Genomic DNA, 56010 nt, shown 5'->3' with positions numbered 1-56010 from the left:
GGGCCCGCTGGACGACCTTGACCTCGGGGTCCAGCTCCGGTTTGGGCAGTTCGCCGAGGCCGGTCGCCAGGGACAGCATCCGGCTCTGCTCGGACCGGTCCACGGCGGCCGGAGCGGGTCCTTCGGACTGCTCGGCCGCCGAGCCCCGGTCGGAATGCTCCTCCAGGGCCTGGGCGAAGGCGTTCGTCCGCCGGTGCGCCGATACGTTAGCGATCACTGGCGGCACCTCCTCTCGTCATGACGGGTCGACTCCCCAGGGGGTCCTGAGGGTGCACGCCCCGACCGCGACCACACGATCGAGTGATCGCGCACGGCCAGGTTGTGACCACAGGGAGCCTGTATCCCGCACAACGAGCGGCTCGGCACTTGGGTTACGGACGACGGATGATCGGACCGCCAAGTCAACGGACTTTCACTGACGGTGAGTTGGACGTCGCTGAGCGTACGGGTCGAGCGGGGTCGTACCTGGGCCGTGTCCGGTCGCGTGCCGGGCCGGCGGACCGTGCGCGCGGTCCGTGGGGTACGCGGTCTCAGCGGGCGTCTTCCGGGAGGAGCCGGGCCAGTGTGCGCACCGCCCGGTACTGGAGGGTCTTGATCGCGCCCTCGTTCTTGCCCATCACGCGGGCGGTCTCGGCGACCGAGAGGCCCTGGAGGAAGCGCAGGGTCACGCATTCCTGCTGCTGGGGGTTGAGTCGGCGCACGGCGTCCAGCAGCGCCGCGTTCGAGAGGGACTCCAGGACGGAGTCCTCCGGTGAGCGTTCGACCTCGTTGGCGTCGAGCATCTCGCCGGTGGTCACTTCCAGGCGGAAGCGGCTCGACTTGAAGTGGTCCGCGACGAGGTTGCGGGCGATCGTCACCAGCCAGGCGCCGAAGTCGCGGCCCTGCCAGGTGAACGTGCCGATGCGCCGCAGGGCGCGCAGGAACGTCTCGCTCGTGAGGTCTTCCGCGGTCGCCTTTCCGCCGACGCGGTAGTAGATGTAGCGGTACACGGTGTCGCTGTACTGGTCGTAGAGCCGGCCGAAGGCTTCGGACTCGCCGGCCTGCGCTCGCTCCACCAGGTCCATCATCCGGGCGCTGTCACTGTCTGCGGCCGGGCGGCGTGCGGGGGTGGCCGACGCGTTCGAACGTCCTCGTCTGCCCACCGCCGCGCTGCCGTCCGCCAGTGCGTAGCACGGGCCGACGGGCGCGATGGAGACAGAGAGGGCGGGGACGGCGTACGCGGTGGGGACGAAGCCGCGCAAGTGGTCGAGGACCGTTGCGCGCAGCGTAGCCAGGCCCGAGGCGTCAACCCCGACGTGTGGGTACACGGGACTCCCAGAGGCAGAGCTTCCATCACGTGCAGTGCCGGACCGTTCACTCTTCGTGGCGAAGAACGGGGTCCGTCATGCGTCTGAGGAGAATAACGCTTCGTACAGGGAGTGCTACACCCAGTTGCTCAAATCATCGATTACGTCGCTTCTGTAACCGAACGACACCTCATCAAGTGCCTGGGAGTGACCGCTTCTTGATCGGATCGGTTCGTGTTCCGCCTGAGTCCGGGGCGTGTTGTGGCCGGGTGCCGTGCGCGTGACTGAGGGGCGCGGTGTGAGGGTATGACAGCAGGCCGGGCCGTCGCCCCCGCGACGGATACGGGGGCGACGGCCCGGAGGATGTTCGAGGGGGCTCAGCGGCGGCGGCGGTGCAGGGCGATCGCCGCCGCCGTGCCGCCCGCCACAGCGCCGACGCCCGCCGCGGCCGGGATGCCGACCTTCGCCGCCCTGCGGGCCGTGCGGTAGTCGCGCAGCCGCCAGTCGAGCGTGCGGGCGTGCTTGCGCAGCTTCGCGTCGGGGTTGATCGCGTAGGGGTGCCCGACGAGCGACAGCATCGGGATGTCGTTGTGGGAGTCGCTGTACGCGGCGCAGCGTCCGAGGTCCAGGCCCTCCGCCGAGGCGAGCGCGCGTACCGCCTCCGCCTTCGCGGGGCCGTGCAGGGGCTCGCCGACGAGCCTGCCGGTGTAGACGCCGTCCACCGACTCCGCGACCGTGCCGAGCGCGCCCGTCAGGCCGAGGCGGCGGGCGATCACCGTGGCGATCTCGACCGGGGCGGCCGTGACGAGCCACACCTTCTGGCCCGCGTCGAGGTGTGCCTCGGCCAGGGCGCGGGTGCCGGGCCAGATGCGCTCGGCCATGTACTCGTCGTAGATCTCCTCGCCGATCGACATCAGCTCGGAGACGCGGTGGCCCTTCACGATGGACAGCGCGGAGTCGCGCGCCTCCTGCATGTGCTCGGGGTCCTCGACGCCGGCCAGCCGGAACCACGCCTGCTGCCAGGCGAACCGGTAGAGCTCGCGGGTCTCGAAGAACTTCCGCTTGTAGAGGCCGCGCCCGAAGTGGAACAGGGCCGCACCCTGCATCACGGTGTTGTCGAGGTCGAAGAACGCGGCGGCCCTGTCGTCGCCGACCACGGGGAATTCCTGGTCGGCGCGTTCGGGCGCGAGGTCCTCGAGTTCCTGGGAGGTCTTGCGCGCTGCCTCCGCCGAGGCCTCGCCTGCCAGCACGCTCCGCGCGGTGGCGGAGCGCCTACGGGGGGTGAGCCATCCGAGAGCGGCCATGGCGTGAGCATAGCCAGTCTGTTCGGTGGTTCCGGAGTCGGGAGGTTTGCGGGCTGTGAACTCTCGGCGACCGTGTCGTTAAGGAGGGCGTGCCGGGAACGTGCCGTGCGGCGCGGCGCAGGGGCCGGGACGGCGGGGGACGCGTGCGGCCGGAGGGGCGAGAATGGCCGGTATGAGTCCCATCTTCCGGCGCAGTGGGCGCCGCACGGAGAACAGCGAACCGCGGGAGCGGCTGGTCACCCTGATCGGCAAGCCCGACTGCCATCTGTGCGAGGACGCGCAGGACGTCGTGGAGAGGGTCTGCGGCGATCTCGGCGTGCCGTGGGAGAAGAAGGACATCACGCAGGACGAGGAGCTGCACCGCGCGTACTGGGAGGAGATCCCGGTGGTGCTGGTGGACGGGGCGCAGCACACGTTCTGGCGGGTGGACGAGGAGCGGCTGCGGCGGGCGCTCACCTCGTAGTCGGCCCGCGGGCGCGGGCGCGCTCGGCCCGGGGGAGGCGCGGCGGGTGGAAATCAGGCGCGACCGAGCAGTCCTTGGCTTCCCGAAAGTCACTTAGGATCGAGGGCGATTCGGACTCGGGGGCGGGGATCGTAGAGGAGAGTGTGCGGCTTTGCCCCCAACATGCGAGGAACGAAGGTGCTCGTGCGCCGGTTCCATACGGGTGTGCCGGGGTCGCGTGACCCCGGTCACGTTGGCCGGGCAAATCGGACACCATCTTTGTGCACGCGTTCACAAAGACATAGCCTGCATTCGACGGGGCGGTCTAGGTACGTGTGACCGCCTGAAGCCCCGCGCTACCCGCAGGAGCACCGTGGCAACTGGCCGAACTCACCGAACGGCGACCCGCAGCCGAGGGATTCCCGAGGCCACCGTCGCCAGGCTTCCGCTGTACCTCCGAGCCCTCACCGCCCTGTCGGAGCGCTCGGTGCCCACGGTCTCCTCCGAGGAGCTCGCGGCCGCGGCGGGGGTCAACTCCGCCAAGCTGCGCAAGGACTTCTCCTACCTCGGTTCGTACGGGACGCGCGGTGTCGGCTACGACGTCGAGTACCTCGTCTACCAGATCTCCCGCGAGCTCGGCCTGACGCAGGACTGGCCCGTCGTCATCGTCGGCATCGGCAACCTCGGCGCGGCCCTCGCCAACTACGGCGGGTTCGCCTCGCGCGGGTTCCGCGTCGCCGCGCTGATCGACGCCGACCCCGCGATGGCCGGCAAGCCCGTCGCCGGCATCCCGGTCCAGCACACCGACGAGCTCGAGAAGATCATCGACGACAACGGTGTGTCGATCGGTGTCATCGCGACCCCGGCCGGTGCCGCCCAGCAGGTCTGCGAGCGGCTCGTGGCCGCCGGTGTGACCTCCATCCTGAACTTCGCGCCGACCGTGCTGTCCGTGCCGGACGGCGTCGACGTGCGCAAGGTCGACCTCTCCATCGAGCTTCAGATCCTCGCCTTCCACGAGCAGCGCAAGGCGGGCGAGGAGGCCGAGGCGCAGGCCGTGGCCGAGGCGACGAAGGACTCCGGGAAAGGGCCCGACGGGGATGTCCCCGCCGTGATGCCGGCATGAGTCTGCTCGTTGTCGGGCTGAGCCACCGCAGCGCTCCGGTCAGCGTCCTGGAGCGGGCCGCGCTGTCCGCGGACGCCCAGGTCAAGCTGCTCCAGGACACGGTCGCCGCCGAGCCGTCCGCCGAGGCCGCGGTGCTCGCCACCTGCAACCGGATCGAGCTCTACGCCGACGTGGACAAGTTCCACGCGGGCGTCGCCGAGCTCTCCACGCTGCTCGCGCAGCACAGCGGGGTCGGGCTGGACGAGCTCACCCCCCACCTCTACGTGCACTACGAGGACCGCGCGGTCCACCACTTCTTCTCGGTGGCCTGCGGGCTCGACTCGATGGTCGTGGGCGAGGGGCAGATCCTCGGCCAGATCAAGGACGCCCTCGCCACCGCCCAGGAGCTGCACACGGCCGGGCGGCTGCTGAACGACCTGTTCCAGCAGGCGCTGCGGGTCGGCAAGCGCGCCCACTCGGAGACCGGCATCGACCGGGCCGGGCAGTCCCTGGTGACGTTCGGCCTCGAACAGCTCTCGGCGGGTGCCCCCGTCGAGGCCTGGGCCCGGGGCAAGCGGGCCCTGGTGATCGGCGCGGGCTCGATGTCCTCGCTCGCCGCGGCCACGCTCGCGCGCGCCGGGGTCGCCGAGGTCGTCGTCGCCAACCGGACGTTCGACCGGGCCGAGCGCCTCGCCGAGATCCTCAACGAGCAGGGCGGCACCGACCTGCCCGCGCGCGCGATCCCCATGGACGCGGTCCCCGACGAACTGACACGTGCCGACATCGCGGTCTCCTGCACCGGCGCGACCGGTCTGGTCCTGCCGGCCGGCGCCGTCGCCGCGGCCGTCGAGGGACGCACCGGCGCACCGGCCCTGCGGCGCGCGGCCGTGCGGTCCGGGCTGCCGCCCACCAGCGTCGGCACCGAGGAGGGCTGCCCGCTGGAGCTGTCCGCCGTGCAGGGCGCCAACGGCTTCTCCGTCATGGGGGAGGCCGCGGTGGCCGGCATGGACGCGGCGACCCTGGAGCAGCACGCCGCCTGGGTGGACAACGGCACGGTCGACCGACGTGACAACCGCCACTCGCTGGACGCCGACTCCGACGTGATCACCGCCCTCGCCGCGACCGCGGCCCTGGTCGGACGGGTGCCCGAGCGCCGCAGGCCCGAGTCCGCCGTCGAGGCGCCCCGGCCCGCTCCCGTGCTCTCGCTGCTCGACCTGGCCATGCCCCGTGACATCGACGCGGCCGTGCACCGGCTGCTCGGCGTGCGGCTGGTCGACATCGAGTCGCTGGCGGAGGCGTCCGCGGACGCGCCGATGGCGGCCGACGTGGACCAGGTGCGGCGTATCGTCTCCGACGAGGTCGCCGCCTTCGGCGCCGCTCAGCGGGCCGCGCACATCACGCCGACCGTCGTGGCGCTGCGGACGATGGCCGCCGACGTCGTGGCCGGCGAGATCGCCCGGCTCGACGGCCGGCTGCCCGGCCTCGACGAGAAGCAGCGCGGCGAGATCACCCAGACCGTGCGACGCGTGGTGGACAAACTGCTGCACGCGCCGACCGTACGGGTCAAGCAGTTGGCCGCGGAGCCCGGCGGTGCCGGGTACGCGGACGCGCTGCGGACCCTTTTCGACCTGGACCCCGAGACGGTGGCCGCCGTCTCGCGGGCCGAGGACAGCAAGCACACCGAGAGCGTCATGAACGCAGAGAACGCCGAGAACCGAGGGCGAGCATGAGTGAGCCGCGTGAGCCGAAGGGGCGCGCACCGGCTGCCGCACCCCTTGGGCGAACAGACCAAGAAGGGGTCCTGAGGCTGGGGACCAGGCGCAGCAAGCTCGCCATGGCGCAGTCCGGGCAGGTTGCCGACGCCGTGAGCCGGGTGACCGGACGTCCCGTCGAGCTCGTGGAGATCACGACCTACGGGGACACGTCCCGGGAGCACCTGTCGCAGATCGGCGGCACGGGCGTCTTCGTGACGGCCCTGCGCGACGCGCTGCTGCGGGGCGAGGTGGACTTCGCCGTGCACTCCCTCAAGGACCTGCCGACGGCGCAGCCCGCGGAGCTGGTGCTCGCGGCGGTCCCGGTGCGCGAGGACGCGCGTGACGTACTCGTCGCGCGGGACGGCCTCACGTTCGCCGAGCTTCCGGACGGGGCGCGCATCGGTACCGGCTCGTCGCGTCGCATGGCGCAGCTGAACGCGTACGCGCGCAGCCACCGCACGGAGATACGGACCGTCCCGATCCGGGGGAACATCGACACCCGCATCGGGTACGTGCACTCCGGTGAGCTGGACGCCGTGGTACTCGCCGCCGCCGGTCTGCGCCGCATCGGCCGGATCGCCGAAGCGACCGACTTCCTGCCGGTCGACACCGTTCTGCCCGCCCCCGGCCAGGGGGCACTGGCGATCGAGTGCGCTGCGGACAACGCAGCCCTCGCCGCCGCGCTCGCCGAGCTCGACGACCCGGTCACCCGGGTCGCCGTGACCGCCGAGCGGTCCCTGCTCGCCGCCCTGGAGGCCGGCTGCAGCGCACCTGTGGGTGCGTTCGCCGACCTTCTGGCCGACGGGCAGATTGTCAGCGAAATGCGCCTGCGCGGCGTCGTCGGCACGACCGACGGCTCGACGCTGGTGCAGTTGTCCACCACCGGTCCCGTGCCCGAGACACATGACCAAGCAATGGAGCTCGGCCGTGAACTCGCCGCCGAGATGCTTGCCAAGGGCGCGGCCGGTCTGATGGGGGAGCGAGCACATTGAGCCCCACCACCCTTCCCGCCGGCCTCGAACACGGGCACGTCACCTTCCTCGGTGCCGGACCCGGGGATCCGGGACTGCTGACTCTGCGCGCCGTCGAGGCGCTGGCGAACGCGGATGTCCTGGTCGCCGAACCCGAAGTGCTCGACGTCGTCCGCACGCACGCCAGGGCGGACGTCACCGTGCTCGACACCGATTCGGGTCCGAGCCCGGACACACCTCAACTGACGGTGGTTGACGGCGCGTCAACCACCCCTGGCGTCCCCGCGTCGAAGGACGCGGCCAATATTGTCATGGGGGCCGCGAGGGGTGGCAGGCGGGTCGTCCGTGCGGTCTCGGGCGACCCCGGACTCGACGCGTACGCCGCCGAGGAGATGCTCGCCTGCGTCGCCGCGGGCGTGCCCTTCGAGGTGGTGCCCGGTGTGGCCACCGCGGTCGGTGTGCCCGCGTACGCCGGTGTGCCGCTGCGCGACGCCCAGGGCGCGGACGTGCGGTTCGTGGACGCCCGCACCGCGTCCGGCCGTTGCTGGACCGAGGTCGGCGCGTCCGACGGGACCGTGGTCGTCTCGGCGACCCTGGACTCCGTGGGTGCCGCGGCCGGGGAGCTCGTCGCGGCGGGGCGCAAGCCCGACACGCCGATGACGGTGACCGTCGCCGGCACGACCACGCGGCAGCGGACCTGGTCCGCGACGCTCGGGACGATCGCGCAGACGCTGAAGCAGGCGAAGGTGCTGCCCTCGCCGGACGGCGGACGGCCCGTGATAGTCGTGGTCGGTGAGCGTTCCGCGGCCGCCCAGCGCGACCAGTTGTCGTGGTTCGAGTCCAAGCCGCTGTTCGGCTGGAGGGTGCTCGTCCCGCGTACGAAGGAGCAGGCGGCCTCGCTCTCCGACCAGTTGCGGTCCTACGGCGCCGTGCCCCACGAGGTGCCGACGATCGCCGTCGAGCCGCCGCGCACCCCGCAGCAGATGGAGCGCGCGGTCAAGGGCCTGGTGACGGGCCGTTACGAGTGGATCGCGTTCACCTCGGTCAACGCCGTGAAGGCGGTGCGGGAGAAGTTCGAGGAGTACGGGCTCGACGCGCGTGCCTTCGCGGGCATCAAGGTCGCGGCCGTCGGCGAGCAGACCGCCAACGCGCTGATCGCCTTCGGTGTGAAGCCCGACCTGGTGCCGAGCGGCGAGCAGTCGGCCGCCGGCCTCCTGGAGGACTGGCCGCCGTACGACCCGGTCTTCGACCCGATCGACCGGGTGTTCCTGCCGCGCGCCGACATCGCCACGGAGACGCTCGTCGCCGGGCTCATCGAGCTGGGCTGGGAGGTCGACGACGTCACGGCCTACCGGACCGTGCGCGCCTCGCCGCCGCCGGCCGAGACCCGGGAGGCGATCAAGGGCGGCGGCTTCGACGCGGTCCTGTTCACCTCGTCGTCCACCGTGCGGAACCTGGTCGGCATCGCCGGCAAGCCGCACAACGTGACGGTCATCGCGTGCATCGGTCCGGCGACCGCCAAGACGGCGGAGGAGCACGGGCTGCGGGTCGACGTCATGGCCCCGGAGCCGTCCGTGCACAGGCTGGCGGAGGCGCTCGCGGACTTCGGGCTGCGCCGCAGGGCCGCCGCGCTGGAGGCCGGCGACCCCGTGACCCGGCCCAGCGAGCGGCGCCCGGGCTCCCGGCGGCGCCGCACGACCTAGCGCGGCAGCCGTACGTCGTACGCGTCGGCACGCCCGGTGTCCCCCGAGAGGGCGCCGGGCGTCGTCATGCCGCCTCCGGGGGCACCGCGTGGCCGAAGCGCAGCAGGTTCGCCGGGTCGTACACCGCCTTCGCGTGCTGGAGGAACGCGTACACCTCGGGGGTCCAGGCGCGGGCGCGGTCCGGCTCGTCGCCCGGGGTGCCGTGGATGTTGACCATGGTCAGCCCCGTGCCGTAGGGGGCCATGGCGCTCTGGAGCCCGGCGGTGGCGGCCTGGACCGCCATGGCGGCCTCGGGGTCCGGCACGACGCCGACGGCCTCCAGCAGGAACCGCGCGTCGCGGGCGCAGACCGTGTCGTCGACGGCGGCCGGACGCGCCAGCGCGCCGCCCATGGCGCGCAGCTGCACCGCGTGCAGCGGGCAGTCCGCTCCCGGGCCGGCCCGGTCCAGGAGCGCCCGTACGGCGTCGGGGGACAGGTCCGGCAGCAGTACGCAGGACTCCCGTGCCGGCAGCGGGTCGGCGGGTTCGGCGTAGACGCGGTCCGTAGACGCGTAGTCGAGTTCCGCCACCGTGTCGACGGTCACGGGCGCGGCGGCGCGGACGGGGGCGAGCAGCCGTTCGCCCTCGGCCGGATCGCCGGTCCAGGCGGCCACGACCCGGGCCCAGAAGCCGCCGCGCAGGGGTTCGGGGATCTCCGGGAGGGGCGGCAGCCGCAGCAGCGCGAAGGCGCTGTTCATCTCCTCGGGCACCGTCCTGACCCAGTCCAGCCAGGTGCGCAGGACGGTCCCGGCGTGCTCGCCGGGGAAATGGACGCCGCCGCCGAGGAGCCGGGCCGGCGGCAGCAGCCCGCACACCATCGACGTCACGACGCCGACGTTGCCCTTGCCGCCGCGGAGCGCCCGGAACAGTTCGGGCTCGCCCGCGGCGTCCACGTCGCGCAGCGTCCCGTCGGGCGTGACCACCTCGAAGGAGCGGACCAGGTCGGACGCGTAGCCGTGGGTCCGGCCGAGTACGGGGAGCCCGCCGCCCAGCGTGTAGCCGACCGCGCCGACGCCCGAGGACGAGCCGGCGAGGGCGCCGAGTCCGTGCGGGGCGGCCGCCTCCAGGACGTGCCGCCACCTCGCTCCGGCGGCGACCGTCGCGGTGCGCGCACGCGGGTCGATCCGTACGCCGGTCATGCGGGCGGTGCTGATCAGCAGGCCGCCGTCGACGGTGTGGTTGGCGCCGTGGCCGGTGGCCTGGACGGCGACGGGCGTGCCGGTGGCGGCGGCCCAGCGCATCGCCGTCACGACGTCGGCCGTGCCCGTCGCCCCGACGACGACGTCGGGCGCGAACTGCCCGGACAGGTTGAAGCCGGTCACCTCGTCCGCGTACCCGTCGTCCCCGGGTCTCAGGACGGGACCGGCGATCCCGGACAGGGCGAAGAGGTCGGGCACGGCGTGCGTGGCGGTCATCGCGTCCTCCCGGAAGCGCGGGACGGGGTGCGCGGCGGAGTACCGGCGGCGGCCCGGGCGACGCGGCCGCCCGCCTCCCCGCCCCACCAGCTTGGACCCGGGGGGCGGGCTGCGCACGTGGGGTGCGGGGGCGCCCGAGGGGGCCGCGGACTCCGACGGGCCGTCGGCAAATGGGGCCGCCGGGCGGGCGTAGCGTAGGTCCCATGACGACGTACGGATCCTTCCCCGGCACCCGGCCGCGGCGGCTGCGGACCACTCCCGCGATGCGGCGCATGGTCGCCGAGACCCGGCTGCACCCCGCGGACTTCATCCTCCCGGCGTTCGTGCGCGAGGGCGTCTCCGAGCCCGTGCCGATCGCGGCCATGCCCGGCGTCGTGCAGCACACCCGGGACAGTCTGAAGAAGGCGGCGGCCGAGGCGGTGGCGGCCGGTGTCTCCGGGATCATGCTGTTCGGCGTGCCGGAGGAGTCGAAGAAGGACGCGGTCGGCACCCCGGGCACGGACCCGGACGGCATCCTCCAGGTCGCCCTGCGCGACGTCCGCGCCGAGGTCGGCGACGATCTGCTGGTGATGTCCGACCTGTGCCTCGACGAGACCGTCGACCACGGGCACTGCGGTGTGCTGGACGAGCAGGGCCGGGTGGACAACGACGCGACCCTGGAGCGGTACGCGGAGATGGCCCAGGTGCAGGCCGACGCGGGGGCCCATGTGGTGGGGCCCAGCGGGATGATGGACGGCCAGGTCGGGGTGATCCGCGACGCCCTCGACCAGATCGGCCGGGAGGACGTGTCGATCCTCGCCTACACGGCCAAGTACTCCTCGGCCTTCTACGGGCCGTTCCGGGAGGCCGTCGGCTCCTCGCTGAAGGGCGACCGCAAGACGTACCAGCAGGACCCCGCGAACCTGCGGGAGTCCATGCGGGAGCTGGCGCTCGACCTGGAGGAGGGCGCCGACATGGTGATGGTGAAGCCCGCCGGTCCCTACCTCGACGTCCTGGCGCGGGTCGCGGACGCGGTGGACGTGCCGGTGGCCGCCTACCAGATCTCCGGCGAGTACTCGATGGTGGAGGCCGCCGCGGAGAAGGGCTGGATCGACCGGGACAGGGCGATCCTGGAGACCCTCACCGGGATCAAGCGGGCCGGCGCGCGGAACATCCTGACGTACTGGGCGACCGAGGCGGCGCAGCGACTGCGCTGAGCGGCTGCGGGGGATGCCGGCCGCGGCCGGTTGCCGCCGGGGGTGCTGCCGGGACGGGCGGGCGCGTGAATGTGCCCGCCCGTCGGTCCCCCCAAACCCGGCGGGCGGTGTCCTTTCCCGGAATCTCGGTGGTCAGGGCACCATCAAGTCGCCCTGGGAGTTAGGTTGTTGTCCGTCCAGTGACACGACCCTCCAGGGAGATGCCCCATGCCCGGTGATGCTCTCAGCCAGGACCCGGCCGAGCTGAGGAGGAGGATCGACACCACCAAGGCGCACCCGGCCCGTGTCTACGACGTCTTCCTCGGAGGCAAGGACAACTACGAGGTCGACCGGAACGCGGCCGCCGCGGCGCTCGCGGCCAACCCGCGCGGCTACCTCGACGTCCGGCACAACCGGGACTTCCTGCGCCGGGCCGTGACCACCCTGACCCGGGACGAGGGCATCCGGCAGTACCTGGACATCGGCACCGGCCTGCCGACCCAGGAGAACGTCCACCAGATCGCCCAGCGCATCGCCCCGGACTCCCGGGTCGTGTACGTCGACAACGACCCGGTCGTCCTCGCCCACGCGCGCGCCCTGCTCACCAGCGGGCCCGAGGGCCGAACCGATTACATCGACGCGGCGCTGGAGGACCCCGGCCAGATCCTGGACGCGGCCGCCAAGACCCTGGACCTGGAGCGGCCTGTGGCCCTCGCGCTGGTGGCGATCCTGCACTTCGTCGAGGACGAGCAGGCGTACCCCATCGTGCGGGAGCTGATCGACGCGCTGCCCTCCGGCAGCCGCCTGGTGCTCAGCCACCTCACCGAGGACCTCAACCCGGAGAACATCCGCGCGGTCCAGCGGACGTACACCGAGCGCGGTTTCACCTTCGTGCTGCGTTCGCGGGCCGAGGTCGAGCGGTTCCTCACCGAGAGCGGCCTGGAGGTCGACGAGCCCGGTGTCGTCCCCGCCCACCACTGGCGGCCGGACGGCGCGGCGCCCGTGCCCGAGCAGCCGGAGCCCGGCTACCTGGCCACCCTCGACGACATCGAGAAGGTCAGGTACCGCGACATCAACGACGTGACGGACGCGGACATCAACGTCTACGCGGTCACGGGCCGCAAGCCCTGAGCCGGCCGGCCCGGTTCCGCCTGTGCCCGCGCGGACGGGCGGGCACGGACGGACGGGCGGGCGGGCACGGGCGGAACCGGGCCCGCGATCACTCCGTGGCGAACCAGGTCTCCGCGAGCGCGTCCAGGGTCGGCCGGGGCGGATCGGGCATCGTGTGCAGGTACCAGGGCAGATTGCTGTAGACGTGCAGCAGGGTGTACGCCATCAGCGTGTGCGGGTCGAACGGGGCCCGCCCGTAGGCCTCGTAGAACCGCTTGAGCAGCCGGGGCCGGCCGCACGCGATGAACAGGGCGACCCCCACGAAGTCGTACGCAGGGTCGCCGATCAGCGCGGGCTCGAAGTCGAACAGGCCCGTCAGGCGCCAGCCGTCCGGGTCCACCGTCAGGTGCTGGCGCATGAACTCCGTGTGCAGCAGCACGCGCCGCGGCGGCGGGGCCAGCGGCACCGAGCTGAGGAACCACGGAATCTGCTCCAGCCACTCCTGGCCGAGGCCGACCTCGCGCTGCTGCTCCACGGCGTTCACGCGCTGCGCGTCGACGAACAGCCCCCACTGGGACGGGCCGACGCAGTTCCTGAGCGGCGCCGGGTCCAGCGCGTGCAGCGCCGCGAGGGCCTCGCCGGCCTCCGTGACGATGCGGTCCTGGTCCGCGGCCGGAATCCGCGGCCACGCCTCCGCGAGGCTCTCGCCCGGCAGCCGGGACATCAGGACGAAGTGCCAGCCGTTCTTGTACGCGCCCGCCGAGTACAACTGCGGTGTGGGCACGGGCAGTCTGCCGTACACGTGGGTCAGGACCCGCTCCTCGCGCAGCGCGTCCAGCTTCTCGAACGCGGGGAACAGCTTCACGACGTGGGCCGCGCCGACCGAGTACACCGGCAGCGACCCCTCGACGAAGCGGATCAGCGGTTTCGCCGTGATCCCGAGCCGTTCGCACAGGTCCATGACGGCGGGCCGCAGCAGGGCCTCGTCCCGGACGACGTCCTCCAGCTCCTCGCCGGTCTCAACGAGTGGCAGCATGACGGCTCCACGCCATCCGGTCGTCCGGGGTGACGGAGAAGGGCAGTGCAGTGCTCATCGCGCTCCCAGCGTGCGGTCCAACAGGGTCCGGAATCAGCGGAGTCGGGCCGTGCGCCCCGCCGCATCGCATACTTCGGGGTACGTCCCGGCGCCTCAAGCAATGGCCCTCACGTGTGCGGAGCGTGAGGTCCGGGAGGGCGTACGACGGGGGCGCGCGCGGGGCACGGTCGATCCCGCACGGCTGCCCGTGACCGCGGCTCCCGGAGGCACCGCGGTCCGGCGACCACTGTCCCGGAGGGCACCGCTCACGTGTACGCCTTCGCCGCGCTTCACCCGAACGGGAAGCGGAGTGCGCCGGTGGCCGATCCGGCGCGCGCGGCGGTGCCCGAGCCGGTGCGGGGCGCCGCACGACGAGGCCGGCCCCGGCGGGACCATGAGGTCCCGCCGGGGCCGGAGAGGCGTTCGCGCCGGTCAGAGGCGGTCGGGCGTCCTGATGCCGAGCAGGGCCATGCCCTGGTGGAGCGTGCGGGCCGTCAGGTCGACGAGGGCCAGCCGGTTCTCGACGACCTCCGGCGGGTTGGCGTCGCTCAGCACGTGGCACTGGTCGTAGAACGTGGTCAGGTGCGAGGCCAGCTGGTACAGGTACGCGGTCAGCTTGTGCGGCTCGTAGCCCGCGGCCACGTCCATGAGCAGCTCGCCGAACTGGTCCAGGTGCAGACCCAGCGCGCGCTCGGCCGGGGCCAGCGCCAGCTCCGGGTGGGCCACCGGACGGGCGTCCCCGGCCTTCCGCAGGATCGACTGGATACGGGCGTACGCGTACTGGAGGTACACGCTCGTGTCGCCGTTGAGCGACACCATCTGGTCCAGGTCGAACTTGTAGTCGCGGACGGCGGACGTGGACAGGTCCGCGTACTTCACGGCCCCGATGCCGACGTGCCGGCCGTTCTCCAGGATCTCGTCCTCGGTCAGGCCCACCTTCCCGGCCTTCTCGCGGACCACGGCCGTGGCGCGGTCGATCGCCTCGTCGAGCAGGTCGACCAGCCGGACCGTCTCGCCCTCACGGGTCTTGAACGGCTTGCCGTCCTTGCCGAGGACCGTGCCGAAGGCGAGCTGCTGCGCCTTCGTGTCCTCGTTGAGCCAGCCCGCCCTGCGCGCCGTCTCGAAGACCATCTTGAAGTGCAGCGACTGGCGGGCGTCGACCACGTACAGGAGCGTGTCCGCCTTCAGGCCGAAGACGCGGTCGCGGATCGCCGAGAGGTCGGTGGCCGCGTAGCCGTAGCCGCCGTCCGACTTCCGCACGATCAGCGGGACCGGGTTGCCGTCCGGGCCCTTGACGTCGTCGAAGAACACGCACAGCGCGCCCTCGGAGCGGACCGCCACCCCGGACTCCTCCAGGAGCCGGCAGGTCTCCTCGAGCATGTCGTTGTAGCCCGACTCGCCGACCACGTCCGGGTCGCTGATCTCCATGTCGAGCTTGTCGAAGACCGAGTAGAAGTAGATCTTCGACTCGTCGACGAACCTCTGCCAGAGATCCAGGGTCTGCGGCTCGCCGGCCTGGAGGTCGACCACCCGGCGGCGGGCACGCGTCTTGAACTCCTCGTCGGAGTCGAACAGGACGCGGGCGGCCTTGTAGATCCGGTTGAGGTTCGACATGGCCTCCTCGCCGGAGACCGCCGTGTCCTCGGAGCCGCTGCGGTGGTCCAGCTCGTGCGGGTGCTCCAGGAGGTACTGGATCAGCATGCCGAACTGGGTGCCCCAGTCGCCGATGTGGTGGCGCCTGACGACGGTCTCGCCGACGAACTCCAGGATGCGCACGACCGCGTCGCCGATCACCGCGGACCGGAGGTGGCCGACGTGCATCTCCTTGGCCACGTTCGGCTGGGCGTAGTCGATGACCGTGGTGCCCGGGTGGTCGGTGTGGGCGACGCCGAGGCGGTCCGCCGGGTCCGTGGCGCGGGCGGCCAGGTTCTCGGTGATCGCCCGGTCGGTGATCGTGATGTTCAGGAAGCCGGGCCCGGAGACCTCGACGTCCTCGATCACGTCACCCTTCACGATCCGCTCGACGACCTCGGCCGCGAGGGCGCGCGGGTTGGCCCCGGCCTTCTTGGCGAGCGCCAGGATGCCGTTCGCCTGGAAGTCCGCCCGGTCGCTGCGTCGCAGCAGCGGGTCCGCGGAACCGGCGTCCGGCAGGGCTGCCGTGAGCGCGTCGGCCAGCCGCTGGTGGACGGAGGCGGTGAGGGACGTGACCGAGGCCATGGAGTGGGTGCCGTTCTCCTCGTGCGTACGGATGGACGACCAGTATCCCATGGGGGTAAAGGGGTTTTCCCGGACCAGGGGCGGGGACGGGGGCGGCCCGGCCCCTCACGGCCCCCGGCCCGCCCGGTCCCGCGCGGGCGCCGGACAATGCGGTGGACCGGCATGCTGAAGAGGTGTTTTCGTGGATGCGGGCCGAGCTGGGAGGATGAGCCGGTCTGCCGTGCGAACCGTACCGCCGGCCCATGACGATTCCTTGAGAAAGAAGGACGTGCCGATCGTGGCTCAGAGCACCGAGACCACCGACTGGGTCTCCCGTTACGCGGATGAGGTCATCGAGGAGTCGGAGCGTCGGGCCCCGGGCAAACCCGTCGTCGTCGCGTCCGGACTGTCACCCTCCGGCCCGATCCACCTCGGCAACCTGCGCGAGGTCATGACGCCCCACCTGGTCGCCGACGAGATCAGGCGGCGCGGGCACGAGGTCAGGCACCTGATCTCGTGGGACGACTACGACCGCTACCGCAAGGTGCCCAACGGCGTCCCCGGGACCGACGCGTCGTGGGCCGAGCACATCGGCAGGCCCCTCACGTCCGTGCCCGCCCCGAAGGGCTCCGCGTACCCGAACTGGGCCGAGCACTTCAAGGCCGCGATGGTCGAGGCGCTGGCCGGGATGGGCGTCGAGTTCGACGGGATCAGCCAGACGGAGCAGTACACCTCCGGCGCCTACCGCGAGCAGATCCTGCACGCGATGCGGCACCGGGGCGACATCGACGCCATCCTCGAGCAGTACCGGACCAGGAAGGCGCCCGCCAAGAAGTCGCAGAAGCCCCTCGACGAGGCCGAGCTGGAGGCCGCGGAGGGCTCCGGCGCCGCCGCCGAGGACGACGGCACGGGCAGTGCCGGGTACTTCCCGTACAAGCCCTACTGCGGCGGCTGCGGCAAGGACCTCACCACCGTCACGGCCTACGACGACGACACCACCGAGCTGACCTACACCTGCGCCGAGTGCGGCTTCTCGGAGAGCGTCCTGCTGAGCGGGTTCAACCGCGGCAAGCTGGTGTGGAAGGTCGACTGGCCGATGCGCTGGGCGTACGAGGGCGTCGTCTTCGAGCCGAGCGGCGTCGACCACTCCTCGCCGGGGTCGAGCTTCCAGGTCGGCGGGCAGATCGTCGGCGCGATCTTCGGCGGCAAGCAGCCGATCGGTCCCATGTACGCCTTCGTGGGCATCTCCGGCATGGCGAAGATGTCGTCCTCCAAGGGCGGCGTCCCCACCCCCGGTGACGCGCTGCGGATCATGGAGCCGCAGCTCCTGCGCTGGCTCTACGCCCGCCGCAGGCCCAACCAGTCGTTCAAGATCGCCTTCGACCAGGAGATCCAGCGGCTCTACGACGAGTGGGACAAGCTGGAGGGCAAGGTCGCCGACGGCTCCGTCCTGCCGGCGGACGCCGCCGCACACGCGCGTGCCGTGCGCACCGCGGCGGGGGAGCTGCCGAGGACGTCCCGGCCGCTGCCGTACCGGACGCTCGCGTCCGTCGCCGACATCACCGCGGGCGCCGAGGACCAGACGCTGCGCATCCTCGGCGAGCTGGACCCCGGGAGGCCGCTCACCTCCCTGGACGAGGTCCGGCCGCGGCTCGACAAGGCGGAGACCTGGATCAACACCCAGGTCCCGGCCGAGGAGCGCACCGTCGTGCGCGACGAACCCGACACCGGGCTCCTGTCGTCCCTCGACGACCAGGGCCGCGAGTCGCTGCGGCTGCTCCTCGACGGGCTCGCCGCGAACTGGTCCCTGGACGGCCTGACGCACCTCGTCTACGGCGTTCCCAAGGTCCAGGCGGGCTTCTCCGCCGACGCGACCGCCAAGGAGCTCCCGGCGGAGATCAAGGTCGCCCAGCGCACGTTCTTCGCGCTGCTCTACCACCTGCTCGTCGGCCGGGACACCGGGCCGAGGCTGCCCACGCTGCTGCTCGCGGTCGGCCAGGACCGGGTGCGCACGCTGCTCGGCGCCTGACGCGCGGCTCCACGGCCCACGAGGAGGGGGCGCCCGGTGACTCACCGGGCGCCCCCTCCTCGCACGTCGCCGGGTCTAGGCGATGTGGTCCTCCTCCAGCTCCGTGTTGAAGCGGTTCTGGAAGCGGCTCATGTAGCGCCGCAGCTCGCTGTCGGTGAGGGTCACGCCGTACGTCGCCTCGACGTTGCCGCCGAACTCACCCTTCGTCGGCAGGCCCTGGCCGGGCATGATCGACTGACGGAACACCTGGTAGAAGCTCTCCTCGCGGGACTTCTCGTCGGAGAGCGGCGACTGCTCCTCCCGCGGGGCCGGGATCGGCAGCGGTTCGGGCTCCGGGGCGCCGCCCTCGCCGAGCTGGCGCGTGCGGCCGGGACCCGCCGGGATCGGGAAGCTGCCCGTCTCCTCGGGGCCCGGCTCGTAGCGCTGCGACTGCTGCTCCGCGTACCACTGCTCGTACTGCTCCTCGGGCGCGTACGACGGGTCGTAGCCGCCCTCGTAGACGATCTCCTGGTGCGGCGGCGCGAACCACGGGCTGGAGTCGGGCTCCTCCGCGTACTCCAACTGCTCGCGCTGCTCCCGTTCGAGCTGTTCGAGCCGCTCCAGCTGCTCCGGGGTGGTGTAGCCGTCGTCGTCCTGGGGGCGGCGCCGGTCGTCGCCCCGGCCGGCCGGGCCGACCTGCGGCGGTCCGGCGGCGGGTGCCTCGACGCGTTCCAGTTCGGTCTGGTGGCGGGGGGCGGGGGGCAGGACGGCGGGTTCGATGCCGGCGGCGGCGAGGCCGGAGGGGGCGGTCTCGGCCAGCGGTACGCCGTAGCGGGCCAGGCGCAGGGGCATGAGGGACTCGACGGGGGCCTTGCGGCGCCAGGCGCGGCCGAAGCGGGAGCGCAGGCGGGCCTGGTAGACGAGACGTTCCTGCTCCAGCTTGATGACCTGTTCGTAGGAGCGCAGTTCCCACAGCTTCATGCGGCGCCACAGCAGGAAGGTGGGCAGCGGGGAGAGGAGCCAGCGGGTGAGGCGGACGCCTTCCATGTGCTTGTCGGCGGTGATGTCGGCGATGCGGCCCACGGCGTGCCGGGCGGCCTCGACGGAGACCACGAACAGGATCGGGATGACGGAGTGCATGCCGACGCCGAGCGGGTCGGGCCAGGCGGCGGCGCCGTTGAAGGCGATGGTGGCCGCAGTCAGCAGCCACGCGGTCTGGCGCAGCAGCGGGAAGGGAATCCTGATCCAGGTCAGGAGCAGGTCGAGCGCGAGCAGCACGCAGATGCCCGCGTCGATGCCTATCGGGAACACGTAGCTGAAGTTCCCGAAGCCCTTCTGCAGGGCGAGTTCGCGCACCGCCGCGTACGAACCGGCGAAGCCGATACCGGCGATGACGACCGCTCCGAAGACGACCACCCCGATGAGCAGCCGATGCGTCTTTGTGAGCTCGATAGGCGCGGTCACCCGTACTCCCCTCCCCTTACGACCTGTTGCGGCCAACAGGGTGGCACATGTGTGCGGTCCGCGGGTGCGCGGTTCGGCAGGAGCCCGGCCCCCGCGGGGGCCGGGCTCCGTCAAATGTCCTGGTCCGGCCGCGAATCGGCGGCCGGCGGGACGTAATGTCCCGGTTTTCTACGGGCCTGCGGTGTCAGTCCTTCTTGGCGGCGGACTTGCTCGCGCGCGGGGACGCGTCCTTGCTCTCGTCCGGACCCACGCTCGCGCCCTTGCCCGAGCTCCGGCTCGGGGAGGCGTCGGTGCCGGAGTCCGCGCCCGGAGAGGCGGCGGCGCCGCCCTCGTTGGCCGTCACCACGGACCGCACGGCCTCCTTGGCGGCCTTCTGCGCCGCCTTCGACAGGTCGGCGACCTTCGGGGACTCGTCGCCCGCGAGGCCCGCGCCGTTGTAGTCGAGCGTCACCACGACGTTCTCGACCCGCGTCACGACCGTCTGCTGCCTGAAGGTGCCTTCCTTCTTCTTCAGGTCGTACGTCACGAGCGTCGCCTCCTCGCCCGTGCCGGTCAGCGGCCGCGACTTCACGTTCTTCGCGTCCGTCACCGAGCGGGCGTCCTCCACCTGCTTGGCGTGGTACTCGGCGGCGAGCGTGTCCCCCTCGCCGCGGGTCGCGTCGGACTCGAAGCGCAGCAGCGACACGTTCAGCCAGCGGAACTGCGAGCCGTCCACGCCGTTGTTGTCCAGGCTGTCCCAGGAGCAGCTGCCGCGCGTCGCCGTGTCGTCCGACGAGCCCTCCTTGCCGGACTTGCTCCCCTTCGGCACCAGGTCCTTCAGGGACTTGGCGGAGAGCACGGCGCACGGCTCGGGCAGCTTCGCGTACGCGGCCTCCTTCACCACGGAGCCCGCCTCCGTCGCGGAGGGCGAGGCCGAGGAGCCGGACTCCTTCTTCGCGTCGCCGCCGGAGCCGTCGTCGGAGTCCGACGAGCAGCCGGAGGCCACGAGCATCACCGGGACGGCGGCTGCGCAGACGAGGATGCGGGTGAGTCGCTGTCGCTGTGCGGGTCGGTGCATGGTTCCTTCACTCAAGACGCTCGGGTGTGCGTGCGAACGGCCGCGTCCTCGGCCTGCCGCACTCGGTCGGGTCCGAGGGGTCACGGTACGCCGAACGGGACAACCGCGGCTCCGGTTCCACCGAGTCCGAAACCCCCGCGGAACGCCCCTAGTCGTTGAAGGTCCCGGCGAGCCGGTCGGCCAGTTTCCGTGCCCTGTCCTGCATGTCCTCGCTGCTCGGGACGTCCGTCGTGCTGGCCGGCTGCTCGTCGTACTGGATCGTCACGATCACGTTGGACGTGCGGAACACCACAGTCACGGTGCGCTGCCGGGAGTCGTTCAGGGCGTCGTCGAGGAACGCCTCGTCGCCGAGGTCGTCGAGCACGCGGGGCTGGAGGGCGGCCGGGACGGAGGTCGCGCCGGGCTCCCCCGAGGCGGTGCCGGAGGCGCTCGCGTCGCTGTCGGGGCCGTCCGAGCCGTCGGGGGAGGCCTCGTCCTCGTCCTGCGAGCCCTCGGCGGACGGTTCGTCCGACGAGCCGGACCCCGGCTGCGAACCGTCGTCGTCGCCGGAGTCCTCCGGCGACGAGGAGGGCTCCGGCAGGTCCGCCGCCGTCACCTTCCCGGCGAAGATGCGGGTCGCCTCGTCGTCGTCGCTGACCGCGTTCTCGTACGAGACCACGCGCTCGAAGTCCACAAGGAGGTGGTCCGTCACGCTCGCGGCCTCCGCCTTCCAGCGGCAGCCGACCTTGCGGTCCGTGTCGAAGGTCGGCGTGGCGGTGCCCGCGTACGCCTTCTCCCGCTGCCTCTCGTCGGTGATCTGCCCGATCCCCGGCAGGAGCGCGTCCAGGGTGTTCTGGGAGACCGCGGCGCACGGCTCGGGAAGCGTGCGGTACTTGCCGGGCGGTGCCGCCGCGCTCGTCGTGGCCGTGTCGCCCGGCTTCGGGTCGGTCGGGCTCTCGTCCTGCGGCGATCCACCGGTGCAGCCGGCAAGCAGTACCGCGAGGAGCGCGGCGACGCCGGATACGTACGCCTTCCGCTGCACGGTGGGGCTCCTCTCGACAGGTCGCTCCGCTGTGCCCGCGACCAGGTGTCCTGTGGTTAATCGGTTGCCGCACGGGGGCGGCGCCTGAAGACAATGTGTATCGCACGCACTGCCGTGGACGCCGGTCCGTCGTCCTGAATGTTGCATCTGAGCACCGGTTTTGCGCTTTGTCACTTCTGTTGGTTTTCGGGGGAATGGGGACGTCGTGTCGTACGTGGAGGTACCGGGGGCGAAGGTTCCGATCCGTATGTGGACCGATCCGGGGTCCGTGGAGGAGGGCGCGATGCAGCAGCTGCGGAACGTCGCCACCCTGCCGTGGATCAAGGGTCTGGCCGTGATGCCGGACGTGCACTACGGCAAGGGCGCCACGGTCGGCTCGGTCATCGCGATGCACGGGGCGGTCTGCCCGGCCGCGGTGGGCGTGGACATCGGCTGCGGGATGTCGGCGGTCAGGACCTCCCTGACGGCCAACGACCTCCCGGGCGACCTCTCCCGTCTCCGGTCGCAGATCGAGCAGGCCATCCCGGTGGGACGCGGCATGCACGAGGACCTCGTCGAGCCCGGTGACTTCCACGGCCTCGCGACCGCCGGATGGGACGACTTCTGGGGCCGCTTCGAGGGCATCGCGGACGCGGTGAAGTTCCGGCAGCAGCGGGCGACCCGGCAGATGGGCACGCTGGGCGGCGGCAACCACTTCGTCGAGGTGTGCGTCGACACGGACGGCGCGGTGTGGCTGATGCTCCACTCCGGATCGCGGAACATCGGCAAGGAGCTGGCCGAGCACCACATCGGGGTGGCGCAGAAGCTGTCGTACAACCAGGGCCTGGTCGACCGCGACCTCGCCGTCTTCGTCGCGGACACCCCGCAGATGACGGCGTACCGCAACGACCTGTTCTGGGCGCAGGAGTACGCGAAGTACAACCGCACGCTGATGATGGCGCTCCTGAAGGACGTGGTCCGCAAGGAGTTCAGGAAGGCCAAGCCGGTCTTCGAGCGGGAGATCAGCGCCCACCACAACTACGTGGCCGAGGAGCGGTACGAGGGCATGGACCTGCTGGTCACCCGCAAGGGCGCGATCCGCGCGGGTTCCGGCGAGTACGGGATCATCCCGGGCTCCATGGGCACGGGCTCGTACATCGTGAAGGGACTCGGCAACGAGAAGGCCTTCAACTCCGCCTCGCACGGCGCGGGCCGGCGCATGAGCCGCACCGCGGCGAAGCGGCGCTTCACGACCAAGGACCTGGAGGACCAGACCAGGGGCGTCGAGTGCCGCAAGGACTCCGGGGTCGTGGACGAGATCCCCGGCGCCTACAAGCCGATCGAGCAGGTCATCGACCAGCAGCGGGACCTCGTGAAGGTCGTGGCGAAGCTGAAGCAGGTCGTCTGCGTGAAGGGCTGAACCGGACCCGGCGGGGCCCGGACCGTCACCGGTCCGGGCCCCGCTCCCCGTCGTCACCCGGCGTGCGTCACCGCGTAGATCATGACGAACGCCACGATGTGGATGCCGAAGAGGAAGTACGCGAGGTACCACCAGACGTACCGCTCGTCCTTCTTCTCCTGGGCGAGCCGCGCCCGCTCCCGGTCCTCGGCGAGCGGCTCCCGGGCCGGTCCGGGCCCCGCGGGTTCCGTGTCCGGCACTACAGCTCCCTGTGGACCTTCGTGTTGGAGGCCTGCGCGCGGGGCCTGACGACCAGCAGGTCGATGTTGACGTGGGAGGGGCGGCCGACCGCCCAGTCGATCGTCTCGGCCACGTCGTCCGCGGTCAGCGGCTCCGCGACACCCGCGTACACCTTCGCCGCCTTCTCGGTGTCGCCGCCGAAGCGGGTCAGCGCGAACTCGTCGGTCTTCACCATGCCGGGCGCGACCTCGATCACCCGGACCGGGGTGCCGACGATCTCCAGGCGGAGCGTCTCGGCGAGCACGTGCTCGCCGTGCTTGGCCGCGACGTAGCCCGCGCCGCCCTCGTAGGTGCCGTGGCCCGCGGTCGAGGAGACGACGACCACCGTGCCGTCGCCGCTCGCCGTGAGGGCGGGCAGCAGCGCCTGGGTGACGTTCAGGGTGCCGATGACGTTCGTCTCGTACATCTGCCGCCATTCCGCCGGGTCGCCGGTCGCGACCGGGTCCGCGCCGAGGGCGCCGCCGGCGTTGTTGACGAGCACGCCGATCGTCGTGAAGGCGCTCGCGAACTCGTCGACCGCCGCGCGGTCGGTGACGTCGAGCGCGTACGCCGTCGCCCTGCCGCCCGCCGCGGTGATCTCCTCCGCGAGCGCCTCGATGCGGTCCTTGCGGCGGGCCGTGACGACGACGCGGTACCCCGCGGCCGCGAGCCGGCGGGCCGTCGCGGCGCCGATTCCGCTGCTCGCTCCGGTGACGACGGCGATACGGGAGGGGGCGGCGGGCGCGGCGGTCATTGACTGCTCCTCGGGCGACGGGGCGGGCGCGCGACCCGGGTCGCCGCTCGCTCGTACGGTCGATTGCTTCGGCCGCCAGGATATGCGGGCGGCGCGCACGGCCGCCGGGGACGCCGTGGCCCGTGTGCCCGTCACGGTCGTCCGGCCGGTTTCAGCCGCGCGGCGCGTACATGATCACGGCCATGCCCGCGAGGCAGACCAGCGCCCCTGTCACGTCCCAGCGGTCGGGACGGAAGCCGTCCGCGACCATGCCCCAGACGAGCGAGCCGGCGACGAAGACCCCGCCGTACGCGGCCAGGACGCGCCCGAACTCGGCGTCGGGCTGGAGCGTGGCGACGAATCCGTAGGCGCCCAGGGCCATCACGCCCGCGCCGATCCACAGCAGCCCCCGGTGCTCGCGCACGCCCTGCCAGACGAGCCACGCGCCGCCGATCTCCAGGAGCGCGGCGAGGACGAACAGGGCGGCGGAACGGGCGATCGGCATGACGACACCCTGGCACGTCCCGTCCGGGGCCAGGGGGCGCGCTCCCTCCGGTGGCGGGACGCCGAGACTCTAGGACGCCGAGGACGCCGAGGACGCCGAGGACGCCGAGGACGCCGAGGACGCCGAGGCGTCGTAGCGCTCGCGCGCCTCGTCGACCTCCGAGATGTGCAGTTCGGCCCAGTCCTTCACGGCGACGAGGAGCGCGCTCAGGCTCGCGCCCAGCGGTGTGAGCTCGTAGTCGACGCGGACGGGCACGGACGGGGTCACGGTCCGCGTCACGATGCCGTCCCGCTCCAGCGAACGGAGGGTCTGGGTCAGCATCTTGGCGCTGACGCCCGCGATCCTGCGGCCGAGGTCGCTGTAGCGCATCGGGCCGGCGGCGAGGGCGCTGACGACGAGGCTGACCCACTTGTCGCTGATGCGGTCGAGGAGCTGGTTGGTCGGGCAGCCCTTGAGGAACGCGTCGTACTCCTCCCGTGCCCGGGCGCGCCGCTCGGCCGCGGTCATGGTCGCCATCGTCCACTCACCTCCGGGTGACGTACGCACCTTCAGGTGCCTACTTACCAGAAGAGAGTAACTCTTCCTAGGGTTGTCGCAACGGGAGAGGAACCCGTACAAGTCGCTGCAAAAGGGAGAGTTGGTCATGCGTGCACTCGTGGTGACGGAGTTCGGCGGTCCCGAGGCCGTACGGATCGTGGAGTCGGAGGTGCCCGAGCCCGCTGCCGGGCAGGTGCGGATCAAGGTCGCGGCGGCGGCGCTGAACCCGGTCGACGCGGGCGTCCGCTCCGGCGTGTTCGGCGGCGCGGGCGAGCGGATCGGGCTCGGCTGGGACGTGGCGGGCACGGTGGACGCGGTGGGGCCCGGCGCGGACCGGTCCGTGGGCGACCGGGTGGTCGCGCTCCAGTACGGCCTGGTCAAGCCGCTCGGTACGCACGCCGAGTACGTGGTCGTGGACGCCGCCTCGGTCGCCGCGGCGCCCGCCTCGGTCGACGCCGTGCACGCGGCCACCCTGCCGCTGAACGCCCTCACGGCGGCCGGCGCCCTGGACCTGCTGGACCTCGGGGAGGGGCAGTCGCTGCTGGTCACGGGCGCGGCGGGCGCGGTCGGCGGGTACGCCGTGCAGCTCGCAGCGCACCGCGGGGTGGTCGTGACCGCGTTGGCACGCGAGAGCGACGAGCCGCTCGTACGGTCCCTGGGCGCGGCGCGTTTCGTCCCGGGCGGCGCGTCCCCGGCGGGCGGGTTCGACGCGGTCCTGGACGCGGCCGTGCTCGGCGCGGCCGCGCTGGAGTGGGTGCGCGACGGCGGCGCGTACGCGGGGGTCATCCCGCGGACCGAACCCGCCCCCGTGCGCGGGGTGCGGACCGCCGCCGTGGAGGTGGCGGCCGACGGGGCACGGCTCGCCGAGCTGGTGGCGCTCCTCGACGCGGGCGTCCTGACGGCCAGGGTCGCCGGGACCTACCCCCTGGAGGAGGCGGTCGAGGCGCACGGACGGCTCGCGAAGGGCGGGGTGCGGGGGCGGCTCGTCCTGGTCCCCTGAGCCACCCCGGCGACGGGCTGAGCGACTGCGACTGCGACTGCGACTGCGGCTGCGGGGCTGCGGGGCTGCGGGGCTACCGGGCCGGGGGCCGGTGAGCCGTGGACCGGTGGGTCCGCCGGGCCGTGGGGCGCCGGGCCGTGGGTCCGACGGGCTCCCGACCGGGGCGTGCGGTCGGTCACCCGGGGTGGGCGCGGTCGGTCACCGGGGGTGGCTCTGTTCGGTCACCCGGGGTGGACCCGGTGCGGGCGTCCGGGGTGGCCGCGATCGGTCACCCGGGGGCGGCCCCGGTCCGTCCCACGGGGTGCTCGCCCCGGGCGTACGCCGTCGGCGGGACGCCCACCGTCGCCGTGAAGTCCCGGACGAGATGGGCCTGGTCCGCGTAGCCCAGGTCGGCGGCCAGGGAGGCCCAGTCGACGTCCGGCGCGGACTCGGCGTGCTCCAGGGCCTCGTGGATGCGGTGGCGCAGGATGATCCACTTGGGGCCCACGCCGACGTACGCGGAGAAGAGGCGCTGCATCGCCCGGACGGTCATGCCCTGGGAGCGGGCGAACTCGCCGACACGGCGGATGCCGCGGTCGCCGCGGATCCGCTCGGCGAGGCCGGTCGCCAGGGCGGCCCGCGGGTCGGGGGCGGCCGGGGCGAGCCGCAGCAGGAAGTCGTCGAGCGCGGCGACGCGCGCGTCCTCCCCGGCGGGGAGGAGGACCGCCGCCGGGTCCGTGTCGGGGAACACCTCGGGCTGCCGTACGCGCCGGCCCGTCCAGGCGCTCACGGGCGGGCCGGGGGCGAAGGGGCGGAAACCGCCCGGGCGGAACTTGACCCCGCAGACCCGTCCCCGCCCGGTCAGCCGCTGGGTGAAGAGTCCGGACGGGATGCCCGCGACCTCGGCGAAGGGCTCCCGCCCCTCGAACCACTGGAAGACCACGTGGACCGAGGGGTGGGGCACCACGTGCGAGACGTACGGCTCGGCGAGGTCCCAGTCGATCAGCCAGTAGTGCTCCACGTAGGGGCGCAGCGCCTCGGCGGGCGCGGGGCGGCGGAAGTCGACGCGCGCGAGGAACTCCGCGGCGCCGACGATTCCGCGGGTGTCGCGGCGTGGGGCGGCCATGGGGGGATCGTAGGACGGGCCACCGACAGTCCCGGGGGGCCGGTGTCCGGCCCCGGGTCCGGCCCCGGCCCCGGGTCCGGGCCCGCGTCCGGCCCGCGTCCGGACCTCGGGGAATAGGTGTCGCGGTGCCGCCGTTCAGGGGTATAGTTGAACAATCAACAACCTGGAGGGTGAGCGACCATGCAGTTCGGGATCTTCAGCGTCGGTGATGTGACACCGGACCCGACGACCGGCCGGACGCCGACCGAGGGCGAGCGGATCAAGGCCATGGTCGCCATCGCCCAGAAGGCGGAGGAGGTCGGTCTCGACGTCTTCGCGACCGGCGAGCACCACAACCCGCCCTTCGTGCCGTCGTCGCCGACCACGATGCTCGGCTATGTGGCGGCGCGGACGGAGAAGCTGATCCTCTCCACGTCCACCACACTCATCACCACCAACGACCCGGTGAAGATCGCGGAGGACTTCGCGATGCTCCAGCACCTGGCGGACGGACGCGTGGACCTCATGATGGGGCGCGGCAACACCGGCCCGGTCTACCCCTGGTTCGGCAAGGACATCCGGCAGGGGATCAACCTCGCCGTGGAGAACTACGCCCTGCTGCACCGGTTGTGGCGCGAGGACGTGGTGACCTGGGAGGGCAAGTTCCGTACGCCCCTCCAGTCCTTCACCTCGACGCCCCGGCCCCTCGACGACGTGCCGCCGTTCGTCTGGCACGGCTCGATCCGCTCGCCGGAGATCGCCGAGCAGGCCGCGTACTACGGCGACGGCTTCTTCCACAACAACATCTTCTGGCCGGCCGACCACACCAAGCGGATGGTCGAGCTGTACCGGTCGCGGTACGCGCACTACGGGCACGGCACGCCCGAGCAGGCGATCGTCGGGCTCGGCGGGCAGGTGTTCATGCGGCGCAACTCGCAGGACGCGGTACGGGAGTTCCGGCCCTACTTCGACAACGCGCCGGTGTACGGGCACGGGCCGTCCCTGGAGGAGTTCACCGACCAGACCCCGCTGACCGTCGGGTCGCCGCAGGAGGTCATCGAGAAGACGCTGACCTTCCGCGAGTACGCCGGCGACTACCAGCGCCAGCTGTTCCTCGTGGACCACGCCGGCCTGCCGCTGAAGTCGGTGCTCGAACAGCTCGACCTGCTGGGCGAGGAGGTCGTCCCCGTCCTGCGCGAGGAGTTCGCCAAGGGCCGTCCGGCCGGTGTGCCGGAGGCTCCCACCCACGCGGCCCGTGTGGCCGCCGCCAAGGAGGTGACCGTGTCATGAGGCTCGTCGTCGTCTCGGCGGGGCTGAGCGTCCCGTCGTCGACCCGGCTGCTGGCCGACCGGCTCGCGACGGCCGTCTCCGACCGGGCCGGGGGACAGGGCGCGGTGGACGTGCGCGTGGTGGAACTGCGGGACCTCGCGGTCGAGATCGCCCACAACCTCACCACCGGGTTCCCCGGTCCGGCGCTCGCCTCCGCGCTCGACGCGGTGGCGACCGCGGACGGACTGATTGTGGTCACGCCCGTGTTCTCCGCCTCCTACAGCGGGCTGTTCAAGTCCTTCTTCGACGTGCTGGACCCCGAGGCGCTGACCGGCAGGCCGGTGCTGATCGCCGCGACCGGCGGCTCGGCCCGGCACTCGCTGGTCCTGGAGCACGCGCTGCGCCCGCTGTTCTCGTACCTGCGGGCCGTGGTCGTGCCGACCGGCGTGTACGCCGCCTCGGAGGACTGGGGCGCCGAGGGCCTGGCGGAGCGCATCGAGCGGGCGGCGGCAGAGCTGGCCGGACTGATGCGCGGGCTCACCGCCGGTGCGCGGGTGGCTGCCGGCCCGGCCGGGTCTGCCGATCGGGCCGGGTCCCCGCCGGAGTCCGTGCAGGTGCCGGTGTCCGTGCCGGCGCCCGGCGGGCCGGTGGGGGCGGGTGGCTTCGAGGTGATCCCGTTCGAACAGCAACTCGCCGCGCTGCGGCCCGAGTAGCCCGGACCGGCTCCCCGGCTCGGGCCGACCCGGCACCCTGCGGGGTCCCCCGGCCCTCTCGGCCCCCGGAGACCGACCCCGCTTCCCGGGCCCCGGTGGTCGGCTCCCGCACCGGGTACGCCTGCCGGGCTCCCGGTCGTCGGAGGGGCCGTGGTGCCGCCGCGCCCGTACGCCGGGAGTGCCGCGGTGCCGTCGTACCCGCCCGCACTGCGGGAGTGCCCCGTTCCCGAGGTGTCGTGGCGTCCGCCCGTGCCCGTGGCGCGGGGGCGCCCCGTCACCCGGCCTCGGACCCCTCGGGCAGGTCCAGCCGGGCCGTGCGTGCCGGTCGCGGGCGGACCAACCACTCCCGCGCGCGGTGCCGCACCACCCCGGCGCCCCGCCGGGCCAGGCTCGTCACACGGCCCGCGGCCCGGGACAGGGCGCGTCGGCCGCCGGTCGCGGCCAGCTCGGCGAACAGGTCCTCGTAGCGGTCCGCGATCGGCCCGGGATCGAAGCGCCGGGAGCTCTCCAGCGCCGCCGCGCCCATCGTCCGGCGCAGCGGCCCGTCCGCGATCAGGTCGAGCATCGCGTCGGCGAGGGACCGGGCGTCGCCCACCGGGACCAGCAGGCCGTCCACCCCGTCGGTGACGATCTCGCCGGGCCCCAGCGGGCAGTCCGTGCTGATCACGGGCACCCCGCACCTCATCGCCTCGACGAGGGTCGTCCCGGACGCCTCCGCGTCCGAGGCGCAGACCACCATCGCCGACTTCGCGAACTCGGCCCCCATCGGTGTACGGGGGCCCATCAGACGGGCGTGCCGGGACAGGCCCAGACCGTCGATCAGCTGCTGGAGGTGCTCGCGCCCGGGGCCGCCGCCGTAGATCCGCAACTGCCAGTCGGGCTCCTTGGAGGCGACCGCGGAGAACGCCTCGATCAGCAGGTCGAAGCGCTTCCCGGGCACCAGCCGGCCCGCCGCGGCGATCACGTTCGGACGTGCCCCTCCGGGCGGACCGCCGGCCGCGGGCACGACGTCGGGCACCGCGGCCACCCGCACCCCGGGCAGCGGCACCCCCTCCCGGTAGGCGCGCGCGTCCGCCTCCGTCGTCGTCACCACCGCGTCCAGCGAGCGGTAGCGGGCGGCCGGCATCCGGAGCAGGCGCCTGCCGCGGGCGTCGAGCCGCAGACGCTCCTGGGCGATCCGCAGGGACCGGCGCGGCGCGAACCGGGACGCGTAGACGTTCAGACCGGGCCGGGTGCCGATCACGACGTCCGCGGCGCAGCCCGACAGATACGCGCGCGCCCGCAGGTCGGTGAGCCGGCTGTACTGCTCGTACCGCGTTTCGCAGGCCGGGAGGTCGAGGGCCGGCAGCGCGTGCTCCGGGCGGGTGAGGTCGGCGCTGCCGTCCCGCACGTCCACCAGAGGCACCAGGGCGACCCGCGGATCGACGGCGAACCGGGGCTCGTCCCGGTGCCGCCGCGCCGACACGATCTCCACGTCGTGGCGCTCGGCCAGCGCCGCCGCGAGGTCGAGCGTGGTGCGGACGGTGGCCCCGACGGCGTACGCGTTGTGCAGCAGGAACACGATCTTCTTCCGGCCCGTGCGGTGCGCGGTCCCCGTACGCTCCTTGCGTCCCGTGCGCTTCATGCGGTGCGTGGCCTCCCCGTCTCGGCGCTCGCCCGGTGCACGGGACGCGGCGGCTGGGCGAGGCGGGCCACCGGTCCCGGCGGGGGCGGGAACCGGGCGGGAGACCCGGCCGCGCCCTCTCCAGCAGGTACTACGGAGCGGACGGCCCCGCAGACTGGTCCCGTCGCGCGGAATCTTCCGGCCGCCGGAGAGAACCGCCCCGGCGACCGCACGGCGACCGGTCTCCCGACGGCCGCGGGCCGCCTCCGTCGCGCCGCCGGCACCCGGCCCCCGCCCGAACGGGCCCGACCCGGCCGGGTCGGACGGAGGGCCTTCCCGACCCCCGGGGTGTCACTGGCTACACCCCCCACCCGGGGTTCTGGGCCCAATGTGCCGGCCCCGCCCGCTCCGTAGCGTCGTTACCGGGGCACAGGGAGTGCCCGGCTGCGGGGCGCCGAGAGGTGCCCGACGGAGGGGTGATGACGATGATCCGCCGAAGGGATCGACGCGCGAGCGAGCGCGGTACGGGGTCGGCCGAGGCGCTCCGGCTGGTCAAGGTGAGCAGGACCTACGGCAGCGGCGACCGTGCCGTGACCGCGCTCGACGAGGTGACGTTCAGCCTGGCGCGCGGCACGTTCACCGCGGTGATGGGGCCCTCGGGGTCCGGCAAGTCCACCCTGCTCCAGTGCGCGGCCGGACTCGACAGGCCCGACAGCGGCATCGTCGTGGTCGACGGCACGGAGATGACGGGCGGCGGCGAGGCCGAGCTGACGAGGTTCCGGCGCAGCCGCGTCGGTTTCGTCTTCCAGCAGTACAACCTGCTCGACACGCTCACCGTCGCCCAGAACACGGTCCTGCCGCTGAAGCTCGCCCGCCGCCCCGTCGACCGGGCGCGGGTGCGCGAGATCCTGACCGCCGTCGGCCTCGGGGACCGCCTCGGCCACCGGCCCGACGAGCTGTCCGGCGGCCAGCGCCAGCGCGTGGCCATCGCCCGGGCCCTGGTCACCGAGCCGAGCGTGATCCTCGCGGACGAGCCGACCGGCGCCCTCGACACCCGCAGCGCGCGGGAGGTCCTGCTGCTGCTCCAGGACGCCGTACGCGTCCACGGTCGTACGGTCGTCATGGTGACCCACGACCCGGTGGCGGCCTCGTACGCCGACTCCGTGCTGTTCCTCGCGGACGGCCGGATCGCCGGGGAGATGCGGCGGCCGACCGCGGACGCGGTGGCCGAGCGCCTCGCGCACCTCGGCGACGACGCGCTGACGGGGGTGTGAGCGATGCTCGCCCTCGCCCTGCGTTCCGTCCGCCGGCGCCCCGGGAGCTTCGCCGCGACCCTGCTGTCCGCGTTCCTGGGCGCGCTGGTCGTCATGACCTTCAACTCGCTGCACGACACCGCCGGCGCGCCGGGCGTCGACGCCGTCAGCGCGGAGACCCTGACCACGGCGGCGGGGGTGGTCGGCGGCTACGGCACGCTCCTCGTCCTCTTCGCCGTCGCCTCCACCCTGACGGTGAACGTCCGCCGGCGCACTGCCGAGATGGACCTGCTGCGCTGCTCGGGGGCGACCCCGGCGCAGCTCGGGCGGATGGTCGTCGGCGAGGCGGTGGCCGTCTCCCTGGCCGGCGCGCTCCTCGCGATCGGGCCCGCGGTCCTGGGCGGGCGGGTGCTGCTCGGGCTCTTCCAGGACAGCGGCCAGGTCGCCGGGTCCGTCGACCACTCCTTCGGTCCGGTCGCACTGGTCTCCGGCTTCGGCATCACACTGTTCGCGGCGGCGGGCGCGGCGTTCCTCGCGGTGCGCCGGGCCGGCCGGGAGCGCCGGCCCGGGAAGGGGCGCGCGAGGGCGTACCTCACCGGCGCGGCGCTGCTGCTCGGCGCCGCCTCGGTCTGCTCGACCTTCGCCTTCACAGCCACCGCCGAGGCGCTGATGGCACCGGCCGCGTACGGCTCGATCCTGCTCGCCGTCGGCTTCGCGCTGCTCTCCGCGAACGTGCTGAGGGCCGTGCTCGGCCGGCTGCCGCTGCCGGGTCCGAGCGGCTATCTCGCCGTGCGGCTGATGCGGCAGCGTGCCGACCAACTGTCCGGCGTGCTCATGCCGTTGATCCTGTTCGTCGGGATGGCGACGGTGACGCTCCACGTCCAGGCCGTCGAGAACGACGCCATCGAGGCCTCCGGGGTCCCTAAGTCCGTGGACGCCAAGAACCTCGAAACCCTCAACCTCACGGTCGTCGGCATCATCGTGGTCTTCTGCTGCGTCATGCTGGTCAACTCGCTGTACGCGGCCACGACCTACCGGCGCGGAGAGTTCGGCAGGCAGCGGCTGGCGGGCGCGACGCCGCACCAGGTCCTCGGCGTGGTCGCCGCCGAGTCCCTCGTCCTCACGGTGACGGGCGTGGTGTGCGGAACGGTGGCCGGGCTGGCGGGGATCATCCCCTTCACGGTCGTCCGCACGGACTCCGTCCTGCCGGACCGGGGCCCGGGCATCTGGCTCGGCATCGTGGCGGTGGCCGCCGCGGCGACCATGGCGACGAGCCTGCTCACGGCCCGCAGGGCCGTGAGCACGCCCGCGGTGGAGGCGGTGGCCCCGGCCGCGTGAGTCCCGCGAGGTCAGGGCCGGACGGCGGGTGGCGCGCCCCGGCCGTCCGGCTCACCGCCGTGCGCGAGTGCGGGTGCCGGGGCCGACGCCCCGCGCGGGTCCGCGACGGGGCCGTCCCGCCCGGACAGTCCGGGCGGGTTCGGGCCTACGGCCACACGAGGCAGTACGGCTGGTGCCCGGCCTCGTGCAGCCGGTGCGAGAAGTCCTGCCACTCGTGGAGGAGCTGGTAGACGTTGAACGCGTCGCGCGGGCCCCCGCGGTCCGGCACGGTCGACCAGATGAAGGCGGCCGCGCCCACGGCCTCCTCGCCGATGCCGCGCAGCGGGTCGACGACGGTCATGGGGAGCTTGACGACGGCGTAGTCGGGGTGGAGGACGACGAGTTCCAGCGGGGGCACCTTGTGCAGGGGGACGCCCTCGATGCCCGTGAGGACCATGGCGGCCATCGTCTCCGGCTTGATCTTGGTGAACATGCCGTTCATGCCGAGTTCGTCGCCGCCGAGCTCCTCGGGGCGCATGGAGATCGGGACACGGGCGGCGGTCGCGCCGTCCGGGGCCCCGAAATACTTGTACGTCACCCCCACCCGGCCACCATTCCCGCTTCCTGCACTGAGCTGCTCTGCCCCGCGGTCCATGAAGTCCATACCGTCCATACGCGTGGACGGCTCGTTCCGCTCAGGGTCGCCCTGCGATCCCTGCGCCTGCCGTGCCTCGGCCGCTTCCGCCTCGCGTCGGTGCTTCCCCCGCCGGGCACGCCGAGGACCGAGGTCATCGGTCCCCTCGCCCAGTCCGCCACCGCGATGCATATCTCCACCCGACTGCTTTTCTAAGGCGCGCGACCCCCGTCACGCAACCCGATCATCGTGACAGTGACCTCCCCCACGGCCGCCCGCCGAAACGTGCGCCGAAATACCTGTCCGCGGGATCTTCGCAGCCTCTGACACCATGGCCCGTGTGAGCTATCCGTACGAAGCCCCAGTTTCGCAGACTCTTTTCGACCGTGCGGCGGCCGTCACGCCCGGCGGCGTGAACTCTCCCGTCCGCGCCTTCCGCGCCGTGGGCGGTACGCCCCGTTTCATGGTGTCCGGTAACGGTCCCTACCTGACGGATGCCGACGGGAGGGAGTATGTGGACCTCGTTTGTTCGTGGGGGCCGATGATCCTCGGCCATTCCCACCCCGAGGTCCTCGCCGCCGTGCACGCGGCCGTCTCCAAGGGCACGTCCTTCGGCACGCCGGGGGAGGGCGAGGTCGCGCTCGCCGAGGAGATCGTCGCCCGCGTGGAGCCGGTGGAGCAGGTCCGCCTCGTGTCCAGCGGCACCGAGGCGACCATGTCCGCCATCCGTCTCGCGCGCGGGTTCACCGGGCGCGCCAAGGTCGTGAAGTTCGCCGGCTGCTACCACGGGCACGTGGACGCCCTGCTGGCCGCGGCGGGCAGTGGCGTGGCCACGTTCGCCCTTCCCGACACCCCCGGTGTCACCGGCGCGCAGGCCGGGGACACCATCGTCCTGCCGTACAACGACCTCGACGCCGTGCACGAGGCGTTCCGCGCCCACCCCGGCGAGATCGCCTGTGTGATCACGGAGGCCTCGCCCGGGAACATGGGCGTGGTGCCGCCCGGGCCCGGGTTCAACCAGGGCCTCAAGGACGCGTGTGCGGCGAACGGCGCGCTGTTCGTCTCCGACGAGGTCATGACCGGGTTCAGGACGAGCCGGGCCGGCTGGTTCGGGGTCGACGGGGTCGTCCCCGACCTGATGACCTTCGGCAAGGTGATGGGCGGCGGCTTCCCGGCCGCCGCGTTCGGCGGGCGGAAGGACGTCATGGCGCACCTGGCGCCGGCGGGCCCCGTCTACCAGGCGGGCACGCTGTCCGGCAATCCGGTCGCGACCGCCGCCGGGCTCGCGCAGCTGCGCCTGCTCGACGCCGCCGCGTACGAGACGGTCGACGCGGTGTCCGCGCGGATCCGTACGCTCGTCTCCGACGCCCTCACCAAGGAGGGCGTGGCACACCGCCTGCAGAGCGCGTCCAACATGTTCTCCGTCTTCTTCACCGACGGAGAGGTGCGCGACTACGAGGACGCGAAGGCGCAGGAGTCGTACCGTTTCACCGCGTTCTTCCACTCGATGCTCGCGCAGGGCGTCTACCTGCCGCCGTCGTCGTTCGAGTCCTGGTTCGTGTCGACGGCGCACGACGAGCGGGCGGTACAGCGGATCGCCGACGCCCTTCCGGCGGCGGCTCGGGCAGCAGCGGAGGCCACGGCAGCATGAGTGACATCACCGTCGTACACGTGATGCGGCACGGCGAGGTCGAGAACCCGGACGGGATCCTGTACGGGCGGCTGCCCGGCTACCACCTGTCCGAGCTGGGCCGCCGGATGGCCGAGCGGGTGGCCGACCACCTGGCCTCCCGCGACATCACGCATGTCGTCTCCTCGCCGCTGGAGCGGGCGCGCGAGACGGCCACGCCGATCGCGAAGTCGCACGGTCTGGACCTCGCGACGGACGGCCGGCTGGTCGAGGCGGAGAACGTCTTCCAGGGCAAGACCTTCGGGGTCGGGGACGGCGCGCTGCGCAGGCCCGAGAACTGGAAGCACCTCGTCAACCCGTTCAAGCCGTCCTGGGGCGAGCCCTATCTGGAGCAGGTCGTCCGGATGATGGGCGCGCTGGACGCGGCCAAGGACGCGGCGCGCGGGCACGAGGCCGTGTGCGTGAGCCACCAGCTCCCGATCTGGATCGTGCGGTCCTTCGTGGAGCGGCGGCGGCTGTGGCACGACCCGCGCAAGCGGCAGTGCACGCTCGCCTCGCTGACGACGTTCACGTACCAGGACGACAGGATCGTTTCCGTGGGCTACACCGAGCCCGCCCGGGATCTCGTGCCGGCGCACCTGCTCGCCGGGGCGAAGCCGGTCAAGGGCCAGGGCAAGGCCTTCGGGGCGTAGCCGCCGCGCCGCGGGCGGGCCGGCGGCGGGGCGTGTCCGAGCCGTCCCGCCGCCCGCCGCCGGTCCGTGGCCGCCATTCCGCCCCGAACGGACGAGGTTTCGCGGATGTTCGGTTCCGTGAAATTCGCTACAGGTTCATCCTCGTAATGTCCATGAAATCGATACGAGTTGTCCGGAACCTGTTCGTTCGTCGTAGCCTCTAACCCGGTGTCCACCGGGTGTGGGCACCGGGCACGACGAATGGGGCGGGAATGCGCGACATCAGCCGAAGGGGAATGCTGGGGCTCGGAGCGGGGGCCGCCGCGGCCCTGGGGCTCGCGGGATGCGGCACCGAGCAGGGCGGCGGGCCGGGGACGCCCCGGGGTTCCGGGAAGCCCGGCAAGGGCGGTACCGGCGGCAAGGGCGGCGGCAAGCAGGGCGGACGTCCGGCCGCACGTCCGATCGGGGACGGCTCCACCTCCTTCACCGGCAAGCAGCCCCGCCAGCCCGCCCGGCCGGTGCCGCTCGAACCCGGTGAGACCCCGCCGCAGTTCGTCGTCTTCTCCTGGGACGGCGCGGGCGATGTCGGGAACGGCCTCTTCGAGCGGTTCCTGAAGCTCTCCGAAGAGCACGACGCGCGCATGACCTTCTTCCTCTCCGGGATCTATCTGCTGCCCGAGTCGAAAAAGCGCCTCTACCTTCCGCCGAACAATGCGCCGGGCGCGTCCGACATCGGTTATCTGACGGACGACCACATCAAGTCGACGCTGGGGAACGTCCGCCGGGCCTGGCTGGAGGGCCACGAGATAGGCACGCACTTCAACGGTCACTTCTGCGGCGGCAGGGGCTCCGTCGGAGGCTGGACGCCGGCCCAGTGGAAGAGCGAGATCGCCCAGGCGAAGTCCTTCGTCAAGGAGTGGCGCACGAACACCGGCTGGACCGACCTCCCCCCGCTGCCCTTCGACTACGACAAGGAACTCGTCGGCGCCCGTACCCCGTGCCTGCTCGGCCAGCAGAACCTGCTGCCCGCCGCACGCGAACTCGGCTGGCGCTACGACGCCTCCTCGTCCGGCGGCCTCCAGGTCTGGCCCGCGAAGAAGGGGGGCCTGTGGGACCTGCCGCTCCAGGGCATCCCGTTCCCCGGCCGCAGTTTCGAGGTCCTCTCGATGGACTACAACATCCTCGCCAACCAGTCGGTCAACTCGACCCAGGCGCCGCCCGCCAACTACCCGGCCTGGCGCAAGCAGGCGACCGACGCGTACATAGCGGGCTTCACGCGGGCGTACGAGACGAACCGCGCCCCCTTCTTCGTGGGCAACCACTTCGAGGAGTGGAACGGCGGCATATACATGGACGCCGTCGAGGGCGCGCTGAAGCACATCGCGGGCAAGAAGGACGTACGCGTGGTGTCGTTCCGCCAGTTCGTGGACTGGCTCGACGTGCAGGACCCGGCCGTGCTGGCGAAGCTGCGGTCGCTGGGTGTGGGGCAGGAGCCGGCGGGCGGCTGGAACGAGTTCCTCGGCGATGTCGCCACGAACACCGCGAACGGATCGAAGGCCCCGTCGGGACAGGCGGCCTGAAGGCTGCCCGAAATGCTGTCTGACATGCGGGTTTCCGCCCGCGAGGGGGGTGCGCAAGATCCCCGGAACGGACATGCGAAACTTTTCACATGAGTGCCGCCAACCGCGCCCCCCAGCGCTCGAACCGGACCCCTCAGCACGCGAACCGCATCCGTCGCCGCGCCGTCCTGGCGACCGGCGGGGCCGTCGCGGCGGCGCTGCTGCTGTCCGCCTGCGCATCCGGGGGCCGGCAGGGAGGCGGGGGCGGCACCGGGTTCGTCACCGGCTCCGACGGCATCGCCACGGTGGCCAGGGCCGACCGGGTCCAGGCCCCCGACCTGTCGGGGAAGTCCCTGGAGGGCGAGCGGCTCGACGTCGCCGACTACCGGGGCAAGATCGTCGTACTGAACGTCTGGGGCTCCTGGTGCGGCCCCTGCCGCCTGGAGGCCAAGAACTTCGTCAAGGTCTCCGAGGACCTCAAGGACCAGGGCGTGCAGTTCGTGGGCATCAACACCCGTGACACCAGCACCAGCCCGGCGCTGGCCTTCGAGAAGGCGCACGGTGTCACCTACCCGAGCCTGTACGACCCGACGGGCAGGCTGATGCTCCGGTTCGAGAAGGGCACGCTCAACCCGCAGACGATCCCCTCCACGCTCGTCCTCGACCGGGAGGGCAAGGTCGCCTCCCGTTCGCTGGCCGCGCTCAGCGAGGACAACCTGCGCAAGATGCTCGAACCGATCATCGCGGAGAAGTGACCGCTCGTGTCCCTTCTCGCCACCGCCGCCGACATCTCCACCACGGTCGACCTCGCCGCCCTCACCGACAGGAACGAGACGGTCTTCAGCGGCGCCCTGCTGCTGGCCGTGCCGATCGCGGTCCTCGGCGGCCTCGTGTCCTTCTTCTCGCCGTGCGTGCTGCCGCTCGTACCCGGCTACCTCTCGTACGTGACCGGTGTCAGCGGGACCGACCTCGCCGAGGCGCGCCGCGGGCGGATGGTCGCGGGCGCCTCGCTGTTCGTGCTCGGCTTCACGGCGGTGTTCGTCTCCGGCGGCGCCCTCTTCGGCTATTTCGGCTCGACCCTCCAGGAGCACCAGGCCACCCTGTCCAAGGTGCTGGGCGCGCTCATGATCGCCATGGGGGTCTTCTTCCTCGGGCTGATGCCCTGGCTCACCCAGCGCGAGTTCCGGTTCCACCGGCGTCCGGTGGCCGGCCTGGTCGGCGCCCCGGTCCTCGGCGCGCTGTTCGGCATCGGCTGGACGCCGTGCATCGGACCGACGCTCGCCTCCGTGAACGCGCTCGCCTTCGACCAGGCGAGCGCCGGCAGGGGGGCCATACTGACGGTCGCGTACTGCGTCGGTCTGGGCGTGCCCTTCGTCCTGGCGGCCGTCGCCTTCCGCAAGGCGCTCGGCGCCTTCGGCTGGGTCAAGCGCCACTACGTGTGGGTGATGCGGGTCGGCGGCGGCATGATGATCGCGACCGGCCTGCTGCTGCTGACCGGTGCGTGGGACAGCATCGTCCAGGAGATGCAGGGTTGGTCCGACGGCTTCCAGGTGGGTGTCTGATTCCATGAGCAACACATCTACGGACCGGACGGACCGGACGGGTCGCGCGGACGCCTCCGCTGCCTCCGCCACGGCCGAGGACCGCGAGGACCTCACCACGGCGGGCTCCCAGCTCTCCACCGCCCCGCAGGAGGACGCGGCGCCCCGTGACGGCGCGCCGAACCTGCCCGCGCTCGGAGTCGTCGGCTGGGCCCGCTGGTTCTGGCGGCAGCTCACCTCGATGCGGGTCGCCCTGATCCTGCTCTTCCTGCTGTCGCTCGGCGCGATTCCCGGTTCGCTGATCCCGCAGTCCGGCACTGACCCCACGAGGGTCGCCGACTTCCTCGCACGGCACACCACGCTCGGCCCGCTCTACGAGAAGCTCGGGCTGTTCCACGTCTACAGCTCGGTGTGGTTCTCCGCGATCTACATCCTTCTCTTCGTCTCGCTCATCGGCTGCATCGTGCCCCGCACCTGGCAGTTCGTGGGCCAGCTGCGCGGCCGTCCGCCGGGCGCCCCGCGGCGGCTCACCCGGCTGCCCGCGTACACGACCTGGCGCACCGGGGCCGAGCCCGAGGCGGTCCGCGGGGCGGCCCTCGAACTGCTGCGCTCGCGCCGCTTCCGCGCGCACGCCGCCGGGGACGCGGTCGCCGCCGAGAAGGGCTACCTCCGCGAGGTCGGCAATCTCGCCTTCCACATCGCGCTGATCGTGATGCTGATCGCGTTCGCCTGGGGCCAGCTCTTCAAGTCGGAGGGCAACAAGCTGGTCATCGAGGGCGACGGCTTCGCCAACACGCTCACGCAGTACGACGACTTCAAGTCGGGGAACCTGTTCACCACGGACGACCTGGAGCCGTTCAGCTTCGTGCTCAAGTCGTTCACCGGCACCTACGAGCGGACCGGCCCCAACCGGGGCACCCCGCGCACGTACCAGGCCGAGGTCGCCTACCGCGAGGGCGCGCACGGCGCGGAGCGGCGGCGGACGGTCAAGGTCAACGAGCCGCTGGAGATCGACGGTTCGAAGGTCTACCTGGTCAGCCACGGCTACGCGCCCGTCGTCACCGTCCGCGACGGCAGGGGCGAGGTCGTCCACCGCCAGGCCGTGCCGATGCTGCCGCTCGACGCGAACGTCACGTCCTCCGGAGCGATCAAGGTCCTCGACGGGTACCGCGACGCCAAGGGCGTGAAGGAGCAGCTCGGTTTCAACGCCTTCTTCGTGCCGACGTTCGCCGGAGCGGGCAAGGGCGAGATGCTCTCGCAGTTCCCCGCGCTCGACTTCCCGGTGCTGGCGCTGTCCGCGTACCACGGGGACCTGGGCGTCGACTCGGGCCTGCCCCAGAGCGTCTACCAGCTCGACAAGAAGAACATGAAGGAGTTCAAGGACTCCGAGGGGAAGCTGCTGAAGAAGCGGCTGCTGCCCGGCGAGACCATGAAGCTCCCGAACGGCGCCGGCTCGATCACCTTCGAGAAGGACGTCAAGGAGTGGGCCGGATTCCAGGTCACCCAGCAGCCGGGCAGCGGCTGGGCGCTCGCCGGCGCCCTCGGCGCCATCCTCGGCCTCGCCGGCTCGCTGTTCATCCAGCGCCGCCGGGTCTGGGTCCGCGCCACCACCGGGCCCGACGGCGTCACCGTGGTCGAGATGGCCGGGCTCGGCCGCAGCGAGTCCGCCAAGGTCCCGGAGGAGCTGGGCGCCCTGGCCGGGCAGCTCTACGACCTCGCCCCGGGCGCCCCGCCCGCCGGAGCGGACGCCCCGCCCGCCGGGCCCGGGACCGCTGAGGCGGAGGCCGGAGCCGCTGAGGCTGAAGCCGCGCCCGGGACAGGGCCCGAGACCGATACCGTGCCGGAGCCGGACTCCGGGAAACCCACCCCCGAACCTCCCGCAGTACCCGCCGCCGAAGGGGCTGAGACGAAGTGACTCCCGCCGCCGCGATGGAGCTGGCCGCCGCGACCAACGAAAACCTCGCGAACCTCAGCAACACGCTGATCTACTCCGCGATGGCCGTGTACACGCTGGCCTTCTTCGCGTACATCACCGAATGGCTCTTCGGCAGCCGCAGCAAGGTCGGCCGGACGGCCGCCGCGCTCACCGCCGGCGAGGACACGGGCCGGGCTCCCGCGGTCACCGTGCAGAAGGCGGGCGGCACCGCCGTCCTGGAGCGGCCGAAGGTCGTCACGCGAGCCGCCGCGGGCGCCCGTGACGTGCCGGACGGACCGGGCGCGCACGGCGGGGACGTGCAGGGGGACCTGTACGGCCGGATCGCCGTGTCCCTCACCGTGCTCGCCTTCCTGATCGAGTTCGCCGGCGTGCTCGCCCGCGCCCTGTCGGTGCAGCGGGCGCCGTGGGGCAACATGTACGAGTTCAACCTCACCTTCTCCACCGTGGCCGTCGGCGTGTACCTCGGGCTGCTCGCGCTGAAGAAGAACATCCGCTGGCTCGGCCTGCCGCTGGTGACCTCCGTCCTGCTGGACCTCGGTCTCGCGGTCACGGTCCTCTACACCGCCAGCGACCAGCTCGTGCCGGCCCTGCACTCGTACTGGCTCTACATCCACGTCTCCACCGCGATCTTCTGCGGAGCGGTCTTCTACGTGGGCGCCGTCGGCACGATCCTGTACCTCTTCAAGGACTCGTACGAGAGCAAGCTCGCGGCCGGCGGCAGGCCGGGGCGCTTCGCGACCTCCGTACTGGAGCGGCTGCCCGCCTCGGCGTCCCTGGACAAGTTCTCGTACCGGGTGAACGCCGCCGTCTTCCCTCTGTGGACCTTCACGATCATCGCGGGCGCCATCTGGGCGGGCGACGCGTGGGGCCGCTACTGGGGCTGGGACCCCAAGGAGACCTGGTCCTTCATCACCTGGGTCGCCTACGCCTGCTACCTGCACGCCCGGGCGACGGCCGGCTGGAAGGGCCGCAAGGCCGCGTACATCGCGCTCATCGCCTTCGCCTGCTGGCTGTTCAACTACTACGGCGTGAACATCTTCGTCTCGGGCAAGCACTCCTACGCCGACGTCGGCTGAGCGGGACACCGCCCGCTCCCCGGAGCCAGGCACCCCCGAACGACCCGCGGCCGGCTCCCGTGACACCCGTCACGGGAGCCGGCCCTCGTCGTCTCCGGGCAGGCGCAGCGGGAGGGCGGCCAGCGCGTCGGCGGGCCAGTCACGGGACGCCCGCCGCAGGGCCTCGCCGTCCGCGGGGCGCAGCTCGGCCAACTGCTCCAGCTCGCGCCCCAGCCGTTCGGCGACCGCCGGAACGGGCAGCGCCAGCGGGTCGCGGACCTGCCACACCCCGTGCAGCAGGCGGCGCACCCGCAGGTGCAGGCCGGCGTCCGCGCCGTCCGGCGGGCGCGTGTCGGCGTCCGTGCCGCCGAGCGCGATCTCGGTCCGGTCGTCCGGACCGGGGCCGTCCGGTCCGTGCGGACCCGGGTACGGCGCCGAGGCGATGGCGGCCAGTTCCGCCAGCCACTGGTCCGCGCCGGTGCGGTGGAAGCCGTCGCGCAGATGAGCGACGGCCGGCCCGGTGGTGCCCAGGGCGAGTTCGTGGCGCAGCCGGTGCCGGGCGCGGCCGGCCCCGGCGCCCGGCGCGGGCGCGTAGTGGGCGACGAGCGTGCGGTGGGCGGACCGCCAGGTGTCGTGGCCCGGCTCGCGCCGGTACAGGGCCAGCAGCAGCAGGGTCCGCAGGAACGGGTCGCCGACGAAGTACCCGGGGGCGGCCGGCACCCCCTCCGCCGCCAGTCGCTCCTCCAGGCCCAGGACGCCGAGGGCGCCGAAGCCGTCCGGCAGCAGGGCGTCGGCCAGCGCGCACGCCGAGGCGCGGTCGTGGGCCGCGGCCAGCACGGTCAGCTCGTCCGGGTGGTCGCCGGGCATCAGCCGGTCGAGCAGTTCGCGGTAGGCGGGGCGGGTGCCGTGCTCCCCGCGCAGGGACAGGCCCGCGGTGAGCAGTTCCCCGGGCGAGGCCGCCCCGCGGGGCAGGTTCTGCCGCGCGGACTCGGCGAGCAGGGCCGTGCCGAGCGGGCTGCCTCCGGTCAGGCGGTGCGTGGCGGGCGGCAGCAGGGGCGGTACGGGCACGCCCCGGCAGGCCGTGCCGACGATGTGCGCGGTGTCGTCGGCGGACAGCGGCGGCAGTGGCACGAGCAGCGCGCCGGAGGAGGCCGTCCCGCCGTGCGCCCAGCCGTTGGAGCGGGCCACCTCGGGCAGGGCGCGACGGGTCGCGTTGAGCAGGGAGGGGTGCCCGTGGGCGCGCAGCCCGGCGAAGAACACCACGCGGTCGGCGATGCCGTCGGCCCGGTCGCGCAGCACCGAGCCGATCAGTCCGGTGCCGGGCCCGGTCTGCGCGTTGTCGATCAGCACGACCGGCCGGCCGGGGCGCTGGCTGCGCTGGAGGGCGCCCGCGTACGCGTCGCCGAGGTCGGCCAGCAGGGCCCGTACGAGGTGGTGCTCGGCGTGCGTGCGGGAGTCGCCGTCCGTCCGGAAGTGCCCGGAGAGCAGGACGAGTCCGAGCTTCGGGCTGCCGGCCGCGTTGGGGTAGTCGCGGTACCAGGTCGCGGCCCTGCGCAGCCTGCGGTGGGTGGGCGAGACGCCCTCGGAGAAGACCTCGAGGGTGGCCTCGATGATCGGCTCGACCACGGGTCCCGTGCCCGACAGCGCTTCGGTGAGCCTGGCCGACACCCGGCCGACCCACCGGCCCGCGATCCCGGCGCGCCACGACCCGGTGTCGTTCAGCAGGAGGACCCGCTCGGCCTCCTGCCGGATGCGCGGCAGGTCCCGGTCGCCCCAGCCGCTCGCCGCGACGGCCAGCAGCCCGGCCGTCAGCCGCGGGAAGGGGATGCGCCCGGCGCCGGTAGCGGGTTCGGCGAGCTGCTCCGCGACGGCCAGCAGCGCCTGGGAGACGGCCGACCAGGACCCGGGCGGGCGCCGCGGGGGCGGCCCGGCGAACTGCCGGTCCTCGCAGTCGATCAGCGCGACCGGCGTGTGCCCCTTGTACGCGGCCAGGAGTTCGCCGAGCGCCGCGCTCTTGCCGAGGCCGCGTCCGCCCGTGAGCACGACGAACGGAAGGTCGTCCGGGGGTCCGCCGGCCCCCGGCCGGTGCTCGGACGCGGGCAGGCCGACCAGTCTCGGAGCGAGCCCGGGCGGGTCCGTGTCGAACAGCGCCCCTCGGCCCTGCAGCCCTGTCTGCACCGCATCCCCCCCTGGCACGGTCCGGTTCTCCGTACTGCTGTGAGGTGTATCAACAGCGGAGCCGGAAGGGGGAGTTGCTTCGGAGTAGGGGAGATGATGCCCGTCCGGTGCACGGAACTGTCCGTTCTCGCGTCGCAGGCTGACCGCAGAATCGGTCAGCCTGTCGAGGACACGGTGATCGATTCGAGCCCGCCGCACGGGTCACTCACCGATGTCCTCGTTCCACAGGGCCGGGTTGTCGCGGACGAAGCCGCGCATCAGGGAGACGCACTCCGGGTCGTCGAGCAGCACGATCTCCACACCGTGCTCCGCCAGCCAGTCGTGGCCGCCGCGGAAGGTCTCGGCCTCGCCGACGACGACGCGGGAGATCCCGAACTGCCGGACCAGTCCGCTGCAGTACCAGCACGGGGACAGCGTGGTCACCATCGTCGTCCCGCGGTACGAGCGCTGCCGTCCGGCGTCGCGGAAGGCCGCGGTCTCCCCGTGCGCCGAGGGGTCGCCGTCCTGGACGCGGCGGTTGCGGCCGCGCCCGAGCAGCGTGCCGTCCGGCCCGTACAGGGCGGCCCCGACGGGCACCCCGCCCTCCGCGAGGCCGGCCCGTGCCTCCTCGACGGCGGTGGCCAGCCACGCGCGTGCCCGCGCCCGGTCGATGCGTTCCATGTCGTCCACGTCACCACTCTGCTGCGGCCGGGACACCGCGGCAACGCGCGGCGGGGCACCACCGGCGGCTCAGACCAGCCGCAGGTCGATCCAGAGCGCGGTGCCGCCCGGCAGCACGTACCGGTCGCACTCGACGAAGCCGTGGGACCCGGCGAAGCGCAGGCCGTCGGTGTTGGCCGCCAGCACGACCGTCTCGATCGTCCGGGCGCCCAGTTCACGGGCCTGCGCCAGCCCTCGCGCGTAGAGCTGCCCGCCGATTCCCCGGCGGCGGTGGTTCGGGAGGACCCGGGCGATCACCGTGGCCGTGCCGTCGTCGTCCGTGGGCGGCCGCACGGTGGTGCACCCCACCAGTTCGTCGCCGCGGTACGCGACCTCCATGACGTTGCGCCCGGCCCGCTCGCGCACCTCGTCGGGGGACAGGACCGCGGGCGGCACGATCACGTTGTGCACGTGCCTCCAGTCCGCCAGTACGGAGTCGTCGGTGCCCGCGCGCTCGATACGAAGATCGGTCATCGCAGCAGGCAACCGCGCCCGGGCCCCGCCGTCAACCGGGTAAACCCTTTGCCGGTGCCGCGGGACGTCACCAGGATGGGCCGCATGCCCTCCTTCACCGCCGCAGACGGCACCGAACTGGCCCACCGCGTCGAGGGCGAGGGCGAGCCGCTGCTCTGCCTGCCCGGCGGGCCGATGCGCGCGGGCCGCTACCTCGGGGACCTGGGCGGACTCCCCGCGCACCGCCGGCTGGTCCTGGCCGACCTGCGGGGGACGGGCGCGTCCGGGGTGCCCGCCGACCCGGCCGGCTACCGCTGCGACCGGCAGGTCGGTGACGTCGAGGCCCTGCGCGCCCACCTCGGCCTGGAGCGGTTCGACCTGCTCGCGCACTCGGCGGGCGGCGACCTGGCGATCCTGTACGCGGCGCGGTACCCCGCACGGGTCCGCACGCTCACCCTCGTCACCGCGCGGGCCCGGGCGCTCGGCGTCGACTTCACCCCGGAGCACCGGCTGGAGGCGGCGGCCCTGCGCACCGCGGAACCGTGGTTCGAGGGGGCGTACGAGGCGTACGCGAGGATCTGGGACGGCACGGCGGACGACTCGGACTTCGACACCGCGGCGCCGTTCTTCCACGGTCGCTGGGACGCGGCGGCACGGGCGCACGCGGCGGCCGAGGAGGCGCAGACCAACGAGGGGGCGGCCCGGGTGTACGCGTCGGCGGGGGCGTTCGCGGACCCCGCCGCCGTACGGGACGCCGTGGCCTCGCTGGACGCCCGGGTGCTCGTGCTGGCCGGGGAGTGGGACAGCGGCCCCCTGCCGAGGGTCGCAGCCACGATCGCGGGGCTGTTCCCCCGTTCCGAGACGGTCGTCCAGGCGCGCTCGGGCCACTTCCCGTGGCTGGACGACCCGGCCCGCTTCAGTGCGACGGTCGCCGCCTTCCTCGACCGTGAGCCGTAGCCGGCGTCAGTCCCCGGTGGCGGGAAGGCTCAGGCGGGCCCGGTAGCCGCCGTCGGGGGTCGGGCCCGACTCGAAGGCGCCCGCGAGGTTCTCGGCGCGCTCCGCCAGTCCCACCAACCCGTGCCGCGCGCTGGGCAGTCGGAGCACGGGACGGGTCGGCGGGGTGTTGACGACGGTGACGCCGAGCTCGGCGCCCTCGTGCCAGAGGGCGACCGTGGCGCTCGCCCCCGGCGCGTGCTTGCGGACGTTCGTCAGGGCCTCCTGGACCGTCCGGTAGACCGCGCGCTGGGCCGGGGCCCCGATGCCGGGAGGGAGTTCGCCCGCCAGCGTCACGTCGATGCCGCTCGTGTCCACCAGTTGACGCAGCTCGGCGAGCGTCGGCTGCGGTGTCGGCTCGGTCGACCGGCCGCCCGACGCGCGCAACAGGGTGACCATGTGCCGCAGTTCGTCCAGGGTCGTGACGCTGAGCCGGCGGATCGTCCGGGCCGCCTCCCTGGTCGCGGCGTCCTTCGCGCCCACCTGGAGCGCGCCCGCCCGCACCGCGATGAGGCTCACCTGGTGGGAGACCACGTCGTGCATCTCCCGTGCCAGTTGCGCCCGTTCGCGGGCCAGCACGCCCTGCGCGTGCAGCCGCCGCTCGTGCTCCCGCACCTCCTCGACCTCGGCCAGCCGCGCCGAGACGTCCCGCCGCGCCTGTACGAGCTGGCCGAGGAAGACCGGGGCCGCCGCGGTCGCCAGCAGGTAGACGAAGTCGATGAAGGTCCAGATGCGGTCGTCCGACGCGTAGTCCGACAGCGGCCACGGCAGCGCGGAGGCCACCGCGGAGGCGGTCGCGCAGGCGACGAGCAGCGGCCGGTTGCGGCTGCGCTCGGCCAGCGTGTAGAGGGCCGCCAGCGGCACCACGACGACCGACGAGAACAGTGCGGCGGGCAGGGAGAGCAGGAAGACCGCCTGCGGGATCCGCCGCCGCACGGTCAGCGCGCCGCAGGCGAGGGCGGAGAGGGCCAGCTCCAGCGGATCGGCGTGGTCGAGCTGGAGCCGGACGTCCAGGGCCGCGCAGGCGACGAGCAGCACGTCGGCCAGGCCCGCCGCCGGGCGCCGGCCCGCTCCCCGCGGCTTCAGCACCCCGGGTCCCCGCCGAGCAGTCCCGCCCGCTGCGCGAGGAGCGCCGCCTGCACCCTGCTGCCCACCCGCAACTTGGTGAGGATCGCGCTGACGTGGTCCTTGACCGTCCCCGCGCTCAGGTGCATGCGCGTTCCGACGTCGGCGTTGGACAGCCCCTCGGCGACCAGCACGAGCACCTCCCGCTCCCGGCCGCTGAGCAGTCCCACCCGCCGCACCTCCGGATCCGCGGCGCGGTCGCGCTCCGCGGGGTGTCCCGGGTGGGCGCGCAGCATCGACCGCGAGGCCTTGGGGGACAGCACCACCCCGCCCGCCGCCAGCGTCCTTACCAGCGAGGCGAGCTGCTCCGGCTCGGTGTCCTTGAGGATGAAGCCCGCGGCGCCCGATTTCAGGGCCGTGACGATGTACTCGTCGGAGTCGAAGGTGGTCAGCATCGCCACCGCGGGTGCCGCGGGCATCACCCGGATCGCCCGGAGCACGGTCAGTCCGTCCACGTCCGGCATCCGGATGTCCAGCAGGACCACGTCGGGCCGCAGCCTCGCCACCGTGCCGGCCGCCTCCGCCCCGGTGGACGTCGCGACGACCTCGATGTCGTCGGCCGCGTCCAGGATCAGCTCGAAGCCGGACCGGATCAGCGCCTCGTCGTCGACCACTTGAACCCGGATCACTCGTGTCCCGCCCCCCCGGCCCGCCGTCCCGCTCCTCGGCTCCGGGTCCAGCGTAGGGATCCGGCGGGTGGGGCGGTACTGGGCCTCCGCCGCCCGGCGGGGTGGCTCCGGCCGACCGGCGGGGGTCCGCCCGTCGCTCGGCGGATGCGCTCTGAGCTGGGGTTTCTCCAGTCTCGGTGCATGAAGCGAAACGCCTTCGAACCCTCGCCGCACCCGACGACGCCCGAGCCGCCGCCCGACGTCCCCGGAGCCGCCGGGCCCGCCCGAGCCCCCGGTCCGGTCGGAGCCGCCGGAGTGGGCGGGGGCGTGGAGGGCGGTGGGGCCGGTCGGGGCGGCACGCCCGGGCCCGGCCGCGCCGCGGGCCGTGTCGTCGGCGTCGACCTGGCCCGCGGCCTGGCCGTCCTCGGCATGTACGCGGCCCACGTCGGCCCCGACCCCTCCGACGGCGGGCCCACCGGCTTCGTGATGGAACTCGCGCACGGCCGCGCCTCCGCCCTCTTCGCCGTCCTGGCGGGCCTCTCGATCGCCCTCATGACGGGCGGCCGCACGCCGAGGACCGGCCGCGAAGGACGCCGCGCCGTCGCCAAGGTACTGATCCGCGCGTTCGTCCTGCTCGTGCTCGGCACCTGGCTCACGTCCACCGGCACCCCGGTCGAGGTGATCCTCGCGTACTACGGCCTGTTCTTCGTCCTGGTGCTGCCCTTCCACCGGCTGCGCCCGGCCGCCCTCGCCGCCCTCGCCGCGGTCACGGCCCTGCTGCTCCCCCAACTCCTGTACGTGGTCCAGCAGTCGGCCGACGAGGGCACCTGGGCCGACGCCGTCGTCCGGTACGACCCGCTCGCCCGCGTCAGCGGCACCGACGGCTTCCTGGAGCTGTTCGTCACCGGCAGCTACCCGGCTCCCGCCTGGATCCCCTTCGTCCTCGCCGGCACGGCGGTCGGCCGCCTCGACCTCTCGTCCGCGGCGGTCCGCCTCCGGCTGGCCGGCGCGGGTGCGGGGCTCGCGGTCCTCGGGTACGGGGGCTCGTGGCTGGCGCTGCACCTGGTCCCCGGTGTCCGTGCCGCCCTCACCGCGAGCGTCGAGGACAACGGCTACGGTTCCGGCCCGGTCATGTCGCTCTGGTGGTCGGACGCGGCCGGCTACCCGGAGGGCGACACGGCGGCCTGGCTGTGGACGGCGTCGCCGCACAGCGAGAGCACCCTGTCCGTGATCGCCCACACCGGTGTCGCCCTCGCCGTGCTGGCCTGCTGCGTCGCGGCGGCCGACCGGCTGCCCCGCTTCCGCCGCCTCGCCGCCCCGGTGACCGCCGTCGGCACCATGTCCCTGACCGCGTACGTCCTCCATGTCGTCGGAATTCGGCTCCTCGGCATCGAGGAGCTGCCCGGTTCCGGGCCGCACGTCCTGCTGGGCTTCGTCGCGGCCGCCACGGCCCTGGCACTCGTCTGGTCCCGCTTCTTCCGGCGCGGGCCGCTGGAACACCTGATGGGCCTGGCCACGCGGCCCGCGCGTTTCGTCGGGTGAGGCACTCGGGCGTGCCCCTACGGGCCGTGCCCGCCCCGAAGATGCCGTCTCAGCAGCACGTCGGCGTCGGTCTCGGCGCTGCGGTTGTACCGGGCGCGGGCGTCGTCGCGCCGGACGGCCAGCTCCGTGCAGGCCGCGCAGCCCGGGACGGGCACCGGCGGGCGGCCCGGACCGTCCTCCTGCCGGACCGTCACCGTGCGCGCTCGGAACGGTCGTTCGCCGCCTTCAGCGCGGCGGTCAGCCGCTCGTCCGCCGTGGCCGCGCGGATGCGTCCCGGGTCGGCCGGCCACTCACGCCCGCCGCCCACCGGCCGCAGCATCGCGTACGGGCCCGCCGTGCCCCGGTACTCGCCGACCCGGCCGGTCGCCGGGTCGTGGACGAGGTCTCCGGGCTCCCACCCGTCGGGCTGTGCCGTCGCTTCCACCGTGTCGATCCTCACGTTTGGTGACTTCGGGTGTACTCAGAGTCGCCGAGGGGAACGGTCCGGATCAAGATCCGACGCGTGACACTGGCCCACTGTCACAAAGGGGGACGTGGTGAGCCGACGCAATGCCGAGGGCGGGTCGGCGGCCACGACGGCCGCCGTGTTCGGCGAGGTCCTCAAGCACTTCCGTGAGGCGGCCGACCTCACCCAGGACGGGCTGGCGCGGCAGATCCCGTGCGACCGCTCGCACGTGGCCCGCGTGGAGGCGGGCACGCGCGTGCCGCAGGACGTCTTCGCCAAGGCCTGCGACGAACTCCTCGGCACGGGCGGGGTGCTCCTGCGGCTGTGGGGCCGGATCGACTGGTACCCCCAGGTCGAGCATCCGGACTGGTTCGAGCGGCGGGCCCGTATGGACGCGGAGGCCGTGGCGGTGCGTGCGTACCAGACCCATGTCGTTCCGGGGTTGCTGCAGACGCCCGACTACGCGCACGCGTTGTTCGCCCGCCGCGTCGCGGACGCGGACGAGGTCGAGCACCGCGTCAGGGCGAGGCTGAGCCGGCAGCGGCGATTCCTGACCCCGGGCGGGCCGCTGTACGTCGTGGTCCTGGACGAGAGCTGTCTGCGCAACGTGGTGGGGGACCCTGCCGTGATGCGTGACCAGTGCGCGCACCTGCTGAGCGTGGGCCGACTGCCCAATGTGCGGATTCAGGTGGCCCCGGCGGACCGGTCCGACATCGACCGGCCGGATACGCCCCTGTCGCTCATCACGCTGCCCGGCGGGCACAACTGGGTCTACTCGGAATCCCTGGACCACGGCCACTTCAACGACGATCCGTCCGTCTACGGTCGCCACGGCCAGACCTATGATGTGCTCAGGGCTGATGCTCCGTCGGCTCGCGAGTCCGCCGTCCTGATCAGCGACGTGATGGAGGGGTACGAGCATCATGGACAGCCACCAGCTGAGCGCGGCGACCTGGATCAAGAGCAGTTACAGCGGGGCAAACGGCGGAGACTGCATCGAAGTCGCCCTCGGTACCCCCGGCGTCGTCCCCGTCCGTGACAGCAAGGACCCCGAGGGTCCCACCCTGCGCATCGGACGGAACGCCTGGCGGGCGTTCACCGCCGCTCTGCGCTGACCCCCGCCCGAGGCGGCCCGCGGGCCCGTCACTCCTTGGCGTCCTCGTCCCGCTCGCGCCGCTTCAGCTCCTCCTCGCGGCGCCGCAGATCGGCCTCCCAGTCCTTGAGGAGGGCCTCCTCGTCGCGGCCCGTGCCGTCCGTGCCGGCGTCCTCGCCGCCCTTCGTGTCGTCCTTGAGCGACTTGAGGAACTCGGGGTTGTCGTCCGGGGCGACCCAGCCGCCCCGGCGGGCGCCCGAGGAGCCCCGGGCGGCCGTGCGGTCCCGGCCGACGACGAGCCAGGAGATGGAACCGACGAGCGGGAACAGCAGTACGAGGATCGCCCAGAGAGGCTTGGGGATGTACCGGATGTCCTTCTCATCGGTGGTGATGCAGTCGATGAACGCATAGATGCTGAGTGCCAGCGGCACCAGGATCATCAGCACCCGAAGCATGCGGCGGTCCCCCTGCTTGTGGAGATCGGGACCGGCGGACGGCCCCCGTTACAGGTTCAGCGTAGCGAGTAGCCGATACTGGGACGCATGGCTTACGACGATCTTCGCTCGCTGCTCAGGGCCCTGGAGCGCGAGGGCGACCTCAAGCGCATCAAGGCCGAGGTGGATCCGCACCTGGAGGTCGGGGAGATCGTCGACCGGGTGCAGAAGGCGGGCGGCCCCGCCCTGCTCTTCGAGAACGTGCGCGGATCGGCGATGCCCCTCGCGATGAACGTCTTCGGGACCGACCGCCGACTGCTCAAGGCGCTCGGCCTGAAGTCCTACGAGGAGATCAGCGGCAAGATCGGCGGACTGCTCAAGCCGGAGCTGCCGCACGGGTTCGTCGGAGTGCGCGAGGCCTTCGGGAAGCTCGGCGCGATGACGCACGTACCGCCGAAGAAGGTCAAGGACGCGCCGGTCCAGGAGGTCGTGCTCCGCGGGGACGACGTCGATCTGGACAGCCTGCCCGCGCTGTTCACCTGGCCGCAGGACGGCGGCTCCTTCTTCAACCTGGGGCTCACCCACACCAAGGACCCCGAGTCCGGTGTCCGCAACCTCGGGCTCTACCGCCTCCAGCGCCACGACAGGCGCACCATCGGCATGCACTGGCAGATCCACAAGGACAGCCGCAACCACTACCAGGTGGCGGCCCGGCGCGGCGAGCGGCTGCCGGTCGCCATCGCCTTCGGCTGCCCGCCCGCGGTGACGTACGCCTCGACGGCCCCGCTGCCCGGCGACATCGACGAGTACCTCTTCGCCGGATTCGTGCAGGGCAAGAGGATCGAGATGGTGGACTGCAAGACCGTGCCGCTCCAGGTGCCGGCGCAGGCCGAGGTCGTCCTGGAGGGCTGGCTGGAGCCCGGGGAGATGCTCCCCGAGGGCCCGTTCGGCGACCACACCGGCTTCTACACGCCGCAGGAGCCCTTCCCCGCGCTGACGATCGACTGCGTCACCATGCGCAAGCGGCCGCTGCTCCAGTCCATCGTGGTCGGTCGGCCGCCGACCGAGGACGGTCCGCTGGGCCGCGCGACCGAGCGGTTCTTCCTGCCGCTGCTGAAGATCATCGTGCCGGACATCGTGGACTACCACCTGCCCGAGGCCGGCGGCTTCCACAACTGCGCGATCGTCGCGATCGACAAGAAGTACCCGAAGCACGCCCAGAAGGTCATGCACGCGGTCTGGGGCGCGCACATGATGTCCCTGACCAAGCTGATCGTCGTCGTCGACTCCGACTGCGACGTGCACGACCTGCACGAGGTCGCGTGGCGGGCTCTCGGGAACACGGACTACTCGCGGGACCTGACCGTCGTCGAGGGACCGGTCGACCACCTCGACCACGCCTCGTACCAGCAGTTCTGGGGCGGCAAGGCGGGCATCGACGCGACGAGGAAGTTGCCCGAGGAGGGGTACACGCGGGACGGCGGCTGGCCCGAGATGGTGCTGTCCGACCCGGAGACGGCGTCGAAGGTCGACCGCCGCTGGAAGGAGTACGGACTCTCGTGAGCAGCGCATCAGCCGCGATCCCGCAGCCGGGGCGCACCAAGGCGTTCCTGCGCCTCGTCAAGATCGAGCACTCGGTGTTCGCGCTGCCGTTCGCGTACATCGCGGCGCTGACCGCGATGTTCGAGGTGGACGGCACCATCCACTGGGGCGACCTGCTGCTCGTCACGGTCGCGATGGTCGGTCTGCGGACGTTCGCCATGGCCGCGAACCGGATCATCGACCGCGAGATCGACGCCCGCAATCCCCGCACGGCCCAGCGCGAACTGGTCACGGGCGCGGTGTCCGTCCGGCACGCCTGGACGGGCGCGCTGGTCGCCCTGGTGTTCTTCCTGGGCGCCGCCGCGCTGCTCAACCCGCTCTGCCTGGCCCTCGCGCCCATCGCGGTCATCCCGATGGTCGTCTACCCGTACGGCAAGCGGTTCACGAACTTCCCGCAGGCCATCCTGGGCCTCGCCCAGGCGATGGGCCCCGTCGGGGGCTGGCTGGCGATCACCGGGCAGTGGTCCTGGGACGCGGTGGTCCTCGGTCTCGCGGTCGGCGTCTGGATCGGCGGCTTCGACCTGATCTACGCCTGCCAGGACGTGGATACGGACCGTGAGATCGGCGTCAGGTCCGTCCCGGCGCGCTTCGGCGTCCCGGCGGCGGTGTGGGGGGCGCGCGGCTGCCACGCCGTGACGACCGGGCTGTTCGTCTGGTACGCGCTGGCCACCGGCGCCGGAGCCTTCTTCTGGCTCGGCCTGCTGATCGTCGCCGGCGCCTTCCTCTACGAGCACTCCATCGTCCGGCCGCACGACCTGTCCCGGGTCGACCGGGCGTTCTTCAGCGTCAACGGCTTCATCGGGATCGCCCTGTTCGTGTGCGCGCTGCTCGACCTGCTGGTGCGCGGACTCACGGTGTGAGCGGGGGCGGCGCGGTGGCCGGGCGGCGGAACAGGAACGCCGCCGCCACCCCCGCGGCCAGTCCGATCAGGTGGGCCTGCCAGCTCACACCGGTCTGGGTGGGCGCGACACCCGCGAGGACCGTGCCGCCCCACGCCGCCGCGACCAGCACGCCCACCACGACACCGAGAGGGCGGCGTTCGACGAGGCCGCCGACCAGCAGGAAGCCGAACAGCCCGAAGACCAGGCCGGAGGCGCCCGCGGTGTTGGTGCCCGACGGCGCGACGAGCCAGACCCCGAGGCCGTCGGCGACGACGATCAGCGCGCACACGGCGACGAAGCGGCGCAGCCCGCCGAGCGCGGCGAGGAAGCCGAGGACCAGCAGGGGCACGCTGTTGGCGGCCACGTGGGCGAAGCCGAAGTGGGTGAACGCGGCGGGCACCACGTCCATCAGCTCGGAGGCGGTGCGCGGCACCACGCCGAACCGGTCCAGCGCGTGACCGCTCACCGCGTCGGCCACTTCGAGCAGCCACAGCAGCGCCACCCAGCCCACCATCAGCTTGGCGGCGGCCTCCGCACGGTGTCCGCGCGTCCACCCGAGCCCGGCACCCGACATGGCAACCCCCACCCACTCGTCCACTCCGGAAAACGAGCGGGCACCCTCGTCCGGTTCCCACCCCGTGCCGCCGGATAGGCTCGGGGGCGTGAACCCAGCCAAGCCAGGAAAGTCGGCGCGTACGCCTTGGATCGTAGGGGTGTCCGGCGCGTCCGGCACACCGTATGCCGCCGCGGTCCTGCGGGCGCTCCTGGCCGCCGGGGAGAGCGTGGACCTCGTCGTCTCGCGCGCCTCCCGGCTCACGCTGCTCGACGAGACGGGGATCTCCTTCCGGGACGGCCACTGGCGCGAGGACCTGCGCGCCTGGCTGGCGCTGGGGGCCGACGGCAAGCCCGGCACCTTCGACGTGCCGGTGGACGCCGTACGGCACTGGAGCGCGGGGGACCTGGCGGCGGGGCCGTCCTCGGGCTCGTACCCCTCGAAGGGGATGCTCATCGTGCCCGCCTCCACCGCGTGCGTCGCCGGAGTGGCGCTCGGTCTCTCCAAGGACCTGCTGCAACGCGCCGCGAGCGTCGTCCTCAAGGAGCGGCGCAGGCTCGTCGTCGCCGTCCGCGAGACCCCGTTGAACGGGCAGACCCTGCGGCACCTGGTGACGCTGGACGACGCCGGCGCGACCGTGCTGCCGGCGTCCCCCGCCTTCTACGCGGGAGCCACGCACATCCAGGACCTGGTGGACTTCGTGGCCGGCCGGGTGCTGGACGCGGCGGGCGTCGGGCACACGCTCTACCGGCGCTGGGAGGGCGAGCTCGGCGGCGCCCCGCGTCCGGCCTGAGCACCGCGCCCGCGGGGCCGGGCGGCACGGCACCGGGGCACCGCAGCACAACGCGCACGACCCGTACATCACTTCACGAACTCTTCAGCGGAAGGCTATCGATCGCATGGACGCGGTGGACAGGCAGCTCATCCAGGCCCTCAGGGAGAACGGCCGGGCCTCCTACGCGGAGCTGGGACGCCTCGTCGGCCTGTCGGGACCCAGTGTCACCGACCGCATCAACCGCCTGGAGGCCGCCGGTGTCATCACCGGCTACCGCGCGACGGTCGACTCGGCCTCGCTCGGCCTCGGCGTCACCGCCCTCATCGGAATCTCGCTGTCCGACGCGGCCGACCACGAGGACGTGGCGCGCCGGATGAAGGACCTCAACGAGATCGAGGACTGCTGGTTCATCGCCGGCGACGACTCGTTCATGCTCAAGGTTCGGGCCCCGGACGTGGACGGGCTGGAGAAGACCATCAGGCGCCTGTCGGGCACCAAGGGGGTCTCCCGGACCCGCACGACGATCGTGCTCTCCACGAAGTGGGAGAACCGGGTCGGCGAGCTGCCCGAGGAGGAGTAGGCGAAGCCCCTGACGGGGGCCGCTGCGCCCGGTGGGCGGGGGAGTACGGTTGGCAGGGTTCGTCACGAGGAGAGGTAGTCGCATGGATGTCGGGCTCAAGCGCGAGCTGGAGGACAAGGTCCGGGCCGGTGAGCGGCTGACCCGCGAGGACGGCATCGCGCTGTACGAGTCGGACGACCTGGCCTGGCTGGGCGGGCTCGCCCACGAGGTGCGGACGCGGAAGAACGGCGA

Annotated in this window: 55 protein-coding genes (2 of these 55 running past the window's edge); 30 read left to right on the top strand and 25 right to left on the bottom strand. The window is 72.8% G+C overall.

Features of this window, described 5'->3' with window-relative positions:
* From IE265_RS30975 to IE265_RS30965, 3 genes are all read right to left on the bottom strand, one after another.
* Positions 1–217, bottom strand: the 5' end (the start) of a protein-coding gene (locus tag IE265_RS30975; RefSeq protein WP_190039050.1) for a DUF5667 domain-containing protein. The gene continues 1010 nt to the left of window position 1, outside the view; only the first 217 of its 1227 coding nucleotides appear in the window; the start codon lies at positions 215–217; its stop codon lies off the left edge, out of view.
* Positions 218–530: 313 nt separating this feature from the next.
* The gene (locus IE265_RS30970) at positions 531–1307 is read right to left on the bottom strand and encodes an ECF subfamily RNA polymerase sigma factor, BldN family (protein ID WP_190039049.1); all 777 of its coding nucleotides are present in this window, start codon (positions 1305–1307) and stop codon (positions 531–533) included.
* Positions 1308–1663: 356 nt separating this feature from the next.
* Positions 1664–2590, bottom strand: coding sequence for an HAD family hydrolase (locus IE265_RS30965; RefSeq protein ID WP_190039048.1), 927 nt, complete (start codon positions 2588–2590; stop codon positions 1664–1666).
* Positions 2591–2753: 163 nt separating this feature from the next.
* Between IE265_RS30965 and IE265_RS30960 the strand changes: the two genes are divergently transcribed.
* The 5 genes from IE265_RS30960 (at position 2754) to IE265_RS30940 (ending at position 8562) form a co-directional block, all read left to right on the top strand.
* Positions 2754–3053, top strand: coding sequence for a glutaredoxin family protein (locus tag IE265_RS30960; protein WP_190039047.1), 300 nt, complete (start codon positions 2754–2756; stop codon positions 3051–3053).
* Positions 3054–3405: 352 nt separating this feature from the next.
* Entirely contained in the window at positions 3406–4155 is a 750-nt protein-coding gene (locus tag IE265_RS30955) for a redox-sensing transcriptional repressor Rex (protein WP_190039046.1), read from the top strand.
* On the top strand, positions 4152–5864 hold the full coding sequence (locus tag IE265_RS30950; RefSeq protein WP_190039045.1) for a glutamyl-tRNA reductase: 1713 nt from the start codon (positions 4152–4154) through the stop codon (positions 5862–5864). The genes IE265_RS30955 and IE265_RS30950 overlap by 4 nt, the downstream gene beginning before the upstream one ends.
* Positions 5861–6880: a hydroxymethylbilane synthase gene (gene hemC / locus IE265_RS30945; RefSeq protein ID WP_190039044.1), complete on the top strand. Its 1020-nt coding sequence runs from the start codon at positions 5861–5863 to the stop codon at positions 6878–6880. The genes IE265_RS30950 and hemC overlap by 4 nt, the downstream gene beginning before the upstream one ends.
* Complete coding sequence (locus IE265_RS30940; protein WP_190039043.1) at positions 6877–8562, top strand: bifunctional uroporphyrinogen-III C-methyltransferase/uroporphyrinogen-III synthase; 1686 nt, start codon at positions 6877–6879, stop codon at positions 8560–8562. Before hemC ends, IE265_RS30940 begins: the two co-directional genes overlap by 4 nt.
* 64 nt (positions 8563–8626) lie before the next feature.
* Here IE265_RS30940 and IE265_RS30935 read toward each other — a convergent pair whose 3' ends face one another.
* Complete coding sequence (locus tag IE265_RS30935; RefSeq protein WP_190039042.1) at positions 8627–10015, bottom strand: FAD-binding oxidoreductase; 1389 nt, start codon at positions 10013–10015, stop codon at positions 8627–8629.
* A 203-nt stretch (positions 10016–10218) separates the two neighbouring features.
* Between IE265_RS30935 and hemB the strand changes: the two genes are divergently transcribed.
* Both hemB and IE265_RS30925 read left to right on the top strand, forming a co-directional pair.
* Positions 10219–11211 (top strand): porphobilinogen synthase, encoded by a 993-nt coding sequence (gene hemB, locus IE265_RS30930; protein ID WP_190039041.1) that lies wholly within the window; start codon positions 10219–10221, stop codon positions 11209–11211.
* Between the two features lie 207 nt (positions 11212–11418).
* Positions 11419–12321, top strand: coding sequence for an SAM-dependent methyltransferase (locus IE265_RS30925; RefSeq protein WP_190039040.1), 903 nt, complete (start codon positions 11419–11421; stop codon positions 12319–12321).
* An 88-nt stretch (positions 12322–12409) separates the two neighbouring features.
* Here the strand turns inward: IE265_RS30925 and IE265_RS30920 are convergent, their stop codons facing one another.
* Both IE265_RS30920 and argS read right to left on the bottom strand, forming a co-directional pair.
* The gene (locus IE265_RS30920; protein WP_190039039.1) at positions 12410–13336 is read right to left on the bottom strand and encodes a phosphotransferase family protein; all 927 of its coding nucleotides are present in this window, start codon (positions 13334–13336) and stop codon (positions 12410–12412) included.
* A 471-nt stretch (positions 13337–13807) separates the two neighbouring features.
* Entirely contained in the window at positions 13808–15592 is a 1785-nt protein-coding gene (argS, locus tag IE265_RS30915) for an arginine--tRNA ligase (protein ID WP_190039067.1), read from the bottom strand.
* Between the two features lie 268 nt (positions 15593–15860).
* On the opposite strand from argS, the gene lysS reads away from it, so the two are divergent.
* Entirely contained in the window at positions 15861–17600 is a 1740-nt protein-coding gene (lysS, locus tag IE265_RS30910; protein WP_190039038.1) for a lysine--tRNA ligase, read from the top strand.
* 75 nt (positions 17601–17675) lie between these two features.
* On the opposite strand, the gene IE265_RS30905 is transcribed toward lysS, so the two are convergent.
* The 3 genes from IE265_RS30905 to IE265_RS30895 form a co-directional block, all read right to left on the bottom strand.
* Positions 17676–19043, bottom strand: a complete 1368-nt coding sequence (locus IE265_RS30905) for a DUF2637 domain-containing protein (RefSeq protein WP_190039037.1) — start codon at positions 19041–19043, stop codon at positions 17676–17678.
* A 184-nt stretch (positions 19044–19227) separates the two neighbouring features.
* On the bottom strand, positions 19228–20100 hold the full coding sequence (locus IE265_RS30900; RefSeq protein WP_190039036.1) for a DUF3558 family protein: 873 nt from the start codon (positions 20098–20100) through the stop codon (positions 19228–19230).
* A 148-nt stretch (positions 20101–20248) separates the two neighbouring features.
* Positions 20249–21121 carry a DUF3558 domain-containing protein gene (locus IE265_RS30895; protein WP_190039035.1) on the bottom strand — a complete coding sequence of 291 codons (873 nt, stop codon included), beginning with the start codon at positions 21119–21121 and terminating at the stop codon, positions 20249–20251.
* A 205-nt stretch (positions 21122–21326) separates the two neighbouring features.
* On the opposite strand from IE265_RS30895, the gene IE265_RS30890 reads away from it, so the two are divergent.
* Positions 21327–22520 carry an RtcB family protein gene (locus tag IE265_RS30890; protein ID WP_190039034.1) on the top strand — a complete coding sequence of 398 codons (1194 nt, stop codon included), beginning with the start codon at positions 21327–21329 and terminating at the stop codon, positions 22518–22520.
* Between the two features lie 53 nt (positions 22521–22573).
* On the opposite strand, the gene IE265_RS30885 is transcribed toward IE265_RS30890, so the two are convergent.
* The 4 genes from IE265_RS30885 to IE265_RS30870 form a co-directional block, all read right to left on the bottom strand.
* Positions 22574–22759, bottom strand: a complete 186-nt coding sequence (locus tag IE265_RS30885; RefSeq protein ID WP_190039033.1) for a hypothetical protein — start codon at positions 22757–22759, stop codon at positions 22574–22576.
* Positions 22759–23532, bottom strand: coding sequence for an SDR family NAD(P)-dependent oxidoreductase (locus tag IE265_RS30880; protein WP_190039032.1), 774 nt, complete (start codon positions 23530–23532; stop codon positions 22759–22761). The genes IE265_RS30885 and IE265_RS30880 overlap by 1 nt, the downstream gene beginning before the upstream one ends.
* A 151-nt stretch (positions 23533–23683) precedes the next feature.
* The gene (locus tag IE265_RS30875; RefSeq protein ID WP_190039031.1) at positions 23684–24016 is read right to left on the bottom strand and encodes a YnfA family protein; all 333 of its coding nucleotides are present in this window, start codon (positions 24014–24016) and stop codon (positions 23684–23686) included.
* A 69-nt stretch (positions 24017–24085) separates the two neighbouring features.
* Positions 24086–24532 carry a winged helix-turn-helix transcriptional regulator gene (locus IE265_RS30870; RefSeq protein WP_190039030.1) on the bottom strand — a complete coding sequence of 149 codons (447 nt, stop codon included), beginning with the start codon at positions 24530–24532 and terminating at the stop codon, positions 24086–24088.
* A gap of 127 nt (positions 24533–24659) precedes the next feature.
* Between IE265_RS30870 and IE265_RS30865 the strand changes: the two genes are divergently transcribed.
* On the top strand, positions 24660–25553 hold the full coding sequence (locus tag IE265_RS30865) for an NADP-dependent oxidoreductase (protein ID WP_190039029.1): 894 nt from the start codon (positions 24660–24662) through the stop codon (positions 25551–25553).
* A 268-nt stretch (positions 25554–25821) separates the two neighbouring features.
* Here the strand turns inward: IE265_RS30865 and IE265_RS30860 are convergent, their stop codons facing one another.
* Positions 25822–26658: a helix-turn-helix domain-containing protein gene (locus IE265_RS30860; RefSeq protein ID WP_190039028.1), complete on the bottom strand. Its 837-nt coding sequence runs from the start codon at positions 26656–26658 to the stop codon at positions 25822–25824.
* Between the two features lie 180 nt (positions 26659–26838).
* Here IE265_RS30860 and IE265_RS30855 point away from each other — a divergent pair, with 180 nt between their 5' ends.
* Together IE265_RS30855 and IE265_RS30850 are read left to right on the top strand one after the other, a co-directional pair.
* Positions 26839–27927 carry an LLM class flavin-dependent oxidoreductase gene (locus tag IE265_RS30855; RefSeq protein ID WP_190039027.1) on the top strand — a complete coding sequence of 363 codons (1089 nt, stop codon included), beginning with the start codon at positions 26839–26841 and terminating at the stop codon, positions 27925–27927.
* A complete protein-coding gene (locus IE265_RS30850; protein WP_190039026.1) occupies positions 27924–28619 on the top strand; it encodes an FMN reductase in 696 nt (231 codons plus the stop codon). The genes IE265_RS30855 and IE265_RS30850 overlap by 4 nt, the downstream gene beginning before the upstream one ends.
* Positions 28620–28893: 274 nt before the next feature.
* Here the strand turns inward: IE265_RS30850 and IE265_RS30845 are convergent, their stop codons facing one another.
* On the bottom strand, positions 28894–30243 hold the full coding sequence (locus IE265_RS30845; RefSeq protein WP_190039025.1) for a glycosyltransferase family 4 protein: 1350 nt from the start codon (positions 30241–30243) through the stop codon (positions 28894–28896).
* 464 nt (positions 30244–30707) lie between these two features.
* Between IE265_RS30845 and IE265_RS30840 the strand changes: the two genes are divergently transcribed.
* The gene (locus IE265_RS30840) at positions 30708–31496 is read left to right on the top strand and encodes an ABC transporter ATP-binding protein (RefSeq protein WP_373303068.1); all 789 of its coding nucleotides are present in this window, start codon (positions 30708–30710) and stop codon (positions 31494–31496) included.
* Positions 31497–31499: 3 nt separating this feature from the next.
* A complete protein-coding gene (locus IE265_RS30835) occupies positions 31500–32813 on the top strand; it encodes an FtsX-like permease family protein (protein WP_190039023.1) in 1314 nt (437 codons plus the stop codon).
* A gap of 145 nt (positions 32814–32958) precedes the next feature.
* Here the strand turns inward: IE265_RS30835 and IE265_RS30830 are convergent, their stop codons facing one another.
* Complete coding sequence (locus IE265_RS30830; protein WP_003974483.1) at positions 32959–33396, bottom strand: hypothetical protein; 438 nt, start codon at positions 33394–33396, stop codon at positions 32959–32961.
* Between the two features lie 361 nt (positions 33397–33757).
* Between IE265_RS30830 and hemL the strand changes: the two genes are divergently transcribed.
* The 7 genes from hemL (at position 33758) to ccsB (ending at position 41839) form a co-directional block, all read left to right on the top strand.
* Entirely contained in the window at positions 33758–35077 is a 1320-nt protein-coding gene (hemL, locus tag IE265_RS30825; RefSeq protein WP_190039022.1) for a glutamate-1-semialdehyde 2,1-aminomutase, read from the top strand.
* Positions 35074–35748, top strand: coding sequence for a histidine phosphatase family protein (locus IE265_RS30820; RefSeq protein WP_190039021.1), 675 nt, complete (start codon positions 35074–35076; stop codon positions 35746–35748). The genes hemL and IE265_RS30820 overlap by 4 nt, the downstream gene beginning before the upstream one ends.
* Positions 35749–35999: 251 nt before the next feature.
* Positions 36000–37307, top strand: coding sequence for a polysaccharide deacetylase family protein (locus tag IE265_RS30815; protein ID WP_190039020.1), 1308 nt, complete (start codon positions 36000–36002; stop codon positions 37305–37307).
* A gap of 89 nt (positions 37308–37396) precedes the next feature.
* Complete coding sequence (locus IE265_RS30810) at positions 37397–38041, top strand: TlpA family protein disulfide reductase (RefSeq protein WP_190039019.1); 645 nt, start codon at positions 37397–37399, stop codon at positions 38039–38041.
* A gap of 33 nt (positions 38042–38074) precedes the next feature.
* A complete protein-coding gene (locus IE265_RS30805) occupies positions 38075–38848 on the top strand; it encodes a cytochrome c biogenesis CcdA family protein (protein WP_190039066.1) in 774 nt (257 codons plus the stop codon).
* Positions 38849–38852: 4 nt separating this feature from the next.
* Positions 38853–40742 (top strand): cytochrome c biogenesis protein ResB, encoded by a 1890-nt coding sequence (gene resB / locus IE265_RS30800; protein ID WP_190039018.1) that lies wholly within the window; start codon positions 38853–38855, stop codon positions 40740–40742.
* Between the two features lie 14 nt (positions 40743–40756).
* The gene (gene ccsB / locus IE265_RS30795) at positions 40757–41839 is read left to right on the top strand and encodes a c-type cytochrome biogenesis protein CcsB (RefSeq protein ID WP_190039065.1); all 1083 of its coding nucleotides are present in this window, start codon (positions 40757–40759) and stop codon (positions 41837–41839) included.
* A gap of 69 nt (positions 41840–41908) precedes the next feature.
* On the opposite strand, the gene IE265_RS30790 is transcribed toward ccsB, so the two are convergent.
* The 3 genes from IE265_RS30790 to IE265_RS30780 all read right to left on the bottom strand — a co-directional run bounded on the left by IE265_RS30790 (position 41909) and on the right by IE265_RS30780 (position 45169).
* Complete coding sequence (locus IE265_RS30790; RefSeq protein ID WP_190039017.1) at positions 41909–43996, bottom strand: hypothetical protein; 2088 nt, start codon at positions 43994–43996, stop codon at positions 41909–41911.
* A gap of 201 nt (positions 43997–44197) precedes the next feature.
* Entirely contained in the window at positions 44198–44656 is a 459-nt protein-coding gene (locus tag IE265_RS30785) for a nucleoside deaminase (protein WP_190039064.1), read from the bottom strand.
* Positions 44657–44725: 69 nt separating this feature from the next.
* A complete protein-coding gene (locus IE265_RS30780; protein WP_190039016.1) occupies positions 44726–45169 on the bottom strand; it encodes a GNAT family N-acetyltransferase in 444 nt (147 codons plus the stop codon).
* An 84-nt stretch (positions 45170–45253) separates the two neighbouring features.
* Between IE265_RS30780 and IE265_RS30775 the strand changes: the two genes are divergently transcribed.
* Positions 45254–46105 carry an alpha/beta fold hydrolase gene (locus IE265_RS30775; protein ID WP_190039015.1) on the top strand — a complete coding sequence of 284 codons (852 nt, stop codon included), beginning with the start codon at positions 45254–45256 and terminating at the stop codon, positions 46103–46105.
* A 6-nt stretch (positions 46106–46111) separates the two neighbouring features.
* On the opposite strand, the gene IE265_RS30770 is transcribed toward IE265_RS30775, so the two are convergent.
* Together IE265_RS30770 and IE265_RS30765 are read right to left on the bottom strand one after the other, a co-directional pair.
* On the bottom strand, positions 46112–47230 hold the full coding sequence (locus tag IE265_RS30770; RefSeq protein ID WP_229916736.1) for a sensor histidine kinase: 1119 nt from the start codon (positions 47228–47230) through the stop codon (positions 46112–46114).
* Positions 47224–47895, bottom strand: coding sequence for a response regulator (locus IE265_RS30765; RefSeq protein ID WP_190039014.1), 672 nt, complete (start codon positions 47893–47895; stop codon positions 47224–47226). The genes IE265_RS30770 and IE265_RS30765 overlap by 7 nt, the downstream gene beginning before the upstream one ends.
* Before the next feature lie 180 nt (positions 47896–48075).
* Here IE265_RS30765 and IE265_RS30760 point away from each other — a divergent pair, with 180 nt between their 5' ends.
* Positions 48076–49416 (top strand): DUF418 domain-containing protein, encoded by a 1341-nt coding sequence (locus IE265_RS30760; RefSeq protein ID WP_190039013.1) that lies wholly within the window; start codon positions 48076–48078, stop codon positions 49414–49416.
* Positions 49417–49433: 17 nt separating this feature from the next.
* Here the strand turns inward: IE265_RS30760 and IE265_RS39160 are convergent, their stop codons facing one another.
* Together IE265_RS39160 and IE265_RS39155 are read right to left on the bottom strand one after the other, a co-directional pair.
* On the bottom strand, positions 49434–49610 hold the full coding sequence (locus IE265_RS39160) for a hypothetical protein (RefSeq protein WP_308434834.1): 177 nt from the start codon (positions 49608–49610) through the stop codon (positions 49434–49436).
* Positions 49607–49840, bottom strand: coding sequence for a hypothetical protein (locus IE265_RS39155; RefSeq protein WP_190039012.1), 234 nt, complete (start codon positions 49838–49840; stop codon positions 49607–49609). Before IE265_RS39155 ends, IE265_RS39160 begins: the two co-directional genes overlap by 4 nt.
* 112 nt (positions 49841–49952) lie before the next feature.
* Here IE265_RS39155 and IE265_RS38705 point away from each other — a divergent pair, with 112 nt between their 5' ends.
* Positions 49953–50900: a helix-turn-helix domain-containing protein gene (locus tag IE265_RS38705; RefSeq protein ID WP_229916734.1), complete on the top strand. Its 948-nt coding sequence runs from the start codon at positions 49953–49955 to the stop codon at positions 50898–50900.
* Positions 50857–50976: a DUF397 domain-containing protein gene (locus IE265_RS38700; RefSeq protein WP_229916740.1), complete on the top strand. Its 120-nt coding sequence runs from the start codon at positions 50857–50859 to the stop codon at positions 50974–50976. The genes IE265_RS38705 and IE265_RS38700 overlap by 44 nt, the downstream gene beginning before the upstream one ends.
* A 28-nt stretch (positions 50977–51004) precedes the next feature.
* Here the strand turns inward: IE265_RS38700 and IE265_RS30745 are convergent, their stop codons facing one another.
* The gene (locus tag IE265_RS30745; RefSeq protein ID WP_190039010.1) at positions 51005–51409 is read right to left on the bottom strand and encodes a PLD nuclease N-terminal domain-containing protein; all 405 of its coding nucleotides are present in this window, start codon (positions 51407–51409) and stop codon (positions 51005–51007) included.
* A gap of 87 nt (positions 51410–51496) precedes the next feature.
* Here IE265_RS30745 and IE265_RS30740 point away from each other — a divergent pair, with 87 nt between their 5' ends.
* Both IE265_RS30740 and mqnP read left to right on the top strand, forming a co-directional pair.
* Positions 51497–52951 carry a menaquinone biosynthesis decarboxylase gene (locus tag IE265_RS30740; RefSeq protein ID WP_190039009.1) on the top strand — a complete coding sequence of 485 codons (1455 nt, stop codon included), beginning with the start codon at positions 51497–51499 and terminating at the stop codon, positions 52949–52951.
* Complete coding sequence (gene mqnP / locus IE265_RS30735) at positions 52948–53850, top strand: menaquinone biosynthesis prenyltransferase MqnP (protein ID WP_190039008.1); 903 nt, start codon at positions 52948–52950, stop codon at positions 53848–53850. Before IE265_RS30740 ends, mqnP begins: the two co-directional genes overlap by 4 nt.
* On the opposite strand, the gene IE265_RS30730 is transcribed toward mqnP, so the two are convergent.
* Entirely contained in the window at positions 53840–54445 is a 606-nt protein-coding gene (locus IE265_RS30730) for a rhomboid family intramembrane serine protease (protein ID WP_190039062.1), read from the bottom strand. The two genes, mqnP and IE265_RS30730, sit on opposite strands and share 11 nt — an antisense overlap.
* An 88-nt stretch (positions 54446–54533) precedes the next feature.
* On the opposite strand from IE265_RS30730, the gene IE265_RS30725 reads away from it, so the two are divergent.
* The 3 genes from IE265_RS30725 to mqnE form a co-directional block, all read left to right on the top strand.
* The gene (locus IE265_RS30725; RefSeq protein WP_190039007.1) at positions 54534–55217 is read left to right on the top strand and encodes a UbiX family flavin prenyltransferase; all 684 of its coding nucleotides are present in this window, start codon (positions 54534–54536) and stop codon (positions 55215–55217) included.
* Between the two features lie 106 nt (positions 55218–55323).
* Positions 55324–55779, top strand: coding sequence for an Lrp/AsnC family transcriptional regulator (locus tag IE265_RS30720; RefSeq protein WP_190039006.1), 456 nt, complete (start codon positions 55324–55326; stop codon positions 55777–55779).
* An 82-nt stretch (positions 55780–55861) separates the two neighbouring features.
* On the top strand, positions 55862–56010 hold the beginning of the coding sequence (gene mqnE / locus IE265_RS30715; protein WP_190039005.1) for an aminofutalosine synthase MqnE. Its footprint extends 1015 nt past the window's final position; only the first 149 of its 1164 coding nucleotides appear in the window; the start codon lies at positions 55862–55864; its stop codon lies off the right edge, out of view.

It is taken from the genome of Streptomyces fructofermentans (genome assembly GCF_014651055.1).
GTDB classification, from domain to species: Bacteria; Actinomycetota; Actinomycetes; order Streptomycetales; family Streptomycetaceae; genus Streptomyces; species Streptomyces fructofermentans.
This window is presented reverse-complemented; position numbering and strand designations above follow the sequence as displayed.

Bases quoted from the DNA above. Each gene is read 5' to 3' on its own strand.
- IE265_RS30965 (WP_190039048.1), bottom strand. From the start codon at position 2,590: ATGGCCGCTCTCGGATGGCTCACCCCCCGTAGGCGCTCCGCCACCGCG.
- IE265_RS30960 (WP_190039047.1), top strand. From the start codon at position 2,754: ATGGCCGGTATGAGTCCCATCTTCCGGCGCAGTGGGCGCCGCACGGAG.
- IE265_RS30950 (WP_190039045.1), top strand. From the start codon at position 4,152: ATGAGTCTGCTCGTTGTCGGGCTGAGCCACCGCAGCGCTCCGGTCAGC.
- hemC (WP_190039044.1), top strand. From the start codon at position 5,861: ATGAGTGAGCCGCGTGAGCCGAAGGGGCGCGCACCGGCTGCCGCACCC.
- IE265_RS30935 (WP_190039042.1), bottom strand. From the start codon at position 10,015: ATGACCGCCACGCACGCCGTGCCCGACCTCTTCGCCCTGTCCGGGATC.
- hemB (WP_190039041.1), top strand. From the start codon at position 10,219: ATGACGACGTACGGATCCTTCCCCGGCACCCGGCCGCGGCGGCTGCGG.
- IE265_RS30925 (WP_190039040.1), top strand. From the start codon at position 11,419: ATGCCCGGTGATGCTCTCAGCCAGGACCCGGCCGAGCTGAGGAGGAGG.
- IE265_RS30920 (WP_190039039.1), bottom strand. From the start codon at position 13,336: ATGCTGCCACTCGTTGAGACCGGCGAGGAGCTGGAGGACGTCGTCCGG.
- argS (WP_190039067.1), bottom strand. From the start codon at position 15,592: ATGGCCTCGGTCACGTCCCTCACCGCCTCCGTCCACCAGCGGCTGGCC.
- IE265_RS30900 (WP_190039036.1), bottom strand. From the start codon at position 20,100: ATGCACCGACCCGCACAGCGACAGCGACTCACCCGCATCCTCGTCTGC.
- IE265_RS30880 (WP_190039032.1), bottom strand. From the start codon at position 23,532: ATGACCGCCGCGCCCGCCGCCCCCTCCCGTATCGCCGTCGTCACCGGA.
- IE265_RS30875 (WP_190039031.1), bottom strand. From the start codon at position 24,016: ATGCCGATCGCCCGTTCCGCCGCCCTGTTCGTCCTCGCCGCGCTCCTG.
- IE265_RS30870 (WP_190039030.1), bottom strand. From the start codon at position 24,532: ATGGCGACCATGACCGCGGCCGAGCGGCGCGCCCGGGCACGGGAGGAG.
- IE265_RS30865 (WP_190039029.1), top strand. From the start codon at position 24,660: ATGCGTGCACTCGTGGTGACGGAGTTCGGCGGTCCCGAGGCCGTACGG.
- IE265_RS30860 (WP_190039028.1), bottom strand. From the start codon at position 26,658: ATGGCCGCCCCACGCCGCGACACCCGCGGAATCGTCGGCGCCGCGGAG.
- IE265_RS30855 (WP_190039027.1), top strand. From the start codon at position 26,839: ATGCAGTTCGGGATCTTCAGCGTCGGTGATGTGACACCGGACCCGACG.
- IE265_RS30850 (WP_190039026.1), top strand. From the start codon at position 27,924: ATGAGGCTCGTCGTCGTCTCGGCGGGGCTGAGCGTCCCGTCGTCGACC.
- IE265_RS30845 (WP_190039025.1), bottom strand. From the start codon at position 30,243: ATGAAGCGCACGGGACGCAAGGAGCGTACGGGGACCGCGCACCGCACG.
- IE265_RS30840 (WP_373303068.1), top strand. From the start codon at position 30,708: ATGATCCGCCGAAGGGATCGACGCGCGAGCGAGCGCGGTACGGGGTCG.
- IE265_RS30835 (WP_190039023.1), top strand. From the start codon at position 31,500: ATGCTCGCCCTCGCCCTGCGTTCCGTCCGCCGGCGCCCCGGGAGCTTC.
- hemL (WP_190039022.1), top strand. From the start codon at position 33,758: ATGGCCCGTGTGAGCTATCCGTACGAAGCCCCAGTTTCGCAGACTCTT.
- IE265_RS30820 (WP_190039021.1), top strand. From the start codon at position 35,074: ATGAGTGACATCACCGTCGTACACGTGATGCGGCACGGCGAGGTCGAG.
- IE265_RS30815 (WP_190039020.1), top strand. From the start codon at position 36,000: ATGCGCGACATCAGCCGAAGGGGAATGCTGGGGCTCGGAGCGGGGGCC.
- IE265_RS30810 (WP_190039019.1), top strand. From the start codon at position 37,397: ATGAGTGCCGCCAACCGCGCCCCCCAGCGCTCGAACCGGACCCCTCAG.
- resB (WP_190039018.1), top strand. From the start codon at position 38,853: ATGAGCAACACATCTACGGACCGGACGGACCGGACGGGTCGCGCGGAC.
- ccsB (WP_190039065.1), top strand. From the start codon at position 40,757: ATGGAGCTGGCCGCCGCGACCAACGAAAACCTCGCGAACCTCAGCAAC.
- IE265_RS30785 (WP_190039064.1), bottom strand. From the start codon at position 44,656: ATGGAACGCATCGACCGGGCGCGGGCACGCGCGTGGCTGGCCACCGCC.
- IE265_RS30780 (WP_190039016.1), bottom strand. From the start codon at position 45,169: ATGACCGATCTTCGTATCGAGCGCGCGGGCACCGACGACTCCGTACTG.
- IE265_RS30775 (WP_190039015.1), top strand. From the start codon at position 45,254: ATGCCCTCCTTCACCGCCGCAGACGGCACCGAACTGGCCCACCGCGTC.
- IE265_RS30760 (WP_190039013.1), top strand. From the start codon at position 48,076: ATGAAGCGAAACGCCTTCGAACCCTCGCCGCACCCGACGACGCCCGAG.
- IE265_RS30745 (WP_190039010.1), bottom strand. From the start codon at position 51,409: ATGCTTCGGGTGCTGATGATCCTGGTGCCGCTGGCACTCAGCATCTAT.
- IE265_RS30740 (WP_190039009.1), top strand. From the start codon at position 51,497: ATGGCTTACGACGATCTTCGCTCGCTGCTCAGGGCCCTGGAGCGCGAG.
- IE265_RS30730 (WP_190039062.1), bottom strand. From the start codon at position 54,445: ATGTCGGGTGCCGGGCTCGGGTGGACGCGCGGACACCGTGCGGAGGCC.
- IE265_RS30720 (WP_190039006.1), top strand. From the start codon at position 55,324: ATGGACGCGGTGGACAGGCAGCTCATCCAGGCCCTCAGGGAGAACGGC.